The sequence below is a fragment of the Hugenholtzia roseola DSM 9546 genome (genome assembly GCF_000422585.1).
In the GTDB taxonomy this organism is placed as follows: domain Bacteria; phylum Bacteroidota; class Bacteroidia; order Cytophagales; family Bernardetiaceae; genus Hugenholtzia; species Hugenholtzia roseola.
Map to the genome: position 1 here is coordinate 1 of NZ_AUGI01000035.1, position 57671 is coordinate 57671.

Here is a 57671-nt window from a genome sequence, read left to right on the forward strand (position 1 = left end):
GGCGACATCACAAAGGTAGGAAAGACTTTTTTCAAATCCAAATCGAAGCCCAAAAATAGTCGAAAAAATTTTAAAGAAGCGTTTTTTACCCCAAAGTCGAAAGATTTGTAACTATTTTACAAAACTATTGACAGAAAGTCAGCCACGCCAATTTTTTAATGCTACTTTTTTTAGCAAAAAACATTAAACCAAAATCATCATACCTATATACGCGCAATGGCGGCACTTTTTTTTCAGAAAAGGCGAATTTAATTATTTTTACAAATTATCATTTTTTTTGTAGCGAAAAAATAAAAACGCCGCTATTTTCAAGACAAAATGGCAGAATTTGAACCGAACCGTCGTCGAGGGCGTTGCCCTTCGGCGAGGTCTGAAAAAAATTATCGGTTTGAGGCGCGAAGCGGCGGGAGCTTCGCGCTACAGGTAAAACCTCGACGACGGCTAACAGCCTCGTCGACGGTTGAGCGAAAACGAAAAATATTACCACGCCTTTCAACAAAAAGTCTTATATTGCCGTCATATCTTACAAAAGCAAGATAACGCAAATTTTACACGATAAAATTATGAAATATACGTATATTTTTTCTATAACGATGAGCTTGGTCTTCCTAATCCTAAGTGGCTGCTCCACGACCCTCCAGAAGGCGCAAAGTGAATTCGATAGAGCTGCTTATCAAAACGCCATTCCGCTTTTCAAGGCGCAGGCGGAAGAGAAACCCGATGAGGCACTGCTCGCCTACTACAAGTTGGGCGAATGTTATCGCCGTTCTAATCGGATAGAACAAGCCCTGCCACATTACGAAAAAGCCCTAAGCCTGCTACCGCAATACCCCGATTTGCTCACCTCTGCCGACAAAGACACGCTACAATTTTACTATGCCCAAGCCCTGCACACTGCCCAAAGGTATGACGAGGCGAAGGTAGAATATGAAAAATACGTACAAGAAGGGCGCACTGCCAAACTCAAAAATATCGCCCAAGTGCAGATAGAAACGCACCCCAACCTTGCCCAACTACAAAAGCCGCAGCCCTTTGTAGTGGTAGAAAACCTAAAAAGCATCAATTCGCCTGCTTCCGACTTTTCGCCTACCCCAATGGGTAAAGAAAATGGCAGCCTTATTTTCAGTTCGGCGCGTAGAAATGAAAAGAGTTATGCAGGCACAGGGGCAGGCTATTACGATTTATACAACTTTTCCTACCTCGACTCGGCACAAGGCACAGGCAGTGTCGCGATTTGGGAAGCGCAAAATCCGAACTTCAACCTCGAAGGCGTGCATGAGTCTTCGGCTACCTTTTCGCCCGACGGCAAACTGCTCGTCTTTGCTCGCAGTGGAAAGGGAAAAGGCGCGGACGACGACAAGGAAGTAAGCCTCTATCTTTCGCATTGGGTAGAAAATGCTTGGTCAGAACCGCAGCCCCTTTCCTACATCAATAGCACCGCTTGGGACGGCACTCCCTTTATCGCACCCGACGGCAAAACGCTATATTTTGCCTCCAATCGTGCCAGCAGCAAAGGCGGTTTAGACCTATACAAAGCCACCCTCACAGGCGAAGGCGCAAACCGAACCTTCACCAACGCCGAAAAACTCCCCGACGCGCTCAATACCGAAGGCAATGAGATGTTTCCTACCCTCGATGCAGCAGGTAATCTCTACTTTGCCTCCGACGGCAGAGGCGGCTTGGGCGGCTTAGATATTTTTATCGCCCCCGACTTTGAAAAACAAGGCGAAAAGGCAGAAATCAGGAACGTAGGCGCACCCATGAATAGCAGTGCCGACGACTTTGGCTTGCTTTTCACTGCCCTTTCCAATAACGGCAAACCGATGAAAGGTTTTTTGGTTTCGAATAGAAAAGAAGGCAGCGTAGGCGACGACGACATCTACCGTTTTAGCTTAGATAGTTTGGAAATGCGTTTTGTAGAGTACTACCTGCGCGGCATTACCTACTTAGCCGATGTCAATACAGGTACAAAAACGGTGCTTGCAGGCGTAAATCTAAGCCTTTTAGATGAAAAAGGAAATACCCTTTTCAAGACCCAATCTGATGCCAGCGGCAAGTTTCTCTTCGATACGCTTTTGGTGATGGATAAAAACTACACCGTTACGGTAGGAAAGGAAGGTTATATTACGCGAAGTGCCAAAAGCAAATTTTCTACCTTAGGCAGAGGCGTAGATGAAAAATCTTTACCGCAGATGTATAACACGATTTATTTTGATACCACTTATACTCTCACAAAAGACCTTTTAGTTACGACCACTACCGACAAGGGCGACATCTTGCCACCCGAAATCACCATTTTGTATGAATACGACAAAGACCGACTCACACAAGCCTCAAAAGATAGCTTAGATGTTTTTGTCAAATTCTTAAATGAATACCTAACCATCTATCCCGACGTAGAGCTTGTCTTTGGTTCGCATACCGACGAAAGAGGTTCGAATAGTTACAACCAAAAACTTTCACAACGCCGCGCCAATTCTGCCGTCAATTATCTCATCAGCAAAGGCGTGGAGAAGGCAAAAATCAAGGCTGTAGGCTATGGCGAAGAGCGTCCGAAAGTGCCAAAAGCCAAGACCGAAGAAGAACACCAACTCAACCGTAGAACCACGATTGAGGTGCGAAAAACAAAAGGATAGCCGCCTTTGTGCTACATTCTAAAAAATCCGAAGAAAAAATCCGAAGGGACAGGGCATTGCCTTGTCCTAAGTCGGATTGAAAGAAAACTATCTTTCTAAAAAACAAACGCTAAGGTTTTAAGCCAAATTCCCTTTTTTTCCCTAAAAACGCCATGTTTATTCCGATTACGGCAAAGGCTCTTGAAAAGATAAAGCAGATTCGCAGCCAAAAAAATATCCCGCCTCATTATCACCTACGCCTTCTGGTAGAGGGCGGCGGCGGCTGTGGGGGTGCGCGTTTTCGTTTAGGTTTTGATACAAAAAAAGACGAAGACGAAGCCTTTGAGATAGAAGGCTTGACCGTTATTTATCAAAAAAAACAACTTCTCTACCTAATAGACAAAGAGATAGATTACGAAGAACGCCAAGAGGCAGCAGGTTTTGTTTTCAATAAAGCCGCTCAAATGCACTAAGCCCTCAAAGAAGTTTATGCTAAAAAATTGTAGTTACTTTTGTAGGGACAAGGCAGTGCCTTGTCCGAAATTAGATTGAAAGAAAAACAAAAAATGTAGCATGAAGCTCCAGCTTCGTGCGAGGCAGGTGGCAGGGCGAAGCTGGAACTTCGCCCTACCTGTGCTGTCCGAAATTAGATTGAAAAAATACCTGCTTTCAGACCCAAACAATATTTTCCTGAGCGATAAGCGGCAGATTTTGCAGGCGCAAATAGACCTGTGCGGTCAGGACAACATCTTTGGCGCAATAGTGCGCAATCCGCCCTAAATCCTGCTCCTGATAATAGACCTTTTGCACCTGACTACCATCTATATCGTCCTTGCTGGTGGGCAAATCAAAAATGGCAGCCAATAGTTCGAGCGAGGTAAAGTGCTTGTAGTCGCCAAAACGCCAAAGTTGCATCGTATCCAAATGCGAAACCTCCCAAGGCTTTTTGTCGGCTACATTGAGCGCGTCGGGCAAATCTATGCCCTGCACCAACATTCTACGCGCAATATAAGGAAAGTCAAATTCTTTTCCGTTGTGTCCTAAAAGGCGTACATTTTTAAACTTTTCTATAATTTTTTTGAATTGTAGTAGCAATTTCTTTTCGTCATCAGCGGCTAAGGCTTTGACACGAAAGAAAATCTCGCCCTCTTCTTCCACAAAATGCCCTACACCAATCACGATAATTTTACCAAACTCGGCAAAAATACCTGCTCGCTCCTGATAAACTTGCGATAAATTCTGCCCTTCTTTTAGAAAATATTGCGCCTTTTTTTCCCAAAGGCTTTTAAATCTATCGGGCAGCTCTTCGAAGGTAGGATAGGCAGGAACGGTTTCGATGTCGAGGACTAAAAGAGAGGCAAGTTGTGAGAAATAAGCATTTTTCATATCTGGGTTGTGAAAAAGAAAACAAAGCGGAAGGAAAAAATGTAGAAATTGAAGGCGCACGTAGGGAAATAGGCAGTAACTTGTCCTATGCCCCAAACCCTAAGGGTCTTGAAGACCCTTAGGGTTTAAGTCCAAATTTTATTTCGTGTCAAATTTGAAAAAACTGTAATAAAACAAGGCTTTTGACAGAACTTAACATTACTACCCCTATATGGCGGGGCTTTTATGCGGTATCATTTTTTTGCATAAATGCAAAAAAATGATTTGGTTTTCGAACCCTCCCCTATGGGGGGAGGGCAGGCAGTGATGTTAAATTCTAAAAATCAAATGCAAATGTAGGGACAAGGCATTGCCTTGTCCGCAGCGAGATTGAAATAAAAAAGGATTTTCAAACCCAAAAATAGGGTTCAGTCCAAATTTTATTTTGTTTCTAATTTGACCAAACAAGTTTTTTTACAGAACTTAACATCACTGGGAGGGCAGGGTGGGGGTTCAGCAGGTTTGCATGAAGCACAAAAACCCGTTTTTTGACCTTCTGACCGTTGTAACAACACTAATAGGATAGGATTTTCAGACCCTATCCTATTCAAATCAAAATTTTGAAACGGTTGAAATTTTTTATTTGATAACTTCATATTCTTCCTGTGGGAAAACAGAACTCACCATCACAATAGCCTTTTGAAGGGCTTGTTCATCAAGTCCTAATTGGGCAGGTGAAAAGTTTTGGCTCTGTGCAAAAGCAAGGATTTTTTCGGTGGCGATATTGCCCGTTAGCTCGTCTTTTGCCATAGGACAGCCGCCGAAGCCGCCCATTGCGCCATCAAAATTTCTACAACCTCCTAAATAAGCGGCGGCGATTTTTTCCTCTGCCGTATTAGGGTTTGAGTGAAAATGACTTCCAAAACTGATATGCGGAAATTCTTTGATAAGCGACTCGAAAAGCGGACGAATTACCTGCGGCTGCGCTACCCCGATAGTGTCGGAAAGCTGTACCGATTGTACCGAAAGCCGCTCCAAACGATAGACAAAGTCGGTAACGCGCTCTACCTGATAGGGTTCGCCATAAGGATTGCCAAACGCCATCGATACATACACTACCAACTCTTTTCCCGTTTTGTAACAAACATCTTGCATCTTATCTAACAAATCCAACGCCTCCTCGATGCTTTTTTCGGTATTCCTGCGCTGAAATTCCTCTGAAATAGAGAGGGGAAAGCCCAGATAATGTACCTGCGGATATTGGGCGGCTTTTTTTAGCCCTCCCTCACCTGCGACAATCGCTAAGAGTTTGGTCTGCGTTGGCGAAAGGTCTAAAAGGTCTAATACTTCGGCAGTGTCGCGCATCTGCGGAATGGCACGTGCCGATACAAAACTCCCGAAGTCTAAAACTGGAAAGCCTACTTTTAAAAGGGCATTGAGATAAGCCGCTTTTAGTGAAGTAGGAATAAAGGTCTTGATGCCCTGCATGGCATCACGCGGACACTCGGTAATCAAAAGGGGGCGTGAAGGGGTACTCTGTGCGCTCATGTGTTTGTGTGCTTAAAATGGCTAAGATTAGGTCTTTATCTGTTGCAAATTACAAAAAAAACGCCACTTTTCCAATTTAGGAAAAGCAGCGCAAGATACTTTGGCAGCCAAATAAAAGACAGGAACTTGTTTTGAGTTTCTCTTTTAGAGTCCAAATCCCATTTTTTTGTCCTTTTCAATAAAGTCGGAAAAATCTTCGTTGAGGCGGCGGTTGAAGATTTGCGCCAAGGTTACGTCTTCGTCAAAGGACTTATCAATTTTATTGAGGCTCGCTATCTGATTGGCGTTTTCCTTGTCAATCTTATCGAAACGGTGAATCCCCAAGAGTCTGCCTTCGCGCAAAAGGGCTTTGTCCAAATTGCGAATGTCGGTATTAAAGGTACAGATGATTTTGAGGTTTAAAACGTCGGAAAGCAAGCCGTCGGAAACGTTGAGCAGGTTGGCAATAGAAGACTTATCGCCGATAAAGCTATCACGCGCCTGCACACTTTCTTCCGATTCTTCGATAATCAAGACGGCATCTTGATAGTCGGAAAGGAAAGTTATCAGTTCGGGACTTGCAATTTCGCGCAAAAGGCTAATGGGGTAGAAAATGTACTCCAATTCGGGGCGCGAGCAGCTAATCAGGTAGCGAATGTAGTTGGTCTTGCCACTTCCCGTAACGCCATGAAAGATGAAAAGCCCTGAACGGTTTTTTTCGTTGATGCCTTCCAAAAACATTTGGTGTTTAGAATCGAAGCCCTTGCCGTAATATAAGTCGAGGTCGGGAATTTTGGGGGCTTTAATTTCGTGCTTGCGCAGGCTTAACCCTGTTCTTGGGGTGCTACCCACGATATTGATGTAGCGTTTGCGGTCGTCTTCGGTTTCTTCTACACAGGTTTTGGCAATTTCAAAGACTTGCAAAAATTGCTCTAAGGTCGTATCTTCTACCGAAGTGATGGTATCCATACGAAAGAGAATATGATTAAGGTCTTTAACGGCATCATAGTCTATATTGACAACCATTTGGTCGTCTTTGAGAAAGAGATACCAGTCGATGGAAAAGCGTTCTTCTTTTTTGTTATAGCCTGTGTTGCGGCGATAGAGCGTTACTTTGCCCAAGCCTTCCTTTTCTAAGGCAGCGATAAACTTTTTGAGATTGACTAATTGGTTGTTTTCAAAGTATTCGCGCACACTAAAATCTATGAGCTTCTTGCCAAATTTGTTCAAAAGTAGGTAGTCTTCGCTAAAATAGCCGTCGCCAAAGACGTTGTATCTGCCTAAAAGGTTTTCTGTTTCGTGATTGGGGCGTGCGTTGCCGTTATGATTGCGGTTGGTATTCTGCATACAAAGAGAAAAGAAGATAAATAGGTTGAAGTGAAAGCAGGGCTGCCTTTTTCTGTTACTTTTAGTCTAACGACAAAGATAAGAAAAAAATTCGGATAGCCACATTTCTTTCCTATCTTTTGGGCAAGGATTCAAAAATAGGATTGCCCTGAAAGCGGTAAGGTTTGAAAGCGCACTGCCGCTGGGCTTATCCTTAGAAACAATCAAATTCCACAAAGGGCATTTTACAAACTATTTAAGACCTATTTACAAGCTATTATTGATAGACTTTTTTCTTTTTTTGAAATGACAAACAGCAGCGACATCTGGATAGAAGTAGGCTACAACGCCTTTGCCTTAGAAGGCTTCGAGGGACTCAAAATTGAGCGCATGGCAAAGCGAGCAGGCATTAGCAAATCTTCTTTTTACCATCATTTTGCAGACTTGGAAGTTTTCATGGCGCAACTTTTGGCGCACCATCTTGCTCAAATGCAGCACTTGGCAGCGCAGGAGCGCGTAGTGCAGAACATAGACCCTGCCTTAGTTGCCCTTTTGGTGGCACATAAGCAGGACATTCTATTCAATCGGCAGTTGCGGATTTGCCGCCATCTGCCTGATTTTGCCCAAATCCTACAAAAAACCGAAGCCGAATTGGGCGATACCTTTGTGCTTGTTTGGGTGCGCGAACTCAACCTAAAACTTTCTCCTGCACAGCTAAGGGCTTTTTTCGAATTGGCTCTCGAAAATTTCTTCTTGCAGGTCAATCCTCAAAACTTCAATACAGAGTGGCTGCGTCTTTATTTCCAAAAACTCAAAACGCTGGCGGCACACTTTGCCTAATTGTACGGCAGCGTCTAAAATGCCCCACTCGCTACCCCTACCTTTGTGGCACTTCTAACCAAACCTTTCAAAAAGATGAGCCACAAGTTTCATAAATTTTATTTATTGATAACCGCTTTTGTAATAGCCTCCTTTGCACCTGTATTTTTTTTAGGTACGATGCTCAATACGTCCGAACCCGCTCGCTGGACGCTCGACCTTTTAGCCTTCCCCCTCGATGGCAGTCAGGACTACCAAGCCCCTACAACACGCTTTTTATCAGCCCTCACAGGCGGCTTTTTGTTGGGTTGGGGCATCACCATTTTAGGGTTGCGACATTGGGTTTATGACCTTGCACCCGAAGGCGTAAGAAAGTCTGTCGTCTTGGGTACAGTGGCATGGTTTTGCTTAGATAGCGCAGGCTCTATCGCCGCAGGGCATCTTTCTAATGCCTTTTTCAATGTCTTGGTGCTTTTGGTTGCGATAGCTCCTTTCTATAAGCCTGCTAAAAATTAGTTTTATTTTTTACTACAAAACAGACAGATAGCGCAATGCTGCAATTTTTCAGCATTGTAATCGTAAAAAAAAGATGCACCTCGCCTCTTTATGGCAGCAAGGTTAGGTTCTGCCAAAAACCTTGTGTTGTCATATTAGAAACAAAATAAAACTTTAAACCCTAAGTATCTTGAAGAAACTTAGGGTTTGTTTTTGGCTTTTCTATTTCAATCCAATTTCAGAAAAGGGCATGTCTTTCCGCCCTTCCCTTTTTGTTTACACTCTCTACCAATCTGGTTTTGAAGGGTCTCTGGGCTTGGTTACTTTGCGCTGATTTTGTTGTAGATACTGCACTTCGCTATTTTTCATGGCATCGAGTATCATTTGCGCCTTTTCAGGGGAAATATTGAGTTCTTTGAGTTGGTCTTCTGCCGACTTCATCTCTTGCCCGTCTTGTGCGTCGCCTTTTTGATTTTGCTCGGCTTCTTTATCTTCTGGCTCTTCTTTGGCTTGTTCTTGTTGGTCGGATTGCTGCTGCTGCTGTTGTTCTTGCTGCTGGTCTTGGTCTTGATTTTGCTGATTTTGTTGGTTTTGCTGCTCCTGCTGCTTTTGTTGCTCGATAAGCCTTTTGAGAAGTTCGTAATTGTGGCGTGCCTCTTTGTTTTGGGGATTTGCTCTAAGGGCTTCTTTAAAATGATTAAGTGCTTCGGCAAGAAACTGCTTCTGAACTTTGGCAGCCTGCTCGCCTTTGAGATTTTGGGGCTGATGGCTGGCTTTCATCACACCAAGCTGCAAATTTGCCAACGACTTGACGTGCGGCTCTTTGGTTTTGTGCGCTTGATTGTAATAAATAACGGCGGCAGTATCGGAAAGATTAAAATAAGAGTGAGCCAAATCGAGTGCTACGGCATCTTGGCTGACAAGTTCTTCGTTGCCTAAAAGGTAGCGGAAAGCGCGTGCCGAACTTTTGTAGTCTTGCTCTTGATAGGATACTGTTCCTTCTCTGATGCTCTTATTTACTTCGTTGATAGCCAAAGGATTCCACTTGACCCAATCGGAGGGAACTTGTAAGGTTATCAGACCCAAAGAAGAAAAAAGAGAAGCCATTAAAAGAGAGATACCTTTCATACAATTTGACGAAGTTTTTTAGATTGAGGGTCTTTGAAGGTAGCAAAAAAGCAAACGCCCTTCAAGATTTCGAATAAACGATTCGGAATTAGCACAGCAAGATAGCTTTTTTTTCTCAAAAGTCAAGTTAAACCTTGTTAAAATTTGGCGCATGGGCAGTTTCTAAATTTTACTCTCCCCTTAGTGCATCTTTTCCATAAAAGATTGCAGAATCAGAACGGCACTAATTTTATCGAGGTTGCCTTTTTGCTGACGGTCTTTTCGGCTACTACCCATTTCTATCATCGTATCTAAGGCAATTTTAGAAGTAAAACGCTCATCTTCTAAATGAATAGGAATATCGGGGAAGGTTTCGGCTAATTTTTTATGAAAGGCACGCACGTGTTGGGTGTTGTTGGTATCGCTCTGGTCGAGTTTGAGCGGCATGCCCAAGACAAAGGCTTCTACGGCTTCGGTTTTGGTATAATTTTGTAAAAAGACCAATACATCTTTGGCGTGTATAGTATCGAGGGCTGTGGCAATGATTTTGAGCGGGTCGGTTACGGCAATGCCTACTCTTTTAGTGCCATAATCTAAGGCAAGGATTCGTCCCATAGGTTGTAAAAGATTTAGGATACAAAGGTAGTGTTTTATTCTGTCTTGATAGGTGCTTTCCAAAACCGCGCCTTTTCAAGACCCTAAAAAAAGGCTTGCGGTTTTTAATTGCTACCAGACACAAGGATTTGATACAGAATTTTGAAGGCGTTTTGTTAGATGTCAAATTTTAATCTAAGGAAAAATAGAGTTGGTACGGTTTTAGCCTAAGTCTTGTCGAAAACAAGGGTAAAAATAAATGCAGACCTTTTGTTCCTTCCTCCATTTAGGCACTCATTCTTCAACGCTACGACCATGAAAGCTACCTTCGCCATTACTTTATTTTATTTATTGCTTCAATTTTTTGTAGCTTCGCCTACCTTAGCACAAAGCGAGGAGGAGGTCATAGATTTTGCACAGACCGCCATAGAAAGTGGCAGTGCCAAAGAACTCATCAAATACGTGCATAGCCAAGTAGAGTTGGGATTCGGCGAAAACAGAGGCAGCTATGGCAAATCGCAGGCAGAATTTGTCTTACGCGATTTCTTTACCAAAAATCCGCCGCGTGCCTTCGAGTACGTACATAAAGGCGCATCGAAGGAAGGCTTGCGCTATGTTATCGGCAAATACACCGCCCAAGATGGCACGACCTACCGCTCCTACATGCTCATCAAAACTTACGAGGGCAATCACGTCATAGAAACCCTCGATTTTGCCAAAGAGTAGGGCAAGCCAAAATCAAAAACGCCTTGCACACTTTTAACCTGCAAGCGAACAGACATTTTAGAGTGAGTCATTTTGTCTTTTTGAGTCGGAAAAAGAACCTTGCCTTGCAAGGTTTTTTTTTGCCCCTTCAAATAAACCGCGCCTTAGTGAGGCTTTTGCAAAGTAATGTTGCGTTCTGCCAAAAGCCTTAAATTAGAAATGAAATAAAGTTTGGTCTGAAAACCCTTTTTCACTTCAACCTCACTTCGGAAAAGGCAAAACTTTGTCCCTACATTTGCCTCTGATTTTTAGAATTAGAATTTAAAACCACAACCCTAAAAGTCAGTCAGAGCGCAAAAAAACACCATTTGGGTAGGCACGCGATTGAAAGCCATAAAACGCCTTTTTTTACGAAAAAAAAGAAGACAAAGTTAAAGTTTCTTAATTCTAACGCAACAAAAAAACAAAATGCGTTCCTTTGTGTTCTTGTAGGAAACACAACACAAGTACCTACCTCTATTTTAGCCACCTAAAACCATGCTCACCCAAGAAATGCAAGCTACGGAAGTTATCTACCAAGACCGTTTTGTTGAAGTATTGAAGATAGAAAACGAACCTACCCTTATCTGCAAGACCAAAGGGGGCTTTATTCCCTCCGAAGACTTCAAGATAGCTTTCGGCGCGATTGGCGAATACATCAAACACGCCGTAACGCCGATAAGGACGCTTATTTTTGACAAATCTACCCTTCGCACCTTCGACCAAAATGCCATGACTTGGTATCACATCGAATGGAAACCCAAACTTCTCTCTTTTGGCTTGCGCTTTCACAAAAAAATATTGCCGCAAGATGACTTCTTCCGAAAATCAGTAGAAATTGGAAAGGCACGCATAAAAAAAGAACACCCCCAATTCAACTTCGAAACTTTCAAGATAGAATACTATGAAAGCCTCGACGAAGCCTTAGCTGCTGCCAAAATAGCCTACTAAGCCGCTCAAAGATAAAAAAGAAGACTACTTTTTATTCTGTCCCCCCCTAAAAAAGTCTTCTTTTCAAGTCCGATTGTTTGCGTTTTGTTTTGCGTTTTTTAAATGAGAGTTATTGTAAGGTCAAGACTTGGAGAACCTCGTTGTTTTTCAAGTCTTTTTTGCATCTTTTTCACAGAATAGACACCGCCATTTTGAAATTTGCTAAATATTCTCTTATCTTTGCAGCCTAAAAATTTGGACACTAAGATGGCAATAATAGACTCTATTCGCAAGCGCACCGCACTTCTGCTTTTCATTATCTTGGGTGCTTTGGTCGCATTTATCCTAACCGACTTCTTTTCCTCGCGTCAATTACTTTCCCAAAAGCAAATCATTGGGGAAATTGATGGCAGAGAAGTAGAAGTTTCAGAATTTCAGAACGAACTCGAAATCCAGAAAGCTACCTACGAAATGAACGGCGGCGTAGCCCCTACACCCGAACAGATGTTCTATGTACGTGGCTTGGCTTGGGAAAATCTTATCTATAAGATTGCCTATCAGGTTGAGTTCGAAAAATTAGGCATCAACGTTACAGACGAGGAAATCGTCGATATGATTCAGGGAAATAATCCGATTCCCGAAATCGCACAATCTTTCACAAACCAACAGACAGGCAAATTCGAACCCAAAGCCGTCGTTACTTTCCTGAAAGACTTAAACAAATACCCCGCCGACGTACAACAGCGTTTCTTGTTCATCGAGCAGAACCTGCCCCTGCGTCGTATGCGCGAAAAATATGAGGCTTTGATGGGCAAGACCGTCTATGCCACTAAATTAGAAGCCAAGCAGCGTTATACCGAGCAAAACGCCAAGCGCGACCTTCGCTATTTGCATGTGCCTTATAGCAGCGTGCCTGATAGCGTCGTAAAAATTACGGACAGCGATTTGCAAAGTTATTACGACAATCATAAAAAAGACTATGAAGGCGAAGCGATGGTATCTTTCGAATACGCGCTTTTCCCACTCAATCCTTCAAAAGAAGATACTGCCAAAATTGTAGGCGAACTCGAAACTTTGAAGCCTCAATTTGAAGCAACCCAAAAGGATACTTCTTTTGTCAATATGCACTCACGTGGCGGCACGCCCTTCCGCGTTTTGCGCCCCAACGAAATTCCCAAACCTGTCGCCGACGCTGGCGCAGTAGAAGTGGGCAAGGTAGTAGGACCCGTCTTGAACGGCGATATGTACGCCCTTTACAAAGTTATCGGCGAGCGTGAAGATAGCATCTATTCTATGCGTGCTTCTCACATCTTGATTACTGCCAATAAAAACATGCCCGATAGCACACGTGCCGAAGCGAAGAAAAAGGCGCAAGATGTCCTAAACCGCGCCCTTGCAGGCGAAGACTTTGCCGCCTTAGCCGCTCAATATGGCGAAGATGGTACAAAGTCAAAAGGTGGCGATTTGGGTTGGTTTTCAGAAAAAGCCATGGTCGCACCTTTCGAAGAAGCCATTTTAGCCGCTTCTCAAAAAGGCGTATTGAAGACTTTGGTAGAAACCGAATTTGGCTATCATATCATCAACGTAACCGAAACCAAGACCAAAAAGCAGTACGTTATGGCTGCCATCTCACGCGAATTGAACCCAAGTGCCGCTACACGCGACGCAATTTACCGCAAGGCAGGCATGCTTTCTACGGCGAAAAATGCCCAAGAATGGGAAGAGCAGTTGAAAGGTTTTGGTCAGATGAGCATACAAGCGAATGACGTTCCACAAAATTCACGCAACATCAACAACTTGCGTGATGCCGACGTGCGCCAAGTCTTGCTTTGGGCTTTCAACGAAGAAGAAGCTAAAATCGGTCAGGTTTCAAAAGAAATCTACGAAATTGAAAATAGCTACTTAGTCGTGATGCTCAAAGAAAGAACGGCAAAAGGGGTGCAGCCTTTGGCAAAAGTAGAAGAAAAGGTACGCGCCGAAGTCTTGAAAGAGAAAAAAGCCCTTATCATTCTATCCGAACTGAAAAAAGCAAGCGGCACGCTCGACCAAATGGCTTCTACCTATGGAAAAGGGGCGCAGGTACATTCTATGCAGGGCGTAACGCTGCACAGTTTCTCGCTCAATGCCGTAGGCAGTGCCAATAAAGCTATCGGTTGGGCATTTGCCAATGAAGCCAATGCACAGTCAAGCCCCATTCAAGATGAAAATGGTATTACCATTGTCAAGGTAGAAAAGGTAGAAGACGCGCCCGAAATTGCCGACTATGCCTCTTACAAAGAGCAAATCGAGCAGGCAAAACGCAATGCCTCTGCCCTGAATATGCGCAAAGCCATCGAGCAAATCACGAAGGCAGAGCATAAAATTGACAAATACTATTAAAAATAGAGCCTCTTATTTTTTTAAAAAGCGAAAGGAAGCCCCTTTCGCTTTTTTTGTCGAAAGATGTTTTTTAGCTAAAATTAGTTATTTTTGCAAGCCTTCTCCTAACTTAGCACGTATTATGGCAAAATCCAAGACCTACGATTTCGGCTCTTTCACGCAAGCCTTAGCACAAAGTGGCACAGAGGAAGATGTAAAAAGCCTTTATGCACAGCATTTTGATTTAAAATATAATACAAAAGATAGGCACGACCTCTACACTCCCGAAGTTCTTTTTGAATTTAAGTATGAAGCCCATTTCGAAACACGCAAAAATACGGCGCGAGTTTTGGCACAGATGCTCTACTATGTGCGTAGGCTTAAATTTGGGCTTACCGATAAGCGCATTTCGTCCTACCTCTGTTTGGCAGACAAAAAAGCCGCCTTGCTGCTCCCTACTGCCCTTTGGAAGGAATTTTATACAGACCCACAAGATTTGTACGATTGGGATTTAACGCCCAGCAACCCCGACACGCGCCTGATTGCAGACCTTGCCCAATCTGATAAATTGAAAAATGCAAAAGTTTTTAGTTTTGAAAGTCAGCCTGACTATGAAGTTTTTTACGAAAGACTTTCTTTGGCTTTGAAGGGAACACTCCCCTTAGAAGGTTTTGATAAAAAACTAATTACAGAAGAAAACTTCGAATCTGTATTTGTCTATTGGAATCAAATTTTTGGCGATTCTGTCCGCAATGGCTTCAAAACGAGTCGTTATTTTGTGAGCGATATTCAGCAGGGCAATACCATTTTTTTGAAGGAGCAGAGTAAGGCTTTTTTCAGAATTGGGCAAAGTGGAGAAATCAAAGAAAAGAAAATTTTTGCCAAAGACTACGAATATTTTTGGGAAATTTATGAGCGCGTACAGGAGCCTGCCGTCATGCGAAGCATTTTGGCTAAAATTGATAGGCTTACCGACGAAACCATGCGACGCTTTCATGGCGAATTTTTCACCCCCCTACCCTTTGCGCAAAAAACCCTCGAATACATAGAAAAAACGTTGGGAAAGGCTTGGTGGAAAACAGGGAAATATCGCCTTTGGGACATGGCGGCAGGAACGGGAAACTTGGAATATCACCTGCCGACCGAAGCCTTGCCCTTTTGCTACCTTAGCACGCTTTACAAGGAAGATGTGGAGCATTGCGAAAAATTGTTTCCAAAAGCTACTATTTTTCAATACGATTATTTGAATGATGATGTTGGAAATGTCTTTTTAAATGGAAGCGCACACCTTTTCAATATCACTTGGAAACTGCCCGAAAAACTGCGACAAGACCTTGCAGACCCCAATCTCACTTGGATTATCCTTATCAATCCGCCTTTTGCAACCAGTTCCTTAGCAGGCACAAATGAAACAAATAAGGCAGGCGTAAGTGATACAAAACTTCGCAAAATGATGCACAAAGAGAACTTGGGCGAAGTAAGTCGTGAGCTTTTCGCTCAATTTTTGTATCGCATTAAATACGAATTTGACAACAAAAAAACTTTTTTAGGGCTTTTTTCTACCCTCAAATATCTCAACTCGAACAACGACCAAAAATTTAGAGATACTATTTTTCAATTTAAGTTTGAGAACGGTTTTGCATTTTCTTCTGCCAACTTTTCGGGAACAAGTAAAGCCTCTCCATTCCCTGTGGGTTTTCTTTTATGGAATTTGGCAGAACAGACTCCCATTGAAAAACAAGAACTTCGCTTAGATGTGTTCAACCATCAAGTAGAAAAAATTGGGGTGAAAGAAATTGTGGTTGCACACAGAAGTAATTTTTTAAATAAATGGATAAAAAGACCAAAAGGCATTAAAAAATTTCCGCCTTTTAGCAGTGGCATTACCATCAAACCCAATACCAAAGATGTACGGGATAGAATTAGTGAAAACTTTATCGCCTCTCTGATGTGTGCAAGTAATGATTTGCAGCATCAAAACTTTACTGCCCTGCTTTCAGGTCCTTACGTAAGTGCAGGAAGTTTGTCGATTGAACCCGACAATTTCGAAAAAGCCATGGTTGTTCATGCCGTTCGCCGTCTGCCAAAAGCCACTTGGCTTAACGACCGCGACCAATTTATGCAGCCCCAAAAAGAAGTGCCACTACAATTTATCTTAGATGCTACTGTTTGGAATTTGTATTGTAATAGCAATCAGACAGTTGCTTTAAAAAATATAAATTACAAAAATGAAATTTATCAGATAGAAAATCATTTTTTCCCTTTTCTGAAAGCCGAAATTTCACAATGGAAAATAAGCGATTCTGATGTACGCGATAGCCTTTTGGCTCATTCAGAGGAGCGTTTTATGGCGCAATGGTTGGAAAAAAACAAAACGCAGTTTTCCAAAGAAGCCCTTGCCGTTTTAGCGGCTGGAAAAGCACTTTGGCAATTTTATTTTGAGCGTCTAAACGAGCTTAACACGCCCAAATTTAAAATACAAACGTGGGACGCAGGCTATTGGCAAGTCAGAAATGCCCTTGCCGACCAAAATATAGGTGAAAAAGAAACGCTATTTTTAAAACAAAAGCACAACCTACTAAAAGCCAAACTTCTACCACAGGTCTATGAATTGGGCTTTTTAGCAAAAGAAAATTTGGAATATTAGTATGAAAGCAGAATACGAAGAAAATTCTTTTTTACAAAAAAAACATGGTATTTTTTTCACCCCCCTACCCTTTGCGCAAAAAGCCCTCGAATACGTAGAAAAAGCGTTGGGAAAGGCTTGGTGGAAAACAGGGAAATATCGCCTTTGGGACATGGCGGCAGGAACGGGAAACTTGGAATATCACCTGCCGACCGAAGCCCTGCCCTTTTGCTACCTTAGCACGCTTTACAAGGAAGATGTAGAGCATTGCGAAAAATTGTTTCCAAAAGCTACTATTTTTCAATACGATTATTTGAATGATGATGTTGGAAATGTCTTTTTAAATAGACAAGCTCACCTTTTCAATATCACTTGGAAACTGCCCGAAAAACTGCGACAAGACCTTGCAGACCCCAATCTCACTTGGATTATCCTTATCAATCCGCCTTTTGCAACCAGCTCGACGGCAGGATTTAAGGGCGACAGTAAAAAAGATGTGAGCGATACACAGGTTAGAAAAAAAATGCACGAAGAGGGTTTGGGCGAAGTAAGTCGTGAACTTTTCGCTCAATTTTTGTATCGCATTAAATACGAATTTGACAACAAAAAAACTTTTTTAGGGCTTTTTTCAAAAATAAAATACCTAAATTCAAACAACGACCAACGCCTGCGCGACCAAGTTTTTCGCTACCAATTTGAAAATGGTTTTGTATTCTCTTCGGCAAACTTTGCAGGCACGAGCAAAACTTCTGCCTTTCCTGTGGGCTTTTTATTTTGGAATCTGGACAAAGAAAACGAAATAGAAAAGCAAGAAATAGTAGTCGATGTTTTCGATAGCGAAGTGCAAAAATATACGCAAAAACATATCAAAACAGAAAGTAGAGAAAAATTCCTATCAAAATGGATAAAGCGCGAATCTGCAACAGAGATTTTTCCACCTCTTAGTTCGGCAATTACAGTAAAAACAAATACAAAAGATGTACGCGATAGGATTAGCAAAGACTTTTTGGCTTCTTTTATGTGCGTGAGCAACGATTTCCAACATCAAAGCAAAACTTGTTTTCTTTCCGCTCCTTATGTAAGTGCAGGCGCGTTTTCGGTTACGCCCCAAAATTTTGAGCAAGCCATGGTTATTCATGCCGTTCGCCGTCTGCCAAAAGCCACTTGGCTTAACGACCGCGACCAATTTATGCAGCCCGATAAAAATTTGCCCACCGATTTTATTCTCGATTGTGCTGTGTGGAATTTATTTTCTACCACAAACTTAACTGCTTCCTTGCGCAATATTTCCTACAAAAATGAAATTTATCAGATAGAAAATCATTTTTTCCCTTTTCTGAAAGCCGAAATTTCACAATGGAAAATAAGCGATTCTGATGTACGCGATAGCCTTTTGGCTCATTCAGAGGAGCGTTTTATGGCGCAATGGTTGGAAAAAAACAAAACGCAGTTTTCCGAAGAAGCCCTTGCCGTTTTAGCGGCTGGAAAAGCACTTTGGCAATTTTATTTTGAGCATCTAAACGAGCTTAACACGCCCAAATTTAAAATACAAACGTGGGACGCAGGCTATTGGCAAGTCAGAAATGCCCTTGCCGACCAAAATATAGGTGAAAAAGAAACGTTATTTTTAAAACAAAAGCACAACCTACTAAAAGCCAAACTTCTACCACAGGTCTATGAATTGGGCTTTTTAGCAAAAGAAAATTTGGAATATTAGACCCAAACTTGACATAAAGAAAGGACAAGGCAATGCCTTGTCCGAAGATTGTAATAAAGTGGCGCGTTCCTGCTATTTTAAGCCAAAACCAAAGAAGAGGTATTGCCCTGACGGTATATTTTTTTGACCAAGCCCTGCAAAACATTCCCCGGTCCTACTTCTATGAAATCAGTAGCACCAGCTTGCTGCATTTGCGTAATGGTCTGTGTCCAGCGCACAGGAGCGGTAAGTTGTGCAATCAGATTTGCCTTAATTTGTTGTGTATCAAGGTGCGGTTTGGCATCTACATTTTGAAAAATCGGGCAGATGGGCGTTTGGAAAGTGGTCTTTTCAATCGCTTCGGCTAATTGCGCACGTGCAGGCTCCATCAGCGGCGAGTGAAATGCGCCCCCTACCGAAAGCAAAACTGCGCGTTTTGCCCCTGCTGCCTTTAATTTGTCGCAAGCCAATTCTACCCCTTTGAAAGTACCCGAAATCACGACCTGCCCAGGGCTATTGAAATTTGCCGCCACTACCACCTCTTCGATAGAGGCGCAGGCTTCTTCTACCACTTCATCGGTTGTACCCAAAATTGCCGCCATTGTAGAGGGCGCAAGTTCGCAGGCTTTCTGCATGGCATTGGCACGCACCTGCACCAAGCGCAAACCGTCGGCAAAAGAGAGGGTACGGTTTGCAACTAAGGCGGAAAATTCGCCCAAAGAGTGTCCTGCTACCATGTCGGGGGCAAAATCAGGAGTAAGCAAAGCCAAGACGACAGAATGGAGGAAGATGGCAGGTTGCGTTACTTTGGTCTGTTTGAGGTCTTCTTCGCTGCCTTCAAACATAATATCGGTGAGGCGGAAGCCCAAAATTTCATTTGCCTGCTCGAAAAGTTGGCGGCTTTCTTCGGAATAGTGGTATAAATCCTTTGCCATGCCTGCAAATTGCGACCCCTGACCGGGAAAAAGATATGCTTTCATATAAATTTTGAAAATAAGTTTGGGAATTGATGGTGAGGGGCGTTGTTGCAACGATAAAAGTCTTAAATGCACGCCACCCCAAACCCCGCCCCCATAGGGCGGGGCTTTGATTTGGCATCATTTTTTTTGCATTTATGCAAAAAAAATGATTTGGCTTTCGAACCCTCCCCTATGGGGGGAGGGCAGGGTGGGGGTTCAGCAGGTTTGCGCGAAGTACAAAACCCCGTTTTTTGACTTTCTGACCGTTGTAACAACGCCTGGTAAGGCAGAAAGCAAAGTTACGCAAATCTTGGTTTCTTGCTTTTTGCCTACTTTCTGCCCACTTCTTGTTATTTATTTCTTTCCGCCTACTTCATAGACCACTTTCCACCTATCGCCCTTTCCTACCTCGCGCTGCCCCGCTACAATTTTGCGAATTTTGAAAGGCGGGAATTTGGGTGCAAAGCGAAAATCCTCGCCTTTGCGTATCATTTCAGGATAAACCAAGATGGCAGGCGAAATAAAGCCCTGTTTTGCTTCTTTGCGCAGTGTTTCGGGCAGGCTTTCCAAATCTTCGGGGTATAACCAAAGGTAGAGTTGCTGCTCAAAGTCAGAGGGTTGGGCATTGCGCTTGAAAAAAGTGATTTTCTGATTTTTTTCGTCGTAATAGACCTCAAAAATGTCTTTGATGATAAGTTCGCCTTCGGGAACTTCCACACGCTGCTTCCTTCCGTCGGGATTTCTACCTGCCAAGATGCCCTCACGCGTAGGGCGTTGGTCTATCTTCCACGTAAAATTTTCTAAGCGGTTATTAGTAGAATCTACTTTTTGTGGGGGAACTACCTTTCCTTCGGGGCTTTGCAGAAAACGAATCTCTTTAATTTGGTTCGAATCGGCAAAATAGATGTGAATATTGCTACACTTGATATAATTTAGTCCCTTCCAGACGGCGCGTTTTTGGGTTTCTTCCAAAAGGTGATAAATACTTTCGCCGTTTCCACTGATAAGGACGCGCTGTATCTGACTTAGGGTATCAAAATGCGCCTCCAAATCGCGCCCCTTTATTTGGTCGAATTGCCCGAAACGATTTTGCGATACCACAAAGGCTTTTTCTTTGATGTCGAGCCGCTCTAAGCGGTTTTCTATCATCTTTGCCTTAATGTTTTTGCCTGAAAGTTGGTTGATTTCTGCCCAAATATAAGGGTCGAAGTCGAGATAGATAAGGGAATCGGCAAGGTCGTAGGAAAGCGAATCGCAGATGGCTTGAAAGTCGCGTGTGTAGATGCGTACTTTGCGGTAGGCAAACATTTTTTGTTTGCTCGGAATGGTGTCATTATTGGCAATAATCGTATCTGCCGCCACAAAGAGCGTATCGCCCTCCAAAGGGCGAATCAGAAGCGCGTTGCCGTAGGCTTCAAGGCTTCGCTCGATGCCGTCGTAGTAGGCTTGGTCGCCATAAAGGGTCGTTTTTTCTTTTTTGTAATAGAGTTTGACATCGCCTTTCGCAACTCCCTTTTCCTTCACATTGTCAAAATCCACGAAGCGGGCATCGATGATATACTCTTTATTTTCGAGCTTGGTGCGTCCAGTGGCATTGGGCGAACCTTTCATGACTCCCGTTGTGGTATTGTAGGTGCTTCCTTTTTGGGCTTCTATGCGTCCGTCGCGCGTTCTGACGATGGCTTCTTCATCAAAATAGGCGATTTTGGTATTGGTATCATAGGTAATGGAATCGCCATCGACAAAGGTATCTTGCCCTCGCACCTGTACCTTTCCTGCAAAGGTCGCGATTTTGGTGTCGGTATTGTAGTAGCCGCGCTCACTGGTAAGGTTCGATTGTCGGTCATAGACCGTTCCGCCGTCGTAGTAATAAGCCACGCGACGGTGCATGTCGTAATTCATGCGTTGCGTGCGTACCGTTTTTTCTTGGTCTTGTAAGACGACATTGCCCCATAATTCGGCTAATTTGGTATTGCCATTGTAGAAAAGCGTATCGCCTACAAGGGTTACACTGTCATTTTCTACAAAGCGGATATTGCCATAGGCTTCGATATGATTGCGGTCTAAATACTGATAGGCAGTATCGCAGAACATCAGCGTATTTTTCTGCTTAAATTGTACCTGCTTTTCTTTGTCGCGCCGCACGATACGGATTTTTTCACCATTGGGCAAAACATCACCCTCCAACTCACCTGCATAGAGCATCTCGACGCGCTGCATGGGCGTATTGACCGTATCAATGGGGTCTATTTGGGGAATGACAGCAGGCAGAGAATCCTTGTGGTAGGTAGGCGACTGCACCTGCTTCTTGTCTTGCGCCCCAAGCGGACTAAGGCTTGTAAAGGTTAGGACAAGCAACCCCACGAAAAAAAAACGCACCCCAAGGCGCAGTTGAGAAAAGACAAGCTCTATAATCATATCAAATCTGATAAAACAAAGAAAAAGCGGCAAAAGAATTACAAAGGTAGCGCAAACTTCGCAAATCGAGTGCAAATCCTACCCAAGCGGGCAGAGTTTTGGGCTTTTTTAACGCAGGCGAGCCATTTGGCACGAAATAAAATTTGGCTAAAATCCTGCTTTTGGGTCTGCAAACCCTTTTCTATTTCAATCTCACTTCGGAAAAGGCAGTGCCTACATTCAAACCCAACTTTTAGAGCCTAAAACTGCGAAATTAGGGGGTAGGAAGCCTTTGTTTCAATTCCTCCTCTATCAAAGGACTTGCCTGCAAACCTATCAAGATTTGCTCATAGTATATTTCTGGAAGTTCTCCTTTAAAAGTCAGAAGCCCTTGATTGTACTTAGCCGCAAATTCTGAAAGTGTGTAGATATGTGTTTCGTTACAATTTACATAGGTAGGCAGGCTAAAAACAGCAGCAGTACCCGCAGGAATATAAACCAACGTTTGTGTGGGCAAATTTCGGCTTTCTACAAAGCGTTTGATGGTTTCAAACTGTGAGGTGCAACAAGATAAAATGAGCAAATCTGCCTCTGTTCGAGCAATGCAAACGTAATAGTGGGGCTGGGGACTGTTCAGCCTATTTGAAGCAAAATAGTATATCTTCTTAGCCTCTATACTTTCAAGAAACAAAGACATAGGAATTTCCATCTTCTTTTCAGACAAAGTAAAGCGATTTGGAAATTTCTAAAAAATCCTCGCTTTCGTTGAAAATTTCTATTGATAATTGAGGGGGGATTTTTTCGAAAAAAAGTGCAAAGTCGATTTCAAAACGTGAGCAATTTCCTTGTTCAAGCAGTGCTTCATAGGCTCGCCATTCAGGAAATTGGTGAGAAAGTTCAGAAAGCGTAAAAGCGTCAAAATTGCCAAAAGCATCATAAATAAGACACAAACATTCTATGTCTGTTTTAGAAAATACACTTAAATCGGGCGAATTGATATGGCTATATTCATATTTTTCAAATTTCCCCAAAAAAAGACAAGTGTATTCCAATTCTACTTGGCTCAATAGGCGGTCGTTGTGTTCCAACAAATCTCTTGTAGAAGAAGCCACAGGACCGTAAGGCATGGCAAAATAAATATCGCCTGTAATGGTTCGGGCATATTTTCTAAGATGCAGCCTATCGGCAAGCCATATTAGCTTGATGGCTTTCATTTTATTGAGCCTTCCTCCACTTTTTTGAGCGAAAAAAGCCAAAGCCTGCACTGCCTTTTTGTAGTGAAAACCTATTGTCATGGCGAATAGAAGTTAAAGATAAGTAATACTTGGCTAAGTTAGGGAAAAAAAAGCAAACAAACAACAGTTAGCAAGTATCGTATATTTTATGAAAAAATTACAAAATATACTTTCTACTCCTATAAGGATTTCGAAACCAAGATACTACAAAGGCTACAAATTTTGGGACAAGATTTGTTCATCAAAGTTTTATATTTTTGTATAAAGATAAAACAAAAAGGCTAACTGTAAAATTGCAAAAATGGGCGCAGTGAAGATAAACTTTGGCTTTTGCGTCTTGTGGCGAAAGAGATACATGCCTATCCAAAGCCCTAAGCCGCCGAAAAGAAAGCCCTGCAATAAGAGCCGTACCTCTGGTATGCGACGCGCCTTTTTTTGGGCATTTCGCTTGTCTAAATAGACCAAAGCAAGCACAACGCCATTTTGTATCGCAAAAAGTAGCAGGAGGATAGGAAAAGAAAGGGTCATGATTTTAGTGAAATAAATGGTATAAAAGGTCGTCAAAAGGGAGTGGCTTTTCGTAGTTTCTATCGGAAAAGCGATTGGCTAAGAGGCGAATAAAACTCGGCTTGTCGTTAATTTTGATATACTCTATCAAGATATTGCCGTAAAGTTGGTGCATTTTTTCGAAATTCCCTGAAAAAGTGGGTTTTAGATAGTGTTTTTCTGTCGTCTTGACGTAGGTTTTAAGGTCTTCTATGCGCCGCTGCGAGGTATAAAGTTGGTAGGGCAGATTTTGATTTTTTAGAAGCAAGATTTTTTCTTTTAGAAAATCAAAGAAATATTGAAACTCTGCTGCACTCAAATCTTGGTGATAGGTGAGGGCAAAGCCCTGTGCAGGAAGCGTATCGAAAAGATGCACTTCTATAAAAGTATTTGGCTCATTTTGCCTTTTGGTATGATATGCCAACTCTACTTCACTTTGTAGCCACTTCAAACGCTCACTTTTAGACCACGCCTCAAACGCTTCCTGCTCCTTTGCCGAGCGAAGCAAGGTTTCTTCTAAAATCGGAACGGCAGAGCGGTTTGGGAAAAGACGCGCCAAAAGGTTTTCTACGAAATTCATACAAAGATTAGAAAAAGGTTTGTTTCGAAACCAAGACAAAAGCGATAAGGTTTTACAAAAAAAGCCCGTTCCTTTGGCTTTCCAAAAAATAAATCCCTGAAAAGTTTTTTCTTTTTTTTTGCACTTTCAGACCCAAATAACGCCCTCTTGCGTGTCGCCATAAGCCTTTGCCTTGCCCCCAGCAAAGCGAAAAGCCGTAAGCAATGCCAAAAGCGCATCTATCTGATGCCAATTTTCCACCTGCTCCAAAAGTTTTGGCAAGGGCGAATGAGGGGGAAGAAAGCCAAAAGCGGTAACGATAGCCGCTAAGTTGGGCTTCAAAAAGTCCTTTTCCTTTTTGTAACTAACATCTGATAACGACAATTCCTTTGCCAAAGCCGCAGGGTAGCCCTCTATAACGGTACAGCCCTGCTCTTGCGCCCAATCTTTAAATTGTATTGCCCTTGCCGTCAGTCCGCCCAAAAAAAGGGCAGACATCGCACCCAAGATTTTATCGCCTTTCCTATAAAAATAGTCGCGTGTTGCGTCAGGTGCAAGGTTTCCGCTATAATAGGCAGGAAGCGAAAGTGGCGCATCAATGCAAAGGAGGGTTTCTTTTTTAGGAAGCTCGGAAAGCGTTTTTTCTAAAAAAAGGTCAGCATCTTGATTTTTAAGGCTCTGAAAAAGGCTTATTTTCGGCTCTGGATAGCCATTTTGAGCCATCTCTAAGCGTGCCAAAACGGTAGTTCCTGCTTTTTTAGCTCCAAAATCAATCCCGATAAGTTGCTGCATTTTTTTGTCAATTATTTTTGCCAATTATTAAAAATAATTTGTCCGATATTTTCGGGTTGAAAATATGCCATCTGTGCAAATTCCTCGTCTGCCAAATTTTGTAGGGAAAAAACGCTATCAGGGTGGTCGGCGTTGGGGCGCAAACGCAGGAAGTCGGCAGGCAGCACTTCAAAGAAACGCTCAAAAATCAGGGTCAGGTCTTCGCCTTCGGTGTAGGCTTGCTTGTGCAGTGGCAAATTGACGAAGGCTACAAGGGCAAAATCGCGATGGCAAAGCACGCCCATTTGTCGTTTGTCGCGCTCGAAGAGGGCAAAATGAAAGTTGAAGGGCGGCATTTGTTGGTAGAGTTCCAAAAGTTGCCAGCGCGAAACTAATAAGGCACTGCGCTCGAAATCCTGCCAAGTAGCCGAAACGATTGTGGTCGGATTTGGGCTTTTATTCGTACTTTTGCTTTCGCTGGGGGCAAAACCTGTGATGCCGCGCGGTAATTTTTTCATCTTCTTTGATTTTAAGGACAAAACTACAATTTTTAGCGGATAGTTTAGCTGCAAAGGTTTTTCTTTTTAGTTTTCTATTGTATTGAAAAATATCCTACTCCTTTCCAAGATATGACCATTATGTTTCCAAAATCTTTTCTTTTTTTGCTTTCTTTGCTTCTACTTTGTACTTTTTCACTTTCTTCTGTGAAGGCACAAAAGGCGGCGCAAGACGACATAGAGGCTGAAAAAGCCCTACATGCGCATTGGCAGGGCAGCCAAACGGAAATAGATTCGCTTGTAGGCTATTGGCAGTGGGCAGTCCAAACCGCGCAACTTTTGCCCCAAAGTGCCTTATGGGAAGCCAAAACAGAAGCACTCTTTCAAACCGATTCTATACTTGCACAGGCAAAAGAGCAGCGTGAGATTCGGAAAAAAATAGCCGAAATTGCATTTTGGGCAAACTTTACAGGACGCAGCCCAAAGATGACCGCCCAACTTGGCGAGGCAGAGAGCCAACGGTGGCTTTTTATTTGGGAACAACTCTATTATCAGCCCCAAACGGCACAGGATAGTTTGGCAGTTTGGCAGAATTACATAGAAAGCGAAATTGCACCGAAGGCACGCCCTTTTTTTAGAACAGTCTGGGCGTATGCGCAAAATGATTCCCTCGCCTTGAAAACTTTTGCCGCCCAACCTTTGGAAAGTGTAAAAATATGGAGTTGGTATCTCTACCTACGTCTTTGCCAACAAAAAGACAACCATTTTTTTAGTAAAAATACGGAAGAGATGGCTGCCTTCGAAGCCCAAAGCCAACGCATTTATTGTTATCATTCACGCATTTACGATTATTTTAATTCGCAATATTTCAACAAAAAAGACTTCAAAAAAGCCCAATACTACCTACAAAAAGGCTTAGAAGCGCGTCAGGCGTATCTCTATCAGGGTGCGCAGGCAGATGAGCTATTCGCTGCCAGTGCCATCAGCTTGGCTTCTTTTTCTTTGATGAATAAAAACAACAAAGAAGCACTTATTTTATTAAAACAAGCTGAAAAACATTGGAAAGAACTTGAAGCGCGAAAGTTAGTGGTAGAAAGTCGCCTCTATCCTGTTTGGGACAATTTCGGAACGGCTTATTTTCAGTTGCAAAGATACGAACAGGCTATTTTTTACTTCGAAAAGTGCTATCTTACAGAAAAAAAATCGCTCGATTTGATGCGAAAATTGGGACTTGCCTATCTATACCGCAAGCAAGAAAACAAAGCCCTCGATATGCTCACTCAATACACAGAGGCTGCCGAAAAAGAGAAAGGAAAAAAGGATTTGCTCACCGCAGAGGCTTATAGCGAAATGGCTCGCTTTTATCGCCACACAGGAAATAGCGAAAAAACCATAGAATGGACTTGGAAAGCCGAACAGATTTTAAACCAAAATCAGACACATAAAGACTATGCCAGCCGTGCAGCCGTCAATTATCAGATGGCGGGCAATGCACTTTTAGACCAAATGAAGCCCAAAGAGGCACTGCAATATTTTCACAAAGCCTTAGCCCTGAAAGAAAAACAAAATTCTAATAAAAAAAGTAGTTCTTTTATCAATTTAGCCATTGCGCACCGCCAAGCCGCTCAATACGATTCTGCCATCTGGTACTACCACCAAGCCCTTACTTTGGAACGCAACAATCCTACCGAATTAAGTAAGACCTATAACAATTTGGCACTTGCCCATCAGCATGCGGCACGCTACGATTCCGCCCTCCTCTATCTCGATTCGGCTCTATTTGCACACCAGCAAACTTCTCACAAACCCATTTCGGTTCTTATCAACCTATATAATAATTTTGGCGAACTTCATCTAATTTTAAAAAACTACCAAAAGGCACGCCAGTATTTGCTTTTGGCAGAAAAAATAAATTTGGAAAATGCCAATAAAGAAGACTTTTTTTATGAAAATAGGCTTATTCCTGCTTTTAGTATAGATTTGCTTATCACCACTTGGCGAAAGTTGGCTTATTTGCCCTACCTCGAAGAAGCCGCCCTTACCGATTTAGAACAGAGTTTGCAACGCTATTACGCCTTAGATAGCCTTTTGGAAACCGAACGCCGTTATGCAGAAAGACAGAGCGATAAGATTCGGCAGGTAAAGCAAGGGTATGAAATTTTACAAAATGCACTCCTTCTAAGCCTTACACTCTATCAAAAAAGCGAACAAGAAAAATACCTAAGCGATATTTTCTACTTTTTAGAAAGGCAGAAAGCCTTAGTTTTGTGGGAAAGTCTTTCGGAAGAAGACGCAAAAAAATCGTACCTTTCGCCTCAAATCTTACATCAGGAACAAGACCTCAAACAAGAAATCGCTTACCTAAAAAGTAGCCTAAGAAACTACCAAGCCGACGATACAGAAGGCATTGCCCTAAAACAAAAGTTGGTTGCCCTCAATCACGAGTACGACCGTTTTCGCAACACCCATTTGGCACAAAATCCCGCCTATCAAAACTACCTTCGCCAAGCCGAGCAGCGTTTGGAATGGCAACAAGTGGAAACGCTTTTAGGGCATCAGGAGGCTTTATTGAACTACGCACTTTTAGAAAATCAAGTTTTGGTGTTTGCTATAAAAAAAGGTAGCGTCAAAATTTTTACCACCCCCATAGACTCCACTTTTACCCTGCAAATCGAAACTTTCAATAAAATGTTGGCAAAGGGAGCGAATATAGACGATTATTGCTCACAGTCAAGCCTTTTATACAAGCACCTTTTCGCGCCTCTGACCGACTTTTTAAAAAATACACAACAAATTATCTTGATTAGTGAAGGCTATTTACAACAACTACCTTTTGAAAGCCTACTTCGTCCTGCCGCCGACTCAAAGGCAGAGCAGGAAACTATCACCTATGCACAGTTGCCCTACTTATTGTATGATTATGCTTTTAGTTATCATTATTCGGCTAAATTATGGCATAAAACACGCCTTGAATCATTCATCAATCAGCCCTTTGAAAACGCAAATTGGGTAGGCTTTGCACCCGTTTTCAAGGCAATGGAAGACGGTGAAAATCAGCGTGAGGCAATAGCGGCATTGCCCTTTACCGAAATTGAGGTAGCAGAAATTGGGAAAAAATTTAGAAAAACACAAATTTTCTTACATCAGCAGGCGAGCAAGGAAAATTTTATAGCCTTAGCGTCTAAGGCGAATATTTTACACGTCGCAACTCACAGCGAATCCTTCAAAAAAGACCCTGCACGCTCTTATCTACTCTTTTGGCAGGGCGAAAAACTCTACGCCGATGAGCTATTTAGCATGCAGATGCAGACCGAATTGCTGGTTTTGAGCAGTTGTCGTTCGGGCATGGGCGAGGTTGCCTTAGGCGAAGGCGTGCTTTCTCTGGCGCACTACTTTGTGCAGGCGGGCAATCGCAACCTACTCTACGCACTTTGGAACATCAGCGACCAACCAACGCAAATGCTGATGGTAGCCTTTTATAGGCATCTCGAAACAAGTAGCTCTTATGCAGAGGCACTTCAAAAAGCCAAAATAGAACTTTTGCAGCAGCAAAAAACGGTACTACCCAAATTTTGGGCAGGTTTTATTTTGGTAGGCAGGTAGCAGCAAGTCTTAGGACTAAAATCGCTACCTCTACTTTTTGGGTTCTAACTCTATAAAAGGAATAATCATTTCTTCCATCGAAACGCCCCCATGCTGAAAAGTATCCTTGTAATATTTTACGTAGTGATTGTAATTATTGGGGTAGGCAAAGAAATAATCTTCGGTTGCGAAGACGTAAGTAGAAGAAAGATTTTGTTTGGGCAGGAAAAAGTCGTCAGGATTTTTGGCTACAAAGACATTTTTGGGATTATAGTTCAAATTTTTCCCTTGTTTGTAACGCAAATTTGTATTTGTGTTTCTATCGCCAATAATCTTGTAAGGTCTTTGCGTGCGGATTGTACCATGGTCGGTGGTAATGATAAGCGAAGCCCCTTGTTCGGCAATCTTACGCAACATATCCCAAAGTGGCGAATGTAAAAACCAAGATTTGGTTACTGAGCGGTAGGCAGCCTCGTCGGGTGCAAGTTCGCGCACAAAGGCAGTGTCGGTACGCGCATGTGAGAGCATATCGACAAAATTATAGACCAAAACATTGAGTTTGTTTGCCAATAAGTGCGAAAACTTATCTACTAATTCTTTTCCTTGTTGGTTTTTTAAAATTTTATGATAACTACTCTTGATTTTTTCCAAGCCCAAGTCTTCCATTTGAAACTTTAAAAAGTCGGCTTCATACAAGTTTTTGCCGCCCTCTTCGTTGTCGTCTGTCCAATGGTCGGGGTAATATTCGGCAATGTCAGAAGGGAGCAGCCCTGCAAAGATGGCATTTCGCGCAAAAGCCGTAGTAGTCGGTAGGATAGAGCAATAAATTTTTTCCTCACTCACGTTGAAGTATTCGGTAAGGAGCGGCTCTAAAATCTTCCACTGGTCGTAGCGCAGGTTGTCAATCAGGATAAAAAAAAGTGGCTTTTCCTGTTTTTCGGAAAGACGTGGAAAGACCCATTTCTGCAAAAGTTGATGCGAAAGCAAGGGCGCGTCTTGCGGAGGTGCGTCCTCTTCGAGCCAATCTTGATAGTGTTGCTCGATGAATTTGGCAAAATTGACGTTGGCTTCGCTTTTTTGCGCCTCCAAGACGGTCTTCATGCTCTGATTTTCGGTATTTTCAATTTCCAATTCCCAAAAGGTGAGCTTTTTATAGATTTCTACCCAGCCTTCAAAGTCGAGGGTTTCAGAAAAGGCAAGGGAGATATTTCTAAAATCTTGCTGATAGCTTAGGTTTGTTTTTTCAGTTACTAAACGCTTTTTGTCTAATATTTTTTTGATGGAAAGCAAAATTTGATTCGGATTGACAGGTTTGATGAGATAATCCGAAATTTTAGCACCAATGGCATCTTCCATGATATGCTCCTCCTCACTTTTGGTTATCATCACGACAGGCAAGTTGGGGCGCAGCGTCTTGATTTCGGCTAAGGCTTCCAAGCCCGAAAGCCCCGGCATGTTTTCGTCTAAAAAGATAAGGTCGTAATAATTTTTTTCACACATTTCCACTGCCTCGTGTCCATTATTGACGGGCGTAACTTGATAGCCTTTTTTTTCTAAAAATAAGATATGGGGTTTGAGCAAATCTATTTCGTCGTCTGCCCAAAGAATGTGATAAGTCTGCATAGTCAAGAATGATAGCGGAAAAAGAGAAGAATAATTTTAAAACTGTGTTATTTAGAAACAAGAAACCTTCAAGGGTACATTTTCCCCTTGAAGGCTGCCGCGCTATCAGAAAAAGATTATTTCTGACGGGTCATGCGCGAATTAAATGTGCCGCGCTTTATGTCAAATTGTTGGGTTGTCGTAACGACACTGTCGCGCCCTGTCGAGTCGTCGCCGATACGAATGGTGTCGCTTACCGAGCTTTCAAAAGCAAATTCAAACGTGCCTTCTACAAAAAACTGCAAGGCAGTATCTAATTGCGCAACGGCTACGGTGCCATTGTCGCCGATTACGCCACCTGCATTGCCACTTGTGTAGTAGGCTTCTGCATTAGACCATGTGGAATCTAAAATTCCCACCGAAAAAGAGGAGATAGCAGGGTTTGGGATTCGCAAAACTACGCGCGTTTCCTCACCCAAAGCACGCGAAATGCCTACCACTTCTAAAAGAGTGCGTGTAGAATCGATGCGAACCCATCGCGCACTGACATCACGTGCCTGCCAATAGGCAGTATCGCCGATATAGCCTTCCATAAAGCCATAAACGGGCGCAGGGTTGTCGTCGCCTGTGTCAGGTTGGCAACTGGTAGTGATGCCTAAGGCAAGAAAGGCAAAAAATAAGACAAACGTCGGTAAATATTTCATAATTTTCTAAAATTACTTAGAGGGCTTTTGGATAGTTTCGAGCAGGAAAGAAAGGCAATAGGGCTTATCTGCCACCTCCCAAAGGGATACGCACACCTAAGTTTGCCTGCCAAAAGTGATGCACGTGTGGCTCATAAATGGTTACGTCTGAAACGTAGTCTTTGATGCGATAAGAGTACGAACCTTCGCCAAAAAGGTAGAAAGAACCTAAAAACACTTCTGCACCAATACCGCCATTGACGCTCACAAGCCAAAACTGCACATCTTGGAAATATTCAGGTTCGGGGAAAAGGTATTCGCCTTCGCGAAACGCGCCCTTCAAACGCCAATCTATGCGATACAAGCCGCCGCTTGCGCCTAATTTGGTGTAAAAGCCGCCGCGCTGGTTGTAAGCACCCAAGAGGTAGTAGCGAAAATCGCCGCCAAATTCGAAGCCGCTATTGCGCGTCGTGATGTAGTTGGCATAGGTAAATTCGCCTTCGCGCGTGCCTAAAAACGCAGCCCCATAGATAGAAGCCGCCAATTTGTAGCTCATACCTATTTCCAAACGCCCCTCCAAACCTGCCATAGAAGGAAAATCTGCTACTTCTTTGTAGGGAAAACGCGCCTCGCCACCAATAAACTTTTGGTAACGACCGCTAAGACTTAGACTAAGTTGCGCCTCTGCCTCTTGAAGATAGCCCCAGAAAAGAGCCGCAGCAAGGACAAAAACCAAACGCCCTGACCGCAAAAAGCGATTGCGAAAAAGCTGTGAGAAGGTCATATATTGTTGAATTTGTTTCGTTTTGAAAGGTTATGAAGACGGCAAAATGAAAGCGAGCCAAGCAGCCTCAAAACTTGCTTCGAGCCACTTACTCCAAGTTGCAAAGATACCGAAAAACGGGGATACCGAAAAGCAGGCAGATGACTCAAAAGCACGTGCCAGTGGCGAACCAAAGGCGAAAAAGAAAGTCGGCAATAAGGGCTGATTTGTAAAAACAAAGGCAATCCGTCCTATTTCAATCGTGCCAAGTCGTACTAAATTCTACAATCCATAACGCCCTAAGCTATGCTTTTATTGAATAAGCAGCCCCCTTTTTTTAAGTTTTTTTAGGCGCAAAGTCCCGCCTCTATCCTTTCGAGCCTTTTGGAAATGAGCCTTTTATCGCCTAATTTTGCACTTTCTTTCACAAAGGTAGGAAAAGCCTTTGAAAATACGCCAAACTCCCAATCTTTATGAAAATCGGATACGAGGCAAAGCGCGTCTTTCACAACAAAACGGGGTTGGGAAATTATAGTCGCGATTTGATACGAATTTTAAGCCACTACTACCCCCAAAATCAATACTTTCTCTACAATCCAAAGCCTGCCAAAGAAACTTTATTTCTTTCTAATGCCCAAAATGTGCAGGAAAAATTCCCAAAAACGCGCTTTTCTAAAACTTTTTACAACCTCTGGCGACAAAAAAATATCGTTTCCGACCTCAAAAAAGACCAAATCCAACTCTTTCATGGGCTTTCAGGCGAAATTCCACAAGGCTTGCGGCGTGCCAATATCCCCACCTGCGTAACCATTCACGACCTTATTTTTTTGCGCTACCCCCAATTTTACAAAAAAATAGATGTCAAAATTAGTGAGTATAAATTTAAAAAAGCGGCAAAAGAGAGCGACCTTGTCGTAGCAATTAGCGAACAGACGAAAAGCGATATTGTCGATTTCTTTCAAATCGAACCCGAAAAAATTAAAGTCGTCTATCAGGGCTGTCGCGCCGAATTTAAAGTGCAGGCGAGTCTGGATTTTAAACAAAAAGTAATTGAAAAATATCAAATTCCACAAAATTTTCTCCTTTATGTAGGTACGATAGAAGCGCGTAAAAATGCGTTTTCTATCCTCAAAGCCATTGCAGATACCGACCTAAATTTGGTGCTTTTGGGCGGCGAAACGCCATATACGGCTCAAATGAGAGCCTACATTGCGGAAAAAAACTTACATAAGCAAGTTTTTTTCTTAAAAAATGTAAGTTCGCCCGACTTAGCAGCACTCTATCAGCAAGCCCAAATGTTTATTTACCCTTCTTTTTTCGAAGGTTTCGGAATCCCCATTATCGAGGCTTTGTATGCCAAAACGCCTGTTATTACCTCACAAGGAGGCGTTTTCCCCGAAGCAGGTGGCGAGGATAGCTTTTACATAGACCCCTATCGTGTAGAGGATTTAAAGGCTAAGATTTTCTACATTTTAGAACACCCTACCGAAGTAAAAGCACGCACAGAACGCTCTTGGCAGTATGTTCAGCGTTTTAATGATGAAGTCATTGCACAAGAGATGCACAATCTTTATACCCAAATGATATAAATATGAAAATATTTCACCTCTCTACGCCCACTACTTGGCGTGGAGGCGAGCAGCAAATCGCCTATCTTAGCGTCGAGCTACAAAAGCAAGGTATCGCGCAATGTATTTTCACGCCCCAAGATTCGCCGCTCTATCTTTTTGCAAAAGAAAAAGGCATCGAAACCTGTATTTGGCAGAGTAAGAATAAAATCAAAAATGCACTTTTTTTGGCAGAAAAAACGAAAAAAGACTCCAAAATTATCCTACACTTACACGATTCTCATGCCCATACTATCGCTATTTTGGCAACTACCTTTTTTGGCAATCGCGCCAATATGGTATTGAGCAGGCGAGTAGATTTTTCTCTAAAAAGCAATTATTTTTCTTTGTATAAATACAATCATTTTCGCATCAAAAAAATACTCTGCGTTTCGCAAGCTATCCAAAAAGTAGTATTGCCTTTTATCAAAGACAAACAAAAAGTAGCAGTTGTGTATAGCGGCATAGACCTTTCCAAAATGGCATCAAGAAGCAATTTAGATACGACTATTGAGGATTTTGAGAGCGAAAAAAATATCAGAAAAAGTTTAAATCTTAGTCAAGATACTTTTCTTATAGGAAAAATTGCAGCCTTAGCCCCACACAAAGACCCACTTACTTTTCTGGAAACTGCAAAATTATTATTACAAAATGAAAAATTTTTAGCCTATACCAAAGGAAAAGTTAAATTTTTATTGGTAGGAAAACCTGACGGCGCGGAGTCAAAAATTGAGGACTGGCTTGCTCAAAATTCCGATTTGGCGAATTTCTTTGCGCTCACAGGGCATCGAAACGACATCGCAACGCTACTGCCACAGCTCGATTTGTTTCTTTTTACAAGCGAAACAGAAGGCTTGGGAACTTCCATTTTAGACGCTTTTGCTGCACGTGTGCCTGTGGTAGCCACTGCCGCTGGGGGGATTCCCGAATTGGTTTTGCACCGACAAACGGGCTTGCTTGCGCCCGTCAAAGACACGCAAAAGTTGGCGCAATATGTCCTCGAAATATTAGAAAATCCTACTCAAAAACAGAACCTTATCGAAAATGCTTGGTCGCATCTGCAAAATTTTACCAAAGAAAAAATGGCAAGCCAAACCTTAGCCTATTACCGTCAAATTGATGCAATTCAATAACTTTTAGACCGAAACAACTCATAGCCCTCCACAATCTTTTGCCCGATAGCAAGGGCAGGATAAGCCGCTACTACTTTTTGATAGCCAGCTTCCGCTATTTTTTCTCTAATCTCTTGATTTTTAAGCAGATAGTATATGTTTTCGGCAATAGATTCAGGCGTATTGAGGCAAGTTTGAAGCTCTCTGCCTGTTTCGAAAAGCTCCTGCATGGCAGGACTTTGTTTGGTAAGCGTACAAATTTTACACGCCAAATAATGATATACTTTATTAGGCACTACCAAATCAGCCTTCAAACTTTCACCAAAAATACCTAAGGCTAAATCCCACGATTGAATGTAGGTAGGCAGTTTTTCGTAGGCTACATTTCCTATCCAATCAAAATTTTGAAGTGCGTGTTTATCTAAAAAGTCTTTTAGTTTTTGATGCTCGAAGCCGTCCCCTATGATTTGGAAATGAATTTGGCGTTCCATTAAACGGTCTGCATATTGGGTTTGAAGCAGATGGGCTGCCTGTGCAATTTTTAAAACACCTTGTAAAGGTGCAAAACTGCCATAAAACCCTACTAAAAAAGGCTTTTTTTCAGTAGCATCAGAAACAGCCTGAACCTTTTTTGGGAAAAATATTTGGGTATCTACGCCAACAGGCACAACGCAAATTTTTTCAGGCGCAAGGCGAAAGGTCTTGATATAATAATTTTTGTGCGAAGGCGTGTCGGCTAAAACAAGGTCGGCTTTGTGCAGGGCAAAATAATCTTTGCCGTAGTTTTTGAGGGCGCGAGGCGAGTATCGCCAAACTTGGTTGTAGTCGAAGACCTTGCTTAGGTAGCGCGAAATGAGTGGGTCGAAAAGTAAGGGCTTCTTTCCAATGGCTTTTTTTACGAAGGCAACGTCGGCATGGGTAAAAGAAGGCAGATAAACAAAATCATTTTCTTGGGCTATTTTATGAATTTGTGTGGCAAGCGTTGTACTCTTTTTGGCATAAGGGAAAAACGTGAGCGCAGCCCCTACTTGTTTTAGACCTTCAAAGACGACCAAATCGCGATTGTAGTCTTTTTGGTAGTTTCCTGTAATTAAAATTTTATACATCTTTGTATTATTCTATGATAGCAACCACACGCGCGGGAGCAGCAGACGCGCCTTTGATTTTAAGTGGAAAAACGGCTACTTTAAATCCTTTTGGCGGAAGGGCTGCCAAATTGGTGAGTTGTTCCATGTGGCAATATTCATGCGTCTGCCCTACCAAATGTGCTTCCCAAAATAAATCAGCATTTTTATCTTTTTTGGCTTTTTCCACCATATAAGGCAGCGGCAAATCAAATCCCCATTGGTCTATCCCCATCACCTTTACGCCCTGCTCGATAAGCCAGCGCGTTGCTTCTGCACTCATGCCTGTGCCACGCTTGGGAAAATCGGGCGTGCCTGCATACTTGTCGCGGTCGGTGCGGATAAGCACGATAGGATTTGGATACGCTTTCAAATTGAAATCCAAACGTTTTAGTTCATTTTTTACCTCTTCCAACGTAATCACTTCAAAGTCTTCTTTCCAACTCATATCCAACACTACGCCGTCGCCATAGCACCACTCCAAAGGAATTTCGTCGATGGTTTTGGCTTTTTCGCCCTTGCAAGTGGGGCTATAATGCCAAGGCGCGTCTATGTGTGTGCTGGCATGCACGCCCATAGAAACGATTTTGTCGTCTGCCCAACCTGTGAAATTTTTGGGAAATAACTTTTTGGGCAATCCCAAAAAAAAGCGAATCAGAAAGGCACTGCGCTTATGCGAAAAATGTTTTACTTTGATGCGCATAAACCAAGGGTCGTTGGGATCGTAAGCAATCGTTTTGGAAAGGTCGATGAGTTGGGGCATAATTTCGAGATTTGAGTGGCAATATTAGTAAAAATCTAAAAACTATGCCCTTTGTTGTCTATTTTTTGCGTTTTTCTCAATCCGTTTTTTTGATAGCCCCTACCGCATCAGCAATCATAGAGGCAAGCAAGCCGCCCAGCAGCATGCCGTAGCCTGTGGAATTGTACCAAACCGACTGTATGAGGCACTGACCATTCAAACAGCCCACTTCTTTCCAATAAAAAAAGCCCGCAATACCGCCGAGGAGGATACCCAAAGTTGCCCATTTATACTTAAAAAAAAGCGTTTTCATATTTTCTTGTTTTGTAATGAAATAAAATTTGACTTGAATCCTAAAAGTTTTGAAAACTCTTAGCATTTGTTTTTTCGCCGTTTTGTTTCAATCTAACTTCGGACAAGGCAGCAGCCTATCCTACCCTGATGACTGTCAGGCTTTGCCATTTTTTGTGTTGCAGTAGCCTTTTAGAAAGTACGAATGGCGGTATGAAAATGTTGTATGAAAATATGTTTTTTTGTTGTTCTGATAGAAAAGAAAAATTGGCAAACCTCATCAAGGTTTGCCAATCCTAAGTTCCATATTTGTTCAAAAGGCGCGTGAAAGTCTTTTTTTGGGCGTTTAAAGGGTCTTTAAATGCCTACTAAAAAGCGCGTCGTTACGCCTGTTTTCTGAACAAATACCCCTTCCGAACCAAATGGACGCAGAGGAATGTTCCAATACGGCTCCACTTGTACTTTAAAGCGCGAATTAGGTTTGAAGGTCAGCCCTGCCTGAATTTGTGTGGCGGCGGCTAATACTAATTCGCCTTTTGATTCTTTATATTGATTGTGAAATTCTGTTCTGGTGTTGCGTGGGTCGGTTTCGTCGGTGAATACCAAGCCTACTCGCGCCCTTTCGGTATGCTGCAAATGGTATAAGTTGAGCAATCCTGTGCCTACATGCAGGCTTATTTTTTCATTTTGCAAGACCTGATATTGTAGCAAAAGCGGCACTTCGAGGGTTTGGGTCTGGATATGGGTTTCGTTTTTCCACATCGCCACTATATCTTCGGCATTGCCTAAGTTGTCAAAATCGCTTGCAATACCACTTGGCAGCGCATTAGGCAGCGTTTTGAGTTTGTTTTTGCGATACAAAAGCCCCCACGCCAAACTTACTTTTCCTTTTTTGAGATTGCCCCAAAAACCCGCTCCTGTGCTAAAAGCCAAATGGGTTTCTGTTCCAAAACCGCCCTGCAAATCTATGCCTGCCCCCAAACTTAGGGCAAGGGCTTTTTCAGGCTTTTGATTTGCCGAAAGGCTCTGCTCGAATGGTTTGGCAAAGGTAGTAGGTTTCTTTTCAAAAGGCGGACTTACCAAATGGGGTGCATTTTGGGCAAGTTCGGGGCTTAGGAAGGCAATTTGTAGAGCGGCAGGGCGCGAAAGTTCGCCGTTTGCGATTTGCGCGATTTGCTCATTTTTTTCTTCTTCGAGGGTCGTAAAGGCGGCGTTCTGGGTTTGATTTGTCTTGTTTTGTTTTGGCTCAAAAGTTTGGGTAGCTTGCGCCAAAAGTTGGGCTTGTTTTGCGTCCTTCTCTGCTTGCAGATTTGAGGGCATCAAGTCGGGAATTGCCTCACTTTGGTTTTGACTTTGGTTTTGGCTACGGTTTTGCGTATCATTTGGGCGATTTGCCTGCTTCTGTGCGAGTTTGAAACCCTCTTTGTTTTCTTGCGTGCTTTCTTGGGGCAGATTTTGATAGAGAACCGTCGTAGCGACCGCCATAGTGAGGCAGGCAGCGACAAGGGCAGTCCCCCACTGCTTGCCAATTCTAAACAAGAATTGCCTGCGATTGTCTTCGTCTAATTTTTGACGCATTTTTTCCCAATCGGCATCAGGCGAAAATGCAGGTTCGTATTCTTGAAAAACTTTTCTAAACTTATCGTATTCGTTGTCCATGCTTGAAAGACGGTTTTGCGTTTTATTTGAAAAAGGCTTGATGCTTGTTTCCGAAATGTTGTTGAATCAGAGCGCGTAATTTTTGCTTGGCGCGTGAAAGATTGGAGCGCGAAGTGCCTGCGGGGATACCTAACTGCTGCCCAATTTCTTCGTGTGAAAAGCCTTCTATTTCGTATAAATTGAAGGTGAGGCGATAGATGTCGGGTAGTTTCTGCACTAAGGCATAGATTTCCTCTGCCGTTAGGTTGCTGATGGCATCGGCAGTAGATTCTTCGCTGGCGGCGGCTTTCTCTACTTCCAAATGATGGTAGTGTTTCTCATTTCGACGGAAGTAGTCGATGGCGGTATTGATGATGATACGGCGGAGCCACCCACGAAACGATTTTTGCAAATCGTATTGTTCAATCTTCTTAAAAACTTTCAGAAAGCTATCATTCAGGATTTCGCTTGCCTCCTCGCGTGAGGGTGCGTAGCGCAAGCAGATAGACATGCCATAGCCGTAGAAATGCTTATAGAGTTTCTCTTGGCAGTGTCGCTCGCCCTTTTTTGTGCCTTCTATTAGTTTTTGCTCTATTTCGGAAGGTTCTGGATTCACGCAAGACGTTATTGTTTAAGGGTTGTTGTGGTCAAGACGCAGGCTACTTGAAAAGTGCTGCAAAGGTAGGCAAAGATTTTTCAAAAAAATAGGGACGCTTTCAAAGCGTCCCTATGTATTTTTGGGTCTGAAAACTCTTTTTGTTTCCATCTCTCTGCGGAAAAGGCAATGGCTTGCATATCTTGTCAATACCTTGTCCCTGCATTTGTACCTAACTTTTAGAACTTAACAACATTGCTATTTGATGTCTTTCAAAAGTTCCTCTACGGCTTTTTTGAGTTGTTCGTCTTCGCCTTTGGCTTTGCCGTCGGGCGAGTTTTGCAGGATAATATCAGGCTCTGCTCCGATATTTTCCATGTTTTTGCCCGAACTTTTCACAAACCAAGCGCGGAAAGGCAATCGCACCAAAGAGCCATCTATCAAAGATGCTCCTCCCGTAGAGATAACTGCTCCGAAGGTAGGTACGCCCACTACTTTTCCTAATTTATTTTCTTTGTAGGCGTGTGAAAAAATTTCAGCATTCGAGTAGCTATGTTCGTTGCAAAGCGTAATAGAGGGCTTGACCCAAGCCGCAAAAGGCAATCTTTCACCATAAGGATAATAACTTTCAAATTGCTTGTGGTTTTTGAAGCTATCAGTAGCACCACGCGGAATGGTATAGGCATGTTGCTTTACAGTCAAGACTGCCATCAGATAATCCGTAGTCCAGCCGCCGCCATTGAAGCGCACATCTATCACGATACCGTCTTTTCCTTCTCCGCTTGCCGCCAATTCGCGCTCGAAACGCTCGAAACTTTCCCAGTTCATGCCCTCGATGTGAATATAGCCCAAACGCCCGTTGGAATATTTTTCGGTAAGGGCTTTGCGCTCGGCTACCCATTCTTCGTATAGTTCGGTTCGCAAAGAAGAAGCAGGGCGCAAAACTACCTGTCTTAGGCTGCCCTTTGCATCTTTTACTTCTAAGACTACCTTACTTTCTTCGGTTTTGTTGGCAAAAAGGGCATAAAAATTTTGTTTCGCCTCTATTTTTTCCCCATCAACAGAAAGAATAATATCGCCTTTGGCAAGTTTGCTTTCCTCTCTATCAGCAGGCGAATTGGGAATGACGCGCACAATCTCTACGCCTTCTTTGAGCGGACGCACTTCTGCACCGATAAGTCCCATTTTTTGCCTTTGTCTATCAGCGCGGTCGGCGTTGTAGTATCCCATGTGGCTTGCATTGAGTTCGCCCAACATCAGGTTTAGCACATCTTTAAAATCGCGCTCTGTGGAGGCAAGCATTGCCCAAGGCTTGTACTTTTGGGCGTGTTTTTTCCAATCCTGCCCATGAAATTCGGGGTCGTAGAAGTTTTGGTCTAAAAGTTTCCAGACGTGTCCGAAGATTTGCTCTTTTTCCTTTTCAAAGTCGATGGTCAGATGCGCGGCAAAAGGCATATTTTCGGGTGTGCCGCCCTTATTTTCTACCCTAAAAAGCATGCCGCCTTCTTTGGCATAGTACAAATATTTGCCATCTGCGGAAAGCGAAACAGCATAAGGCTTGGTATTGTTCGCGGTCAGATTCTTGCGCTCTTTGCCGTCCCATTTGATAGAATAGAGGTCTTGGTCGGCACTATAAGAACCCGCTCTGCCTTGTCGGTTTGTAACAAAATAAAAGGTTTCGCCGTCGGGTGAAATTTGTAGGTCGGATTCGCCTGCGGGCAAATTCGTAACCTGCACCAAGCGGTGGTGTAAGTTTTCAAAATCTATCACAATAGGCTCTACCTCCTCTTTTTTGTCGTCCTTTTTTTCCTCTTTTTTGGGTTCTTTTTTCGCTTCTTCGGGGTCATATTCGAGCCAATCTTGTTTGGTTTTGTCCCAGTCTTTTTTTCTAAGCCAAACAAACCACACATCAGAATCGCCATTGTTTCGCATCGAAAGGAAACCCAATTTAGAGCCGTCTTTGCTCCAAACGGGACTATAATCGCCTTTTGGGTGATAGCTCACATTGACAGGCTTTCGGCTATTATCCGCTGCCTGAATATAGACTTCTTCGTTGAAATAAAGGTCTTCGAGGCTATAAGCGAGCCACTTGCTATCAGGACTCCATGCCAAGCCACTTGGCGTAGCCCAACCGTTTAGCAATATTTTTTCATTAGAAATCTTGCCATTTGCGTCAATATCTGCCGTAACAAGCGTGCCTCTGCCTCTGACGAAGGCTATTTTTTTGCCGTTGGGCGAAATATTCAAATTCGTTTCATCTTCGGCAGAATTAGTAAGGCGTAAGGTTTCGCGCTTTAAGGTCTTGAAAAGATGGGGCTGATTTTTATCAGACGAGCGCAATAAAAAGATGTCGTTTTGTCCGTTTTCTCTATCTGAAAGGAAAAGCAGGGTAGAATCGTTGAGCCAAGTGGGTTCGCGCTCATAAAAAGCGTGTTGGGTAAGCCTAACGGTCTGACTTTTCTCTTTGTGGGCTTCGGAAAGGAAAATTTCGCCTCTGATGGTAAAGGCATAATATTTTCCGTTGGGTGAAAGTTGGTATTGCTGCATACCACGCGAATAGGTCTTCGCCTCCACAGGGTCGAAGCGGTAGTCTTGGGTGAGGGCTACTTGTAGCGGCTCTATTTTTTTGGTTTCGAGGTCTAAAATCAAAATTTTTGTACCCTGTTCTATGACTGCTTTTTTTCCATTTGCATCGAGTCCGAAGTGGCGCACGCCGTCGTCTTTGAACTGCGTGAGCTGTTCGGGTTCGCCTTTGGGTTTGCCCTCTTCGAAGGTAAGGCGGAAAAGGTTGTAGCTTTCGTCGCGCTCACTGATAAAAAAGAGCGTATTGCCTGCCCATTGAGGGTGCATGTCGTTTCCTGCAAAACTTGTAATTTGGGTATAAGTCTTGGTTTTGGTATCGAACACAAAAATTTCGCGATTGGCAGAGCCACGATACCGCTTGCGTTCGGGGTTGTTGTAGCCATGCACGTATGCAACCAAACGCCCGTCGGCAGAAACAGCAGGCGTATAGCCGATAGCGTCTAAAAAGCGTTCAGGCGTGCCGCCCTGCGCTGATATGGTATGAAATTCTGACCCCCATTCTGCCTGTGCGTAATCTCTGCGGCTATTGAAAATAAGACGGTTATCATTTGTCCAGCCCCCTAAAATATCGTTTGAGGTGTGGTAGGTCAGCCGCTGTGGGAAGCCCCCTTCGGCAGTCATGACAAAGAGGTCTTCATTGCCAAATCTATCCGAATTGAAGGCAATTTGTTTGCCGTCAGGACTGAAACGCGGCATAGACTCATAGCCTTCGTGAATGGTGAGGCGGAAGGCTCTGCCGCCCTCTGTGGGGACAGTCCAGATGTCGCCTTGATAGGAAAAGGCTACTTGTTTGCCGTCAGGACTTAGGTCGGGATAGCGCAAGAGTGCGTCCGAATTTTGTGCCGCCGCCGTCAGGCTCAACCCCAAAGCGAGCAAAGAAGCGGACAAAGAGGGTAAAAATTTCATCTTAGAGAGAAAAGAATTAGAAACCGAGAAATGAGAAAACCTGCCTTCGTGATAAATAAGTGGGCAGTTTTTACAAAATTTTCAGCCCCTTCTATACGAAAAGCAAAATCAATGAGAAAAAAAACGTCGATAAAGGCAAAGCCCTATCGACGCTTAAAGATAACCTTTTTTATCGAGATGCCTTTTGAAAAAGGGCAAATTAGCATTTTTTAAGAAAAACCCAATACCTTTCTGACCCTTTCTAAAACGCCTTGTGCAATGGCAGCGGCTTTTTTCTCTCCCTTTTCAAGCTCTTTTTCCAAATCTTGCGGGTTTTGGATATAATGGTTGAAAATGCGTCTTGGCTCTTGGTATTTTTCTAAAATGAGTCCCAAAAGTTCGGCTTTGGCGTGTCCGTAGCCATAGTTTCCGCCTACATATTTTTGTCGCATTTCTTGAATTTGTGTTTCATTTGCCAAGAGTTTGTAAAGCCCAAAGACCAAACAAGTATCGGGGTCTTTTGGCTCTTCCAAAGGCGTGCTGTCGGTTTTGATGGTCGCGATTTGCTTTTTGAGCTGCTTTTCGGGCAGGAAAATATCAATCGTATTGCCGTAAGATTTGCTCATCTTTGCGCCATCTGTACCTAAAATCGTCTGCACCTCCTCGCTAATTTTGGCTTGTGGCAACACAAAGACCTCACTTTCATAGTGTCTATTAAAACTCTGTGCGATGTCGCGCGTCATCTCCAAGTGTTGGCGTTGGTCTTTTCCTACGGGTACAAAATCGGCATCATACAATAAAATATCTGCCGCCATCAAGACAGGATAGGTAAAAAGCCCTGCATTGACATCAGAAAGGCGGTCGGATTTGTCTTTGAAAGAATGAGCATTTGCCAACATCGGAAAAGGCGTGAAACAGCTAAGATGCCATGCCAACTCACAGACCTCTGCTATGCGCGATTGACGGTAGAAGGTATTTTTTTCCGTATCAAAACCAAAAGCAAGCCACGCCGCCGCCACCGCACGCACATTTTCTACGCGCTCGGCGGCATTTTTGATGGTAGTGAGCGAATGTAAATCGGCAATAAAGAAAAAAGACTCATTGCCCGACTGACGCGAAAGCTCGATGGCAGGCAGGATAGCCCCCAAAAGATTGCCCAGATGCGGTCTGCCCGAACTTTGTATGCCTGTAAGAATACGTGCCATATCGCTTTGATTGGTATGAAAATTTGATTTTTTTGGTTTGAAATTGCGCCTTGTGCCTACAAAGGGCTATGATTTTTAGAAAGTAACACTGCTATCGCTATGCTACCCCTTGAAAAGGGTTGCGATTTTGCGCTCTAAATCCAAGACGCGCTCTTGAAGTTGTGCCAAATTCCTACCCACTACATAGTTTTTGATTTGGGTAACGTAATCGACGGCAGGTGAGCCGATAATGCTCGTGCCTGCTTTTTTGACGGATTTGCTAAGTCCCGACTGCGCTCCGATTCGGGTCTTATCCGCCACTTCGATATGCCCTGCCATGCCTACTTGTCCGCCAATCATACAATAGCTGCCGATAGAAGTAGAGCCAGAGATGCCCGTTTGTGCTGCCATGACGGTGTGCGCTCCGATTCGAACATTGTGTCCGATTTGGATAAGGTTGTCTAATTTCGCGCCCTTTTCTATCAGCGTAGCACCTAAGGTGGCACAATCGATGGTGGTATTTGCGCCAATACTTACCTCGTCTTCTATCACGACGTTACCTAATTGGGGTATAGTTTCATAGCTTCCGTCTGCACGCGGGGCAAATCCGAAGCCGTCACTGCCGATTACTGCCCCTGCATGGATTTGGCAATTTTTCCCTACTTTGGTATTAGGATACAATTTTACGCCTGCATACAAGACCGTTCCCTCGCCAATTTCACAGTTAGCCCCAATATAGACCTGTGGAAAAATTTGCACCCCTCTGCCTACTTTCACCTGCTCGCCTACGTATGCAAAAGCCCCTACATAGACCTCTTGGTCTATTGTCGCACTTGGCGCAATAAAGGCTGGTTGTTCGATGCCTGTGGGTCTTTTTTGGGTCATCTTTTGGTATTCGCCTAATAGTTTGGTAAAGGCGATATAGGCATCAGGGACGCGAATCAGGGTAGGGACGACCTCTTTTTGTAGCACCAAATTAGCATTGACTAAGACCGCGCTGGCTTGGGTTTCATATAAAAAAGGTTCGTACTTAGGGTTCGCTAAAAAAGCAATGCTTCCTGTTTTTGCCTCCTGAATCTTAGCAGCCGTTTCTATGAGCGCGTCAGGATTGCCTTCTACTATGCCGCCTACTAATTGTGCGATTTGTTGAACAGTAAATTTCATAAGGATAAGTATTTGAGACCTTCTTGTGGAAAAGCTCTATCGTGCTTGGGGTTCGTTTTTGGCTTCTTCCCAAAAACGGTTCATCTCTTCGAGGGAAAGTTGGCTGATGCTGCGCCCCTCTTGGTCGGCTTTTCGCTCGATGTATTGGAAGCGATAGGTAAATTTTTGATTCGTCTTGGCTAAGGCGTTTTCGGGATTGATGCCTGCAAAACGCGCGTAATTGACTAAGGCAAAGAGTAAATCGCCAAATTCCTCCTCGGCGGCGACAAGCTCGGTAGGTGTGCCTTCTGGCGTACAATGCTGCGAAAACTCGGCTAACTCCTCCTGCACCTTTTCCCAAACCTGCTCTATTTTTTCCCAATCAAAACCTACGCCACGCGCTTTTTCTTGGATACGCATTGCCTTGACTAAGTTGGGTAGCGAAATTGGCACGCCATCTAAAACCGAAGGCAGCGGTGCGCCCGCTTGCTGGGCTTGGGCTTTTTCGGCGGCTTTGATTTTTTCCCAATTTGCCCTGATTTCATCTGCCGACGACTCGCTTGCCGTTTGGTTCGCTTCTGCACCATAGACATGCGGATGACGGGCAATCAATTTTTCACAAAGCGCATTGATGACATCGGCAATATCAAAAGCCCCTTTTTCGTCTGCAATTTTAGAATAAAAGACCAGATGCAACAAGACATCGCCAAGCTCTTTCTTGATTTCATCAAAATCTTGCTGCAAGATGGCTTCCGAAAGTTCATGGACTTCTTCTATCGTCAGATAACGTAGGCTCTCTAAGGTCTGCTTTCTATCCCAAGGGCATTTCTCCCGTAAATCGTTCATGACGGAAAGCAAGCGCGAAAAGGCTTCGCTATAGCGCGGTGCATGGGGGTCTATCATTCTTAAAAGCGTTGAAAAGCGTGAAGTCCGAATCGCTTTCGCGCCCTTTATTTGGATAATTGGGGGCAAAAACAACATTCGGACTTTCAAAGATACGGCATTTTATACCAATACACAAAATAAAGTGCTTTAAAACTATGGCATTAAAAATTGTCCCTATCAAACAAAGTAGGGACAAGGTATGCCTTGTCCCTGCCAAGTGGGTATTATTTTTAGCACTTCAAACTGCTGCTTCTTTTCAGAATAGCAAAAGTTTATTAGAGTTTATGATTTTTGAGGCAATGTTATTTTCCATAACGCTGCTGATACTCGCCCATGCGCTTCCAATCGCGTAGGAGGTCTAATTTTTTGCCTGTGAGGTCTTCGGGTTCGAAATGGTGCAATACTTTTTGTTTGTTGAAGGAAATAGGCGTTTTGATTTTGACAATCTTATCCTTTCCCTTGACCTTTCTTTTCACTTCCCACTTCAAGACATCGCCATCTTTTGCCTTTTCAAAGACTTCCAAAATCGTATCGGCAGAGGCTTCTTGTCCATTTACGGTTTCGATGACATCGTCGGCTTGCCAACCTATTTTTTTGGTAGCCTCATCTTCGGTATTGACTTCGGAGATAAAGAGTTTGCGCGTTGTTACATCGGCGGCTAATGAAATTTCGCCGATAAAGATATTCTGCGTTTCACCTTCTGCCTGATAGGAAATGCCAATCTGTGCAAAAAGTTCTTCGAAGGGTAGGGGCTGATTGTCTTCTACGTGTTTGGCAAAGAAAGTGCGAATTTCGGGATAAGTAAGTTCGGTAATGACATCAAAAAGCTCGTCATCTTTGAAAGGATTTTCTTTGCCATAGCGTTTGGAAAGGTCTTGCATCAGGTTGATAAGCCCATATTTGCCTTCGGATAAGATGCGCAATTTCAAATCCAGACACAAACCGATAAGTGCGCCCTTGTCGTAGACGTTGCCGTATTCGTCTTCATGTTTATCCAAACAGCCCAACGACATGACGGTAAAGGGCGTATCCTTGTATTGGCGTGCCGATAAGATTTTTTCGCGCATGGTTTCCAAAAAATCGGAAAGTTCGCTCAAACCGCCACAAAGTAGCGCGTGATGCGCGAAATATTCTGTAACCCCCTCGTAAAGCCAAAGGTGCTTAGACATTTTGGGGTTCGCAAAGTCAAAATAATGAATCTCCTCTGAATGAATATTTAAAGGCGTGAGGATATGAAAAAACTCGTGTGCCGCAATTTCTATCACCGAAGGCAGGATATACTCGATAGGCATTTCGGGCAGATGATAGAAAGACGAATAGGAATGTTCTAATGCGCCATAAGCTCCACTTTTGCTATTTCCTGAAAAGAAGTTGAGCAAAAAGGCATACTTGCGGATAGGCAGTTCGTCGTTGAGATAACGCTTTTGCGCTAAAAGCGTCTGGTAGATACCATCAGCGATGTCTTTCGCCTTGATTTTATCTTTCGAGCTATAAACCGAAACCAAAATCTGCGCTCCGCCAATTTCAAAATTGACGGTATCGGGGCGGCAATACATCATGGGCGCATCTACCAAATCGTGATAACTTTGGATTTCGAATACGTCGCGCTCTTTCTCCTGCGTCTTGGCGATAAGCGAGGTAGAGCCATAAAAATCCGCAGGCTTTTTGATTTCGATTTCGAAAGGCTCGCGTTCTCTATTTTTAAAGTAGCCAAAGATGGCGTGCGTGTTCATCACAAAGAGATTTTCCGCATCATAGGAAGTACCCGCAGGCTCGAAGACGACAGGGCTTTGCGCGTCGGAAAAGGTTTCTCGGACGGCGTAGCGAATGGTATGCAATTTTTGGGCAGGCGCAATTTCCCAAGTGTTGGGGTTTAGTTGCTCGATGGTCAGGGGCTTACCTTCCGCATCAAGGGCTTGAAAATCAGATACAAAACGCCCAAAATCATAGACTTTGTACGTACCCGGCACCATAGCAGGCAGGCAAAATTGTACCTTTTCTTCGGTAAGCGTTCCTACCAAAAGCTCGACAAAGAGTTTGCCGTTTTCAGACTTTTTCAAATCGACCTGATAGCGATAAGTAGGATTCTGACCTGCCGCCAAAAGCGGGCTAAGTGTGCCTATCGAAAAGGATAGTAGGAAGGATAGCAAAAAGAGTAGGGCAAAAAGGCGAAAGAAGCGCAAGTTCATGGGCAGAAAATTAGAAATTGAAAAGACAAAAATACAACACATAACGTCATCAGACTCTTGCTCTGATAGCGTTATGTGCTAAAATTTTGGAAAATTACCGCAGACGCTTTGCCAATTTGAGGACGCGCTTGTAGTAGCCTTGATAAGGCGAAATGTTTTGCAAGAGATAATCGGCAAGTTGGGGACTAAAAACGCGCTGCTTGCGCTGCCTTTCCTCCATATTTTTGAGATAAAGTTCGTCTTTGCTCTTTACCAAAAGGGCAGCTTGGGCATATAATTCCACACCTTGCAAGGTGCTAAACGCTTGCAGAAGCGGCTCTACGTCGTGATGTGCAATTTCGGCTAAGGCAAAAACAGCCTGACTCACTAAGCCATTTTGAGAAGCCTGCTGTCGGGCTAACTTGCTTTTCTTTTGCTTTCCAAAGCGAAAAGTGGGCTGCTCCTGACGGTTTTGATAGACCATTTGCACCAAATAGGGCAGCAAAGAATCGTCGCGCAGCCTCCTTACAAATTGAAAATAAAGGCTTGTTTGCTCCTCTGAAAGTTCGGCGTATTGAAGTTGCTCTACAAGGAAACGCCCTAAGCCACGCGCCCTTACCAGATACAAGGCTTCCAAGACCTTGCGAGTGCGCAAAGGGTCGAGTTTTTGGCTTTCCAAAAGTTGGAAAAGATAATACTGACCGCTTGCCATGTCGTTTTCGCCTACAAAGTCGGGTTCTGCTACAATTTCCGCGCCCTCTTCAAACTGTGCTAAGGTAAGCGAATAGGGGTTTGCCAAAAGAATGGTCATCAGTTCGTCGTATCGGCTTGTAGGCTCTTTCGAGGGTACAATTTTTTCGAAGGCAAGTTGGGTTTCTTCTTCACTAAGTTTGAGCCTCGAAGTGGTATTGAGGAAAGGCGCAAGAAGGTTGTAATAAGTCGTATCCCATTCTAATTTGACAAAATCAGGGACTTTTTTGTAGAAACCATACTTTTTATCTTCTAAATCAGCAAGGCTATCCGCTTCCACATGGCGGTGGTATTTGGCAGCCAATTTGTAGCCTTCGGGGTGCTGCGGATTGAGTTCGAGGGCTTTTTGTGCCGTTTCGAAGGCAACTTCTTTTTGGTCGTTTTCCCAAAGTAGGGTTGCTTTTTCTATCCAATAGTCGGCGTTTTCGGGAAAAAAGGTATTGAGTTTGTCGGCATATTGCAAGGCATGGGGGTAGCGTTTTCTATCTTTGTGGATAAAAAGCAACGCCAAGAGTGGGTCGGGTTCGTAAGGTGCAATGGAGGCGGCTTTTTCATAGCTTAGGATAGACCTACTGAAAAAGTCTTGATGGGTGCTATCGCTGCCCGTATCGAGGGTATCGCCCTGCAATTCGGACTTGAAAAAAGATTCTTCGGGGTATAATTCATTAAATTTTCCCCTTCGGTAGTAGCTCTCACCAATTTGCATGTAGAGGTCGAAGTCTGAACTTTTGCCACAAAGCCCCGCTTCCCAAATAGAAATTGCTTTTTCGGTTTCGCCCAAATACTCTACCATCAGACCCAAATAAAGGCGTGAGGAGATGTCCTGCGCATCTAAGCGGAGGTTTTCTTCCAACATCTGTTGGGCTTGGGAAAGATTGCCTAAGCGAAAATAATCGAGGGCTTCTTCTACGTCGTGTTGTGCCTTTGCTGTGGGCGAGGTCAGAAAAGATACCGAAAAAAGACAAAACAACACGCTGAAAAAAGCCAAAGGCGTAACAAATACGCGCCGCAGAGAAAAAAGAGAGGCTTGCATGGCTTCAAAAGTTTTGGTTGGATAAGATACGTTTTTTAACCCGAAAAAGGTCTGTTTTTTTCTTTTTTTAGCCGTTTTTTGCTTTTTTTACGATTAAAAATCTGTTCTCTTCGGCTAAAAACTGCGTCTTTGCCGTATTTGACACTATATTGTTTGCTATCCCTTACCTACTTTCTCTTTCCAACATGAAAATTATCGCTACCTTTCTTAGCCTTCTTCTATTTCTTTCTATGATAGGGATTGCGCTTTGGGTCTTTTTCAAAAAAGAAGCCCCACAAGAGGCACGCTATCAAGGCATCAATACGGCTGCCCAAAAGCAAATAAGCAGGGAAGCGGCAAATGCGACAAGTCGGCACGCCCTTTCCTCGAAGGCAGACTCTACGCAAAAAGCGTTTGAGATGAACCAAAAGCAAAAAGGCTCGCCTTTGGACACCACTTTGGATACGACTTGGCGCAATCTGCCCGATTCTGCCTTTGTGGATTTGATGCAAATAGATACCACTTGGGTACTGGATATTCGCTATGCTACCGAAGACAATTTTATGAAGAAAAAAGTCTATCCCTGCCCCAAAGCCCTTTTGCGAAAAGTAGCGGCAGAGGCACTGCTACAAGCACAAAAGAAGTTTTTAGAAAAAGGTTACGCCATCAAAATACACGACGGCTACCGTCCGCTTTCGGTGCAATGGGTCTTATGGAATAGCACGCCGCACAAAGGCTATGTAGCCGACCCACGCAAAGGCTCGAACCACAACAAAGGCTGCGCCATAGACCTGACACTTATCCTGCGCGAAACAGGCGAGGAACTCGACATGGGTACGCCTTACGATTTTTTCGGAAAAAAAGCCCATCATACCTACCTCGACTTCCCTGCCGAAGTGTTAGCCAACCGCCGCCTTCTCAAAAGCACAATGGAAAGTGTAGGCTTTAAAAGCATTTCCAATGAATGGTGGCATTACGATTTTAAAATCAAATTTGCCGTTTCCGACTTTCCCCTACCCTGCCACTAAGCCCAAATGGTGCAAGGTGCTACAAAATCTTCAAATTCAAACCCTAAGAATATTCAAGATTCTTGGGGTTTGTTTTTTTGCCCCTGCATCTTTGGCTGCAATATTGTACCTGCTCCCAATTTTTTTCCCACTTCTTGCGCCACTCAAAGGGTCTTTGGCAGGTTTTGCAGATTTTTGAAGGAAGGTTTGATTTGGTGTAGCGTTTTTTTTCCATCTGAAAAAATTAAATTTTAGACCCCAAAATGATTTTTTAAAGTGAAAATTTTTTAAGGTGAAAGTATTTTAAGATGAAAAGGCTTTGAAAAGAACACGCTTTCGGTTCGAAAGGTTAGGATTTTATGGCTAAGGCATTGAGATAGGCTTGTATCGTCTTTTCCAACCCCAAATAAAGGGCATCACAAACTAAGGCGTGTCCGATAGAAACCTCGTCTATTAGTGGAATGTTTTGCACCAAAAAGGAAAGATTGTGAAGGTCTAAATCGTGTCCTGCATTTAAGCCTAAACCTACTTGCTGTGCCTTTTTTGCTGCCTTCGCATAGGGTTCGAGTGCCTTTTGTGGGTCTTGGCTAAACTGCTGTGCATAGGCTTCGGTATAAAGTTCTACCCTATCTGCTCCCACTTGGGCAGCCCCTGCGATATGGCTTTCGATGGGGTCTATGAAGATAGAAACGCGCACGCCCCAACTTTTTATTTTCTCGATGGTAGCCTTCAAATAATCGGCGTGCCGAAGGGTATCCCAACCCTGATTGGAGGTAAGCACATCGGTAGCGTCGGGGACAAGCGTTGCCTGTGCAGGGCGAATGTCTTGGATAAGATTTAAAAACTTCCCTTCTTGTGGATTGCCTTCAATGTTCAATTCTACGCCAATTTTTGGGGCAATCGCATAGACATCGGCATAGCGGATATGACGCTCGTCGGGACGCGGATGTACAGTAATCCCTTGCGCTCCAAATCGCTCACAGTCGAGGGCGGCTTTGAGTACATCGGGGTTGTTCCCCCCCCTTGCATTGCGTAGGGTTGCGAATTTATTGATATTTACACTCAAACGGGTCATATTTATAGGCTTTTTGTTTGTGAATTAGAGAAGAAGGGTTTATTTTTGTAAAATTAAGACAAATTTCGCATATCGCGGCATATCTCTGCCCCTGTGTTTGGGTTTTCAGAAGCGAAAGAAAAGGAAAAGTGCAGCAAGATAAGCAGCCAGATAATAGGAAACAACCCTTTCCGACCCGTCCTAATCCTTTCCACTTTTGAGACCCTCCTCTCACTATTCCCTTAATCCTATTCCCATGAGCAGCCTAAAAGAACGCATCGAAACCGAAATCAAGACCGCTATGCGCGAGCGCAACAGCATCAAATTAGAAGCCCTACGCGCCATTAAAGCGGCTATCTTATTGGCACAAACAGAAAAGGGAGCTTCGGAGCAGCTTTCCGAACAACAAGAGATGCAAATTCTGATGAAACAAGTACGCCAAAGAAAAGAATCTTACGAACTCTATCAAAGCCAGAATCGCAGCGATTTAGCCGAGCGCGAAAAGGCAGAGATGGAAGTGATTGAAACCTTTTTGCCCAAAATGATGGACGAAAATGAAATAAAAGCGGCTCTTAGCGAACTGATAGCACAAATGGGCGGCGCAACCATCAAAGAGATGGGCAAAGTAATGGGCATGGCTACCAAAGCCTTAGCAGGAAAGGCTGAAAACCAACTTGTCTCGAAAGTGGTCAAAGAATTATTGAGCTAACCGACTTTTTTATCTATTCCCTCACCTCAAAATCCCTACTGCCGTGTTGAACGACATACTTTTAGGAATCTCTGAGCTGCAATTTCGCTTTATAGACATCTTGATGTCTATCGTGCTTTTCTACGGCGGGTATCGCGGCTATCAAAAAGGACTTCTTGTGGAACTCATTTCGCTCGTTTCCTTTGTATTTTTTGCCTACGTCCTGATTTGGCTTATCTTTAATGGCTTCGATTCTACCGACCAATGGGTGAATGGCTACAACAAAACGCTGCCTTTTATCACGACCATGTTGCTACTCTTTGGCTTGGTCTTGTTGCTCAATTGGGGCGGACGTATGCTTGCTGATATGATAGGCTACACCATCTTTGGCTCGTTTGACAACGTCTTGGGGATTGTTTTTGGTCTGATAAAATACACTTTTGCCTTTGGGGTCTTGTTCAAAATGCTCATATACGTAGGCTTGCTCAACCACAACTTGGAGATGCAGTCTTCTGTTTTCTATCCCTATCTGATGCGCTTCTTCGACTACACCGTCGAGGTCATGGACATCATCGGTATTCCTGCCAGCGAGATGCTCAAAGACATGCGCATGCTTCTGAAACGATAGACAAAGGGCGCATTTAAAGACTTTTAAGGCTTCGAATAGATAAATCAAAAAGATTTTGAGGCTTCGGGTGAGAAGGAATAGATTTTTTCACTAATTTTAGCGAACTATCTAATGGCTTACCCCTTTTGCTGATTTGATTTGCTCTTGCGCACTGTTTTTTTCTGAAAAATAACGACAAGAGCTTGTATCGCTACTAAAATTGATGACAACCGATGAAGTATAAATTTTTACAATCTTTGCGCTACTTATTCAGTCTGCTGTGCGGAGCTTGGCTGCTGGTAGCTTGTCAGAAAAACGCACCTGACGAGGAAAAAGGCGGTTTAGCTCCTACCAAAGGCGACCGCTACTACGGAGGCGTATTCACAACCAACGAAACCGAATACATCAAGACGCTCTTCCCCCATAGCGTGCAAGATGTCTATTCTTATAGAATTGCCTCTCAAATTTATGAGGGTTTGTATAAATTTGACCCCGCCACGCTCAAAACCGTACCCTGCTTGGCAGAAGACACACAGGTAGATTCTACCCATACGCTTTATACCATCAAAATCAAAAAGGGCGTGCTTTTCCATGACGACCCTTGTTTTGAAGGCGGAAAGGGCAGAGAATTAAAGGCGCAAGATGTAGCTTACTGTTTTACCCGTCTGGCGACACGCCATGAGATGAATCGCAATTTTAGCGTCATAGACGACATCATCGCAGGCGCACGTGAGCATTACGAAGCCACACAAGACGGCACGCCGCTTAAAGAAGGCGTTTCGGGTATCAAAGTCATAGACGATTATACGATACAGTTCCAACTTGTGCGCCCAAACGCGCTCTTTCTTAGCTACTTAGCCCGTCCCGAAGGTTTTATTTTCCCAAAAGAGGCTTTCGATAAATACGGCAAAGACTTATACAACAAAGCCGTCGGCACTGGTGCTTTTGTCTTATCTGAAATAGACGAAAATGTGTCCATTATTTTGAAGCGCAACCCCACTTATCACCAAAAAGATAGCTATGGCAACCAATTACCTTATTTAGATGCCATTAAAATCAAGTTTATCAAAGACAAAAAAACCGAACTTTTCGAATTTAAAAAGGACAACCTCGATATGGTCTATCGCCTTCCTACCGACTATATCGTAGATATTCTTTCCGAGCAGCAACGTGCAGATGGTAGCCTACCCTTTGCCTTAGAGCGCGAGCCTGAAATGCAGACCCAACTGATTGTCTTTATGAACCAAGATAATCTCTTTAAAAATCCTGATATTAGAAAAGCCTTTTCATACGCCATCAATCGCGAGCGCATCAAGGATTTGGTCTTAGGTGGTGAGGCTTATGATGCAGGCAGATTTGGCATCACGCCGCCTTCCTTCAAAGACAAGGGCTATCTTTCCGAAAAAGTGCGCGGTTTTGAATTTAACCCCGATACGGCACTTTTGTACCTACAAAAGGCAGGCTACCCCAACGGAAAGGGCTTTCCCGCCACTACGCTTTATTTCAACCCCGAAGGCGACCGAAATACGCAAGTGGTGAGCGAAATCAAGACCCAACTCAAAAATACGCTCAACATCGACATAGAAATTGCACCCATTCCGCATGCACAGTTGAGCGAAAAAGCACAGAAAGGCGATTTTCAGATGTTGCGCCTTTCCTGGATTGCCGATTTTCCAAGTCCCGAAGCCTTTTTGCGCATGTTTTATAGCGAGGGCGTGCCTACCGAAGTAGGGCAGGTTTCATACCCTAACATTGCGCGTTATCAAAGTTCGGCATACGACCAATTATACCAACAAGCCATGAACGCCGACAATGAGCAGCAAGCCTACCAACTTTTGATGAAAGCCGAAAGCGTAGCAATGGAAGAAGCTCCCGTTTTGGTGCTTTGGTATGATGAAGGGTATCGCCTTTTGAAACCGCATGTCAAGAATTTCCCCAACAACCCCATGCAGTATCGCGACTTTTCGCAAGTTTATCTCACGCCACTTGAAAAAGAGGGCGAAAAACAGACCGCTGCTGCCATGTAATTGTTATCCCTTCTGAACCTCAAAATCATACAAAAAAGCGAATGAAACAGAATTTCATTCGCTTTTTTGTGTCTGATGGTTATTTTTCTACGTTATCTTGTTTATGAAAAAGTCTTGCTGTTTTAGTCTGCCACAATAGGTGCAGGCTCGGAAGGCTGCCATTCCCATTCCAAAGATTTAGATTTTTTGCGGATATTTTTAATCACACGTGCGATAAAGGCTTTTTTGTCTTGCTTCAAAATTTGATACTCTTCATAAGAAGAAAAAGTAAAGGCAAGGCGCAGGCGGCTATAATTATCAATCAAATTCTGTTCGCCAAAGATAAAGCGCACACAGTTGGGGCTATGATTGACATTTTGCTGCCCTACCCAATGTGGCACTGTGCTGGTCATGCCCTCTATCCATTCGAGGATAATATCTTCGGGCAGATAGCGGTATTTAAAATAAAAAACTTCCTCATTGCAAAGCCCTAAGTAAGCCGCCACAGCGTCGGGGTTGTCGGGTTCTTTGTGCAGTTGGTGCATAACCTGATGAAAGCGCGAAGTGCATCTATCCACAATCTGAAAATTGAGCTGCTTATAGGAAATGCGGTGCGTGCGATAGCCAAAGAATAGTGCCGTCATGCCGATAATCGTCGCGATAAAGGACACCATCTCTAAAATAAGATGTGCGAATTGTAGTGTTTCTCCTACCATAGCGTTTAAATTTGTCTGTAAAAAATAAAGTATTGGGTAGGATAGGGATTTTGGAAATTACGTCATAGTGCTTATCTTCGGTTCTAAAACTACACAATTCCACAAAAAAAAGCAAAGGAAAAGCAAAAAAATCTTAGAAAAAAAGTAAAAAAGAGATAAAAATAAGGGTAAAACCCTATCGCAATAGGCGCAAAAGTGTTGCTTTTTGGTATGATTTGCCTACTTGGTCGGTGGCTTTAATAAGCACCGTATAATCGTCGGCAGGGGCGGGTCTGCCCTCGAAGGTGCCGTCCCAACGGTTTTCGAGGTCGTTGGTTTCGAAAATGAGTTGATTCCATTTATTAAAAATTTGTAGGTGGTAGCTCACCAGAAAGCGCGAAACTACGCCAAAATCGTCGTTTATGCTATCTCCGTTGGGTGAGAAAGCCGTCGGAATTTCCAAAAAAGAAGGCAGATATAAGATTGCGAAATTTGAAAAAGTGGTATCCTGCCCCACGATTGCCCAAGTGCGAAACCGCCATGCCTGTTGTTCGGTTTGGCTCAAATCAATTTCAGTTTCGTTTTCAGAAAAGGAGCGTGTTTCTATCAGAACGGTATCCAAATCAAAGAGCTGCAAGGTATAGCGACGAGCAGGCGCAAACCCATTTTGGTAGTCGGTGCGCTGCAAAATGGCATCTTGCTCACGCCTTTCTACCTGCAAAAAAATAGGGCAGAGAGCCGCCGTCGTATCCGAATACTGCCCACAGGCATTGAGGTAAAAAGCGCGGTAACAGTATTGGAGCAGGCTGGGGGCAGCAAAAGGGTCAAAAAAATCAAGACGCGCCGAATCGATTTTGAAACGTTGCTCGCGTGTGTAAATATCGTCGGGCGTTTGGCTAAGGAGGTACATTTGTTCAACTTGCTGATTTTGAGGATATTGCCAACGCAAAAAAACGCGATTGCTACTATCTATGCTCACAAAAAAGCTATCCACTTCGGGCGGCTTGGCATCAGAAGAAGCAACCACACAGCGGCGATTCGAAACCGTTTGCGCTGCACTATCGTACCAAATTGCCGCCACACGGTAGCAATAATTTTGCCTACAAACTACCTCAAAATCTTCAAAAGTAGTCGTGCGCAGGTTGCGAATTTCGGTCAGAAGCTGGTCGTTTCTATAAATCTGATACCCTACAAAATCGGTGGCAGGGAGCAAGGCAGGATTCCACGCCAAACGGTTGAAGCCCGCTAAGGCTTCTACTTCCAAAAAAAGCCCGTAAAGGGCAGGCGTTTGCAGAGCCTCCTCATTACAAAATTCTGTGCCTGCGGCAGCCAAAAAATACACACTACTGCTATCATTGGGCTGATAGGTGAAATTCTGACGCGGAAAACGCACCCTTTCTAAATCTTGGGTAGCCTGATTGCCCCTTTTTTTTCGGATTTGATAGGGCTGATTTTCAGGCAGTTCGAAAGTAAAGACAAGACTGCCATCTTCTTGGGTTTCTAAAAGGCTAAAATTAGCCGCCAAGCGCGTGCTAATGGGTACGATAACTTCCTGATATTCAAAGCAATTTTCTAAGGCATCTTCGAAAACGCCTTTAATGCGCAAGTTTTTAGGCTCATCACTATCAAAAACATGGCTGGCGATTTGGTTGCTTTCTACGATTGTTTCGCCTTCGTTATCCCAAATAATCTTAAAAAAATCATAATAAGTATCGGAAATGCGTACTTCTACGCGCCTGCCGCTGCAAATATAGACTTCAGGCGTGAAGGGTTTGGATTCATAAACCGTAACCAAATTTTCGATGCGAAGCGAATCGCCTCCACTCGCCCCTGTGTTGATGAGCTGCGTGATGGCATATACGCCTGCTTTTTCGAAGGTAAAAGTAGGGCTATTTTGCGGACGCGCATTGCCAAAGCGATAAAAAACCAAATTCGGACTCACACCCGAACAGTCGCCTACGGTTACGGTCAGGGGGGCGCAACCCTTTACCGTACTCACATCAAAACAAGGATTCTGCGCTTGCAAGGGCAGAAAGCAAGCCCAGCAGGTCATTATTTGAAAAAAAAGCCAAATAAAATTTCGTTTTGAATGAAAAAGC

Annotated in this window: 47 protein-coding genes (1 of these 47 running past the window's edge); 16 read left to right on the forward strand and 31 right to left on the reverse strand. The window is 43.4% G+C overall.

Annotation, left to right across the window (positions count from 1 at the left end; genetic code table 11):
- Positions 1 to 563 precede the first annotated feature (563 nt).
- A complete protein-coding gene (locus tag G500_RS0102645) occupies positions 564 to 2636 on the forward strand; it encodes an OmpA family protein (RefSeq protein ID WP_027001465.1) in 2073 nt (690 codons plus the stop codon).
- 152 nt (positions 2637 to 2788) lie between these two features.
- Positions 2789 to 3088 (forward strand): HesB/IscA family protein, encoded by a 300-nt coding sequence (locus G500_RS0102650; protein WP_027001466.1) that lies wholly within the window; start codon positions 2789 to 2791, stop codon positions 3086 to 3088.
- Positions 3089 to 3284: 196 nt separating this feature from the next.
- Here the strand turns inward: G500_RS0102650 and G500_RS0102655 are convergent, their stop codons facing one another.
- The 3 genes from G500_RS0102655 to G500_RS22060 all read right to left on the reverse strand — a co-directional run bounded on the left by G500_RS0102655 (position 3285) and on the right by G500_RS22060 (position 6854).
- Complete coding sequence (locus G500_RS0102655) at positions 3285 to 4001, reverse strand: 3'-5' exonuclease (protein ID WP_027001467.1); 717 nt, start codon at positions 3999 to 4001, stop codon at positions 3285 to 3287.
- Between the two features lie 618 nt (positions 4002 to 4619).
- A complete protein-coding gene (locus G500_RS0102670) occupies positions 4620 to 5528 on the reverse strand; it encodes a beta/alpha barrel domain-containing protein (RefSeq protein WP_035756123.1) in 909 nt (302 codons plus the stop codon).
- Between the two features lie 144 nt (positions 5529 to 5672).
- Positions 5673 to 6854 (reverse strand): AAA family ATPase, encoded by a 1182-nt coding sequence (locus tag G500_RS22060; RefSeq protein WP_086047788.1) that lies wholly within the window; start codon positions 6852 to 6854, stop codon positions 5673 to 5675.
- 285 nt (positions 6855 to 7139) lie between these two features.
- Between G500_RS22060 and G500_RS0102680 the strand changes: the two genes are divergently transcribed.
- Together G500_RS0102680 and G500_RS0102685 are read left to right on the forward strand one after the other, a co-directional pair.
- Positions 7140 to 7673 carry a TetR/AcrR family transcriptional regulator gene (locus G500_RS0102680; protein WP_027001469.1) on the forward strand — a complete coding sequence of 178 codons (534 nt, stop codon included), beginning with the start codon at positions 7140 to 7142 and terminating at the stop codon, positions 7671 to 7673.
- A gap of 75 nt (positions 7674 to 7748) precedes the next feature.
- A complete protein-coding gene (locus G500_RS0102685; protein ID WP_027001470.1) occupies positions 7749 to 8168 on the forward strand; it encodes a hypothetical protein in 420 nt (139 codons plus the stop codon).
- 264 nt (positions 8169 to 8432) lie between these two features.
- On the opposite strand, the gene G500_RS0102690 is transcribed toward G500_RS0102685, so the two are convergent.
- Positions 8433 to 9275 (reverse strand): hypothetical protein, encoded by an 843-nt coding sequence (locus tag G500_RS0102690; RefSeq protein WP_027001471.1) that lies wholly within the window; start codon positions 9273 to 9275, stop codon positions 8433 to 8435.
- A 180-nt stretch (positions 9276 to 9455) separates the two neighbouring features.
- Positions 9456 to 9869: a Holliday junction resolvase RuvX gene (gene ruvX, locus G500_RS0102700; RefSeq protein ID WP_027001472.1), complete on the reverse strand. Its 414-nt coding sequence runs from the start codon at positions 9867 to 9869 to the stop codon at positions 9456 to 9458.
- 294 nt (positions 9870 to 10163) lie between these two features.
- On the opposite strand from ruvX, the gene G500_RS24735 reads away from it, so the two are divergent.
- From G500_RS24735 to G500_RS0102740, 5 genes are all read left to right on the forward strand, one after another.
- A complete protein-coding gene (locus G500_RS24735; protein WP_051203231.1) occupies positions 10164 to 10574 on the forward strand; it encodes a DUF4783 domain-containing protein in 411 nt (136 codons plus the stop codon).
- Positions 10575 to 11090: 516 nt separating this feature from the next.
- Positions 11091 to 11543, forward strand: a complete 453-nt coding sequence (locus G500_RS24740; protein WP_051203232.1) for a hypothetical protein — start codon at positions 11091 to 11093, stop codon at positions 11541 to 11543.
- A gap of 246 nt (positions 11544 to 11789) precedes the next feature.
- Complete coding sequence (locus G500_RS0102730) at positions 11790 to 13901, forward strand: peptidylprolyl isomerase (protein ID WP_027001473.1); 2112 nt, start codon at positions 11790 to 11792, stop codon at positions 13899 to 13901.
- 121 nt (positions 13902 to 14022) lie between these two features.
- Entirely contained in the window at positions 14023 to 16527 is a 2505-nt protein-coding gene (locus G500_RS24745) for a hypothetical protein (protein WP_154656985.1), read from the forward strand.
- Position 16528: 1 nt separating this feature from the next.
- Entirely contained in the window at positions 16529 to 18223 is a 1695-nt protein-coding gene (locus G500_RS0102740) for a hypothetical protein (protein ID WP_027001475.1), read from the forward strand.
- Between the two features lie 77 nt (positions 18224 to 18300).
- On the opposite strand, the gene fabD is transcribed toward G500_RS0102740, so the two are convergent.
- The 8 genes from fabD to G500_RS0102795 all read right to left on the reverse strand — a co-directional run bounded on the left by fabD (position 18301) and on the right by G500_RS0102795 (position 25187).
- Positions 18301 to 19182, reverse strand: a complete 882-nt coding sequence (gene fabD, locus G500_RS0102745; protein WP_027001476.1) for an ACP S-malonyltransferase — start codon at positions 19180 to 19182, stop codon at positions 18301 to 18303.
- Between the two features lie 333 nt (positions 19183 to 19515).
- The gene (locus tag G500_RS0102755) at positions 19516 to 21579 is read right to left on the reverse strand and encodes an OstA-like protein (RefSeq protein ID WP_027001477.1); all 2064 of its coding nucleotides are present in this window, start codon (positions 21577 to 21579) and stop codon (positions 19516 to 19518) included.
- A gap of 253 nt (positions 21580 to 21832) precedes the next feature.
- The gene (locus G500_RS0102765; RefSeq protein ID WP_027001478.1) at positions 21833 to 22267 is read right to left on the reverse strand and encodes a hypothetical protein; all 435 of its coding nucleotides are present in this window, start codon (positions 22265 to 22267) and stop codon (positions 21833 to 21835) included.
- A 7-nt stretch (positions 22268 to 22274) separates the two neighbouring features.
- Positions 22275 to 22853: a Panacea domain-containing protein gene (locus G500_RS24750; protein WP_027001479.1), complete on the reverse strand. Its 579-nt coding sequence runs from the start codon at positions 22851 to 22853 to the stop codon at positions 22275 to 22277.
- 189 nt (positions 22854 to 23042) lie between these two features.
- A complete protein-coding gene (locus tag G500_RS0102775) occupies positions 23043 to 23321 on the reverse strand; it encodes a DUF1294 domain-containing protein (protein ID WP_035756125.1) in 279 nt (92 codons plus the stop codon).
- A 4-nt stretch (positions 23322 to 23325) separates the two neighbouring features.
- Complete coding sequence (locus G500_RS24755) at positions 23326 to 23919, reverse strand: hypothetical protein (RefSeq protein ID WP_051203234.1); 594 nt, start codon at positions 23917 to 23919, stop codon at positions 23326 to 23328.
- Between the two features lie 126 nt (positions 23920 to 24045).
- The gene (locus G500_RS0102790) at positions 24046 to 24690 is read right to left on the reverse strand and encodes a DUF429 domain-containing protein (protein ID WP_154656987.1); all 645 of its coding nucleotides are present in this window, start codon (positions 24688 to 24690) and stop codon (positions 24046 to 24048) included.
- Between the two features lie 11 nt (positions 24691 to 24701).
- A complete protein-coding gene (locus G500_RS0102795; protein ID WP_027001482.1) occupies positions 24702 to 25187 on the reverse strand; it encodes an RNA-binding protein in 486 nt (161 codons plus the stop codon).
- A gap of 120 nt (positions 25188 to 25307) precedes the next feature.
- On the opposite strand from G500_RS0102795, the gene G500_RS0102800 reads away from it, so the two are divergent.
- Complete coding sequence (locus tag G500_RS0102800; protein ID WP_027001483.1) at positions 25308 to 28769, forward strand: CHAT domain-containing protein; 3462 nt, start codon at positions 25308 to 25310, stop codon at positions 28767 to 28769.
- A gap of 30 nt (positions 28770 to 28799) precedes the next feature.
- Here G500_RS0102800 and porX read toward each other — a convergent pair whose 3' ends face one another.
- The 3 genes from porX to G500_RS0102815 all read right to left on the reverse strand — a co-directional run bounded on the left by porX (position 28800) and on the right by G500_RS0102815 (position 31817).
- On the reverse strand, positions 28800 to 30371 hold the full coding sequence (gene porX, locus G500_RS0102805) for a T9SS response regulator signal transducer PorX (RefSeq protein WP_027001484.1): 1572 nt from the start codon (positions 30369 to 30371) through the stop codon (positions 28800 to 28802).
- Positions 30372 to 30487: 116 nt separating this feature from the next.
- Positions 30488 to 31054, reverse strand: a complete 567-nt coding sequence (locus G500_RS0102810; RefSeq protein WP_027001485.1) for a hypothetical protein — start codon at positions 31052 to 31054, stop codon at positions 30488 to 30490.
- 64 nt (positions 31055 to 31118) lie between these two features.
- Positions 31119 to 31817 (reverse strand): hypothetical protein, encoded by a 699-nt coding sequence (locus G500_RS0102815; protein WP_027001486.1) that lies wholly within the window; start codon positions 31815 to 31817, stop codon positions 31119 to 31121.
- A gap of 452 nt (positions 31818 to 32269) precedes the next feature.
- On the opposite strand from G500_RS0102815, the gene G500_RS0102830 reads away from it, so the two are divergent.
- Together G500_RS0102830 and G500_RS0102835 are read left to right on the forward strand one after the other, a co-directional pair.
- Positions 32270 to 33385: a glycosyltransferase family 4 protein gene (locus G500_RS0102830; RefSeq protein WP_027001488.1), complete on the forward strand. Its 1116-nt coding sequence runs from the start codon at positions 32270 to 32272 to the stop codon at positions 33383 to 33385.
- A 2-nt stretch (positions 33386 to 33387) separates the two neighbouring features.
- Positions 33388 to 34536 (forward strand): glycosyltransferase family 4 protein, encoded by a 1149-nt coding sequence (locus tag G500_RS0102835; RefSeq protein WP_027001489.1) that lies wholly within the window; start codon positions 33388 to 33390, stop codon positions 34534 to 34536.
- Here G500_RS0102835 and G500_RS0102840 read toward each other — a convergent pair.
- The 11 genes from G500_RS0102840 to G500_RS0102895 all read right to left on the reverse strand — a co-directional run bounded on the left by G500_RS0102840 (position 34530) and on the right by G500_RS0102895 (position 49536).
- On the reverse strand, positions 34530 to 35621 hold the full coding sequence (locus G500_RS0102840) for a glycosyltransferase family protein (RefSeq protein ID WP_027001490.1): 1092 nt from the start codon (positions 35619 to 35621) through the stop codon (positions 34530 to 34532). The two genes, G500_RS0102835 and G500_RS0102840, sit on opposite strands and share 7 nt — an antisense overlap.
- A 7-nt stretch (positions 35622 to 35628) precedes the next feature.
- Positions 35629 to 36402, reverse strand: coding sequence for a cyclase family protein (locus G500_RS0102845; protein WP_027001491.1), 774 nt, complete (start codon positions 36400 to 36402; stop codon positions 35629 to 35631).
- 76 nt (positions 36403 to 36478) lie between these two features.
- Entirely contained in the window at positions 36479 to 36694 is a 216-nt protein-coding gene (locus tag G500_RS22085; RefSeq protein WP_051203239.1) for a hypothetical protein, read from the reverse strand.
- A 335-nt stretch (positions 36695 to 37029) separates the two neighbouring features.
- Positions 37030 to 38331, reverse strand: coding sequence for a hypothetical protein (locus G500_RS0102855; RefSeq protein ID WP_027001492.1), 1302 nt, complete (start codon positions 38329 to 38331; stop codon positions 37030 to 37032).
- 22 nt (positions 38332 to 38353) lie between these two features.
- Positions 38354 to 38926, reverse strand: coding sequence for an RNA polymerase sigma factor (locus tag G500_RS0102860; protein ID WP_035756128.1), 573 nt, complete (start codon positions 38924 to 38926; stop codon positions 38354 to 38356).
- Between the two features lie 237 nt (positions 38927 to 39163).
- The gene (locus tag G500_RS0102865) at positions 39164 to 42394 is read right to left on the reverse strand and encodes a S41 family peptidase (RefSeq protein ID WP_027001494.1); all 3231 of its coding nucleotides are present in this window, start codon (positions 42392 to 42394) and stop codon (positions 39164 to 39166) included.
- A 209-nt stretch (positions 42395 to 42603) separates the two neighbouring features.
- On the reverse strand, positions 42604 to 43578 hold the full coding sequence (gene trpS / locus G500_RS0102875; protein ID WP_027001495.1) for a tryptophan--tRNA ligase: 975 nt from the start codon (positions 43576 to 43578) through the stop codon (positions 42604 to 42606).
- 102 nt (positions 43579 to 43680) lie between these two features.
- Positions 43681 to 44721, reverse strand: a complete 1041-nt coding sequence (gene lpxD, locus G500_RS0102880; RefSeq protein ID WP_027001496.1) for a UDP-3-O-(3-hydroxymyristoyl)glucosamine N-acyltransferase — start codon at positions 44719 to 44721, stop codon at positions 43681 to 43683.
- Positions 44722 to 44757: 36 nt separating this feature from the next.
- Positions 44758 to 45603 (reverse strand): nucleoside triphosphate pyrophosphohydrolase, encoded by an 846-nt coding sequence (mazG, locus tag G500_RS0102885; protein ID WP_027001497.1) that lies wholly within the window; start codon positions 45601 to 45603, stop codon positions 44758 to 44760.
- A gap of 284 nt (positions 45604 to 45887) precedes the next feature.
- Positions 45888 to 47774, reverse strand: a complete 1887-nt coding sequence (locus G500_RS22090; RefSeq protein WP_051203235.1) for a M61 family metallopeptidase — start codon at positions 47772 to 47774, stop codon at positions 45888 to 45890.
- A 94-nt stretch (positions 47775 to 47868) separates the two neighbouring features.
- Entirely contained in the window at positions 47869 to 49536 is a 1668-nt protein-coding gene (locus G500_RS0102895; RefSeq protein WP_027001498.1) for a tetratricopeptide repeat protein, read from the reverse strand.
- Positions 49537 to 49721: 185 nt separating this feature from the next.
- Between G500_RS0102895 and G500_RS0102900 the strand changes: the two genes are divergently transcribed.
- The gene (locus G500_RS0102900; protein ID WP_154656988.1) at positions 49722 to 50543 is read left to right on the forward strand and encodes a M15 family metallopeptidase; all 822 of its coding nucleotides are present in this window, start codon (positions 49722 to 49724) and stop codon (positions 50541 to 50543) included.
- A gap of 43 nt (positions 50544 to 50586) precedes the next feature.
- Here G500_RS0102900 and G500_RS25430 read toward each other — a convergent pair whose 3' ends face one another.
- Together G500_RS25430 and G500_RS0102910 are read right to left on the reverse strand one after the other, a co-directional pair.
- The gene (locus tag G500_RS25430) at positions 50587 to 50757 is read right to left on the reverse strand and encodes a DUF2256 domain-containing protein (RefSeq protein ID WP_035756130.1); all 171 of its coding nucleotides are present in this window, start codon (positions 50755 to 50757) and stop codon (positions 50587 to 50589) included.
- A 114-nt stretch (positions 50758 to 50871) separates the two neighbouring features.
- A complete protein-coding gene (locus tag G500_RS0102910; protein ID WP_027001500.1) occupies positions 50872 to 51597 on the reverse strand; it encodes a pyridoxine 5'-phosphate synthase in 726 nt (241 codons plus the stop codon).
- 196 nt (positions 51598 to 51793) lie between these two features.
- Between G500_RS0102910 and G500_RS0102915 the strand changes: the two genes are divergently transcribed.
- From G500_RS0102915 to G500_RS0102925, 3 genes are all read left to right on the forward strand, one after another.
- The gene (locus G500_RS0102915; protein WP_342664592.1) at positions 51794 to 52285 is read left to right on the forward strand and encodes a GatB/YqeY domain-containing protein; all 492 of its coding nucleotides are present in this window, start codon (positions 51794 to 51796) and stop codon (positions 52283 to 52285) included.
- Between the two features lie 43 nt (positions 52286 to 52328).
- Complete coding sequence (locus tag G500_RS0102920; protein WP_161626064.1) at positions 52329 to 52892, forward strand: CvpA family protein; 564 nt, start codon at positions 52329 to 52331, stop codon at positions 52890 to 52892.
- A gap of 212 nt (positions 52893 to 53104) precedes the next feature.
- Positions 53105 to 54898, forward strand: a complete 1794-nt coding sequence (locus G500_RS0102925; protein WP_027001503.1) for a peptide ABC transporter substrate-binding protein — start codon at positions 53105 to 53107, stop codon at positions 54896 to 54898.
- A 122-nt stretch (positions 54899 to 55020) separates the two neighbouring features.
- Here the strand turns inward: G500_RS0102925 and G500_RS0102930 are convergent, their stop codons facing one another.
- Together G500_RS0102930 and G500_RS24760 are read right to left on the reverse strand one after the other, a co-directional pair.
- Entirely contained in the window at positions 55021 to 55593 is a 573-nt protein-coding gene (locus G500_RS0102930; protein ID WP_027001504.1) for a hypothetical protein, read from the reverse strand.
- 175 nt (positions 55594 to 55768) lie between these two features.
- A protein-coding gene (locus tag G500_RS24760; protein WP_154656989.1) for a T9SS type B sorting domain-containing protein crosses the window boundary here: on the reverse strand, positions 55769 to 57671 show its 3' portion. 2 nt of this gene lie beyond the right edge of the window; only the last 1903 of its 1905 coding nucleotides appear in the window; only part of the start codon is in view: it crosses the right edge, with 1 base visible at position 57671; the stop codon is at positions 55769 to 55771.

Excerpts from the sequence above, each read along its gene's own strand:
- G500_RS0102645 (WP_027001465.1), top strand. The coding sequence starts at position 564 with ATGAAATATACGTATATTTTTTCTATAACGATGAGCTTGGTCTTCCTA.
- G500_RS0102650 (WP_027001466.1), top strand. The coding sequence starts at position 2,789 with ATGTTTATTCCGATTACGGCAAAGGCTCTTGAAAAGATAAAGCAGATT.
- G500_RS0102655 (WP_027001467.1), bottom strand. The coding sequence starts at position 4,001 with ATGAAAAATGCTTATTTCTCACAACTTGCCTCTCTTTTAGTCCTCGAC.
- G500_RS0102670 (WP_035756123.1), bottom strand. The coding sequence starts at position 5,528 with ATGAGCGCACAGAGTACCCCTTCACGCCCCCTTTTGATTACCGAGTGT.
- G500_RS22060 (WP_086047788.1), bottom strand. The coding sequence starts at position 6,854 with ATGCAGAATACCAACCGCAATCATAACGGCAACGCACGCCCCAATCAC.
- G500_RS0102680 (WP_027001469.1), top strand. The coding sequence starts at position 7,140 with ATGACAAACAGCAGCGACATCTGGATAGAAGTAGGCTACAACGCCTTT.
- G500_RS0102685 (WP_027001470.1), top strand. The coding sequence starts at position 7,749 with ATGAGCCACAAGTTTCATAAATTTTATTTATTGATAACCGCTTTTGTA.
- G500_RS0102690 (WP_027001471.1), bottom strand. The coding sequence starts at position 9,275 with ATGAAAGGTATCTCTCTTTTAATGGCTTCTCTTTTTTCTTCTTTGGGT.
- ruvX (WP_027001472.1), bottom strand. The coding sequence starts at position 9,869 with ATGGGACGAATCCTTGCCTTAGATTATGGCACTAAAAGAGTAGGCATT.
- G500_RS24735 (WP_051203231.1), top strand. The coding sequence starts at position 10,164 with ATGAAAGCTACCTTCGCCATTACTTTATTTTATTTATTGCTTCAATTT.
- G500_RS24740 (WP_051203232.1), top strand. The coding sequence starts at position 11,091 with ATGCTCACCCAAGAAATGCAAGCTACGGAAGTTATCTACCAAGACCGT.
- G500_RS0102730 (WP_027001473.1), top strand. The coding sequence starts at position 11,790 with ATGGCAATAATAGACTCTATTCGCAAGCGCACCGCACTTCTGCTTTTC.
- G500_RS24745 (WP_154656985.1), top strand. The coding sequence starts at position 14,023 with ATGGCAAAATCCAAGACCTACGATTTCGGCTCTTTCACGCAAGCCTTA.
- G500_RS0102740 (WP_027001475.1), top strand. The coding sequence starts at position 16,529 with ATGAAAGCAGAATACGAAGAAAATTCTTTTTTACAAAAAAAACATGGT.
- fabD (WP_027001476.1), bottom strand. The coding sequence starts at position 19,182 with ATGAAAGCATATCTTTTTCCCGGTCAGGGGTCGCAATTTGCAGGCATG.
- G500_RS0102755 (WP_027001477.1), bottom strand. The coding sequence starts at position 21,579 with ATGATTATAGAGCTTGTCTTTTCTCAACTGCGCCTTGGGGTGCGTTTT.
- G500_RS0102765 (WP_027001478.1), bottom strand. The coding sequence starts at position 22,267 with ATGGAAATTCCTATGTCTTTGTTTCTTGAAAGTATAGAGGCTAAGAAG.
- G500_RS24750 (WP_027001479.1), bottom strand. The coding sequence starts at position 22,853 with ATGACAATAGGTTTTCACTACAAAAAGGCAGTGCAGGCTTTGGCTTTT.
- G500_RS0102775 (WP_035756125.1), bottom strand. The coding sequence starts at position 23,321 with ATGACCCTTTCTTTTCCTATCCTCCTGCTACTTTTTGCGATACAAAAT.
- G500_RS24755 (WP_051203234.1), bottom strand. The coding sequence starts at position 23,919 with ATGAATTTCGTAGAAAACCTTTTGGCGCGTCTTTTCCCAAACCGCTCT.
- G500_RS0102790 (WP_154656987.1), bottom strand. The coding sequence starts at position 24,690 with ATGCAGCAACTTATCGGGATTGATTTTGGAGCTAAAAAAGCAGGAACT.
- G500_RS0102795 (WP_027001482.1), bottom strand. The coding sequence starts at position 25,187 with ATGAAAAAATTACCGCGCGGCATCACAGGTTTTGCCCCCAGCGAAAGC.
- G500_RS0102800 (WP_027001483.1), top strand. The coding sequence starts at position 25,308 with ATGTTTCCAAAATCTTTTCTTTTTTTGCTTTCTTTGCTTCTACTTTGT.
- porX (WP_027001484.1), bottom strand. The coding sequence starts at position 30,371 with ATGCAGACTTATCACATTCTTTGGGCAGACGACGAAATAGATTTGCTC.
- G500_RS0102810 (WP_027001485.1), bottom strand. The coding sequence starts at position 31,054 with ATGAAATATTTACCGACGTTTGTCTTATTTTTTGCCTTTCTTGCCTTA.
- G500_RS0102815 (WP_027001486.1), bottom strand. The coding sequence starts at position 31,817 with ATGACCTTCTCACAGCTTTTTCGCAATCGCTTTTTGCGGTCAGGGCGT.
- G500_RS0102830 (WP_027001488.1), top strand. The coding sequence starts at position 32,270 with ATGAAAATCGGATACGAGGCAAAGCGCGTCTTTCACAACAAAACGGGG.
- G500_RS0102835 (WP_027001489.1), top strand. The coding sequence starts at position 33,388 with ATGAAAATATTTCACCTCTCTACGCCCACTACTTGGCGTGGAGGCGAG.
- G500_RS0102840 (WP_027001490.1), bottom strand. The coding sequence starts at position 35,621 with ATGTATAAAATTTTAATTACAGGAAACTACCAAAAAGACTACAATCGC.
- G500_RS0102845 (WP_027001491.1), bottom strand. The coding sequence starts at position 36,402 with ATGCCCCAACTCATCGACCTTTCCAAAACGATTGCTTACGATCCCAAC.
- G500_RS22085 (WP_051203239.1), bottom strand. The coding sequence starts at position 36,694 with ATGAAAACGCTTTTTTTTAAGTATAAATGGGCAACTTTGGGTATCCTC.
- G500_RS0102855 (WP_027001492.1), bottom strand. The coding sequence starts at position 38,331 with ATGGACAACGAATACGATAAGTTTAGAAAAGTTTTTCAAGAATACGAA.
- G500_RS0102865 (WP_027001494.1), bottom strand. The coding sequence starts at position 42,394 with ATGAAATTTTTACCCTCTTTGTCCGCTTCTTTGCTCGCTTTGGGGTTG.
- trpS (WP_027001495.1), bottom strand. The coding sequence starts at position 43,578 with ATGGCACGTATTCTTACAGGCATACAAAGTTCGGGCAGACCGCATCTG.
- lpxD (WP_027001496.1), bottom strand. The coding sequence starts at position 44,721 with ATGAAATTTACTGTTCAACAAATCGCACAATTAGTAGGCGGCATAGTA.
- mazG (WP_027001497.1), bottom strand. The coding sequence starts at position 45,603 with ATGATAGACCCCCATGCACCGCGCTATAGCGAAGCCTTTTCGCGCTTG.
- G500_RS22090 (WP_051203235.1), bottom strand. The coding sequence starts at position 47,774 with ATGAACTTGCGCTTCTTTCGCCTTTTTGCCCTACTCTTTTTGCTATCC.
- G500_RS0102895 (WP_027001498.1), bottom strand. The coding sequence starts at position 49,536 with ATGCAAGCCTCTCTTTTTTCTCTGCGGCGCGTATTTGTTACGCCTTTG.
- G500_RS0102900 (WP_154656988.1), top strand. The coding sequence starts at position 49,722 with ATGAAAATTATCGCTACCTTTCTTAGCCTTCTTCTATTTCTTTCTATG.
- G500_RS25430 (WP_035756130.1), bottom strand. The coding sequence starts at position 50,757 with ATGGAAAAAAAACGCTACACCAAATCAAACCTTCCTTCAAAAATCTGC.
- G500_RS0102910 (WP_027001500.1), bottom strand. The coding sequence starts at position 51,597 with ATGACCCGTTTGAGTGTAAATATCAATAAATTCGCAACCCTACGCAAT.
- G500_RS0102925 (WP_027001503.1), top strand. The coding sequence starts at position 53,105 with ATGAAGTATAAATTTTTACAATCTTTGCGCTACTTATTCAGTCTGCTG.
- G500_RS0102930 (WP_027001504.1), bottom strand. The coding sequence starts at position 55,593 with ATGGTAGGAGAAACACTACAATTCGCACATCTTATTTTAGAGATGGTG.